The 57,671-nt window shown below is 56.8% G+C and carries 48 protein-coding genes, 2 tRNA genes and 1 pseudogene (2 of these 51 only partly in view); 36 read left to right on the top strand and 15 right to left on the bottom strand.

Annotation, left to right across the window (positions count from 1 at the left end):
* The 5 genes and pseudogenes from U6G28_02130 to U6G28_02110 form a co-directional block, all read left to right on the top strand.
* A protein-coding gene (locus U6G28_02130; protein WRS30512.1) for a metallophosphoesterase crosses the window boundary here: on the top strand, positions 1-2,000 show its 3' portion. It extends 694 nt beyond the left edge of the window; 2,000 of the gene's 2,694 nt are visible here — the last part of the coding sequence; its start codon lies off the left edge, out of view; the stop codon is at positions 1,998-2,000.
* 243 nt (positions 2,001-2,243) lie between these two features.
* Positions 2,244-2,561, top strand: a complete 318-nt coding sequence (locus U6G28_02125) for a TfoX/Sxy family protein (GenBank protein WRS30511.1) — start codon at positions 2,244-2,246, stop codon at positions 2,559-2,561.
* Positions 2,562-2,574: 13 nt separating this feature from the next.
* Positions 2,575-4,563, top strand: a pseudogene (locus tag U6G28_02120) (cation-translocating P-type ATPase).
* A 35-nt stretch (positions 4,564-4,598) separates the two neighbouring features.
* Positions 4,599-5,237, top strand: a complete 639-nt coding sequence (locus U6G28_02115; protein WRS30510.1) for a CatB-related O-acetyltransferase — start codon at positions 4,599-4,601, stop codon at positions 5,235-5,237.
* A 979-nt stretch (positions 5,238-6,216) separates the two neighbouring features.
* Complete coding sequence (locus tag U6G28_02110) at positions 6,217-6,498, top strand: hypothetical protein (GenBank protein ID WRS30509.1); 282 nt, start codon at positions 6,217-6,219, stop codon at positions 6,496-6,498.
* A gap of 232 nt (positions 6,499-6,730) precedes the next feature.
* Here the strand turns inward: U6G28_02110 and U6G28_02105 are convergent, their stop codons facing one another.
* Positions 6,731-7,087 carry a hypothetical protein gene (locus U6G28_02105; GenBank protein ID WRS30508.1) on the bottom strand — a complete coding sequence of 119 codons (357 nt, stop codon included), beginning with the start codon at positions 7,085-7,087 and terminating at the stop codon, positions 6,731-6,733.
* A gap of 258 nt (positions 7,088-7,345) precedes the next feature.
* On the opposite strand from U6G28_02105, the gene U6G28_02100 reads away from it, so the two are divergent.
* The 15 genes from U6G28_02100 to U6G28_02030 all read left to right on the top strand — a co-directional run bounded on the left by U6G28_02100 (position 7,346) and on the right by U6G28_02030 (position 29,665).
* Positions 7,346-7,765: a pyridoxamine 5'-phosphate oxidase family protein gene (locus tag U6G28_02100; GenBank protein ID WRS30507.1), complete on the top strand. Its 420-nt coding sequence runs from the start codon at positions 7,346-7,348 to the stop codon at positions 7,763-7,765.
* Positions 7,766-8,123: 358 nt separating this feature from the next.
* Positions 8,124-10,082: a hypothetical protein gene (locus tag U6G28_02095; protein WRS30506.1), complete on the top strand. Its 1,959-nt coding sequence runs from the start codon at positions 8,124-8,126 to the stop codon at positions 10,080-10,082.
* Positions 10,083-10,176: 94 nt separating this feature from the next.
* Complete coding sequence (locus U6G28_02090) at positions 10,177-12,600, top strand: LuxR C-terminal-related transcriptional regulator (protein ID WRS30505.1); 2,424 nt, start codon at positions 10,177-10,179, stop codon at positions 12,598-12,600.
* 326 nt (positions 12,601-12,926) lie between these two features.
* Entirely contained in the window at positions 12,927-14,072 is a 1,146-nt protein-coding gene (gene carA, locus U6G28_02085; GenBank protein WRS30504.1) for a glutamine-hydrolyzing carbamoyl-phosphate synthase small subunit, read from the top strand.
* Positions 14,073-14,075: 3 nt separating this feature from the next.
* Entirely contained in the window at positions 14,076-17,381 is a 3,306-nt protein-coding gene (gene carB / locus U6G28_02080) for a carbamoyl-phosphate synthase large subunit (GenBank protein ID WRS30503.1), read from the top strand.
* A 326-nt stretch (positions 17,382-17,707) separates the two neighbouring features.
* The gene (locus U6G28_02075; GenBank protein ID WRS30502.1) at positions 17,708-18,778 is read left to right on the top strand and encodes a LacI family DNA-binding transcriptional regulator; all 1,071 of its coding nucleotides are present in this window, start codon (positions 17,708-17,710) and stop codon (positions 18,776-18,778) included.
* Positions 18,778-19,746: a sugar ABC transporter permease gene (locus U6G28_02070; protein WRS30501.1), complete on the top strand. Its 969-nt coding sequence runs from the start codon at positions 18,778-18,780 to the stop codon at positions 19,744-19,746. The genes U6G28_02075 and U6G28_02070 overlap by 1 nt, the downstream gene beginning before the upstream one ends.
* A 5-nt stretch (positions 19,747-19,751) precedes the next feature.
* Positions 19,752-20,579, top strand: coding sequence for a carbohydrate ABC transporter permease (locus tag U6G28_02065; GenBank protein ID WRS30500.1), 828 nt, complete (start codon positions 19,752-19,754; stop codon positions 20,577-20,579).
* Positions 20,580-20,618: 39 nt separating this feature from the next.
* Positions 20,619-21,932: a sugar ABC transporter substrate-binding protein gene (locus U6G28_02060; GenBank protein WRS30499.1), complete on the top strand. Its 1,314-nt coding sequence runs from the start codon at positions 20,619-20,621 to the stop codon at positions 21,930-21,932.
* A gap of 40 nt (positions 21,933-21,972) precedes the next feature.
* The gene (locus U6G28_02055; GenBank protein WRS30498.1) at positions 21,973-23,142 is read left to right on the top strand and encodes an ADP-ribosylglycohydrolase family protein; all 1,170 of its coding nucleotides are present in this window, start codon (positions 21,973-21,975) and stop codon (positions 23,140-23,142) included.
* Between the two features lie 111 nt (positions 23,143-23,253).
* Positions 23,254-24,642, top strand: a complete 1,389-nt coding sequence (locus U6G28_02050; protein ID WRS30497.1) for an ADP-ribosylglycohydrolase family protein — start codon at positions 23,254-23,256, stop codon at positions 24,640-24,642.
* The gene (locus U6G28_02045; GenBank protein WRS30496.1) at positions 24,639-25,589 is read left to right on the top strand and encodes a ribokinase; all 951 of its coding nucleotides are present in this window, start codon (positions 24,639-24,641) and stop codon (positions 25,587-25,589) included. Before U6G28_02050 ends, U6G28_02045 begins: the two co-directional genes overlap by 4 nt.
* A 1-nt stretch (position 25,590) precedes the next feature.
* Entirely contained in the window at positions 25,591-27,615 is a 2,025-nt protein-coding gene (locus U6G28_02040; protein WRS30495.1) for an SUMF1/EgtB/PvdO family nonheme iron enzyme, read from the top strand.
* Between the two features lie 8 nt (positions 27,616-27,623).
* Positions 27,624-28,829: a CoA transferase gene (locus U6G28_02035; GenBank protein WRS30494.1), complete on the top strand. Its 1,206-nt coding sequence runs from the start codon at positions 27,624-27,626 to the stop codon at positions 28,827-28,829.
* Positions 28,826-29,665: a CoA ester lyase gene (locus tag U6G28_02030; GenBank protein ID WRS30493.1), complete on the top strand. Its 840-nt coding sequence runs from the start codon at positions 28,826-28,828 to the stop codon at positions 29,663-29,665. The genes U6G28_02035 and U6G28_02030 overlap by 4 nt, the downstream gene beginning before the upstream one ends.
* Before the next feature lie 105 nt (positions 29,666-29,770).
* Here U6G28_02030 and U6G28_02025 read toward each other — a convergent pair whose 3' ends face one another.
* On the bottom strand, positions 29,771-30,199 hold the full coding sequence (locus U6G28_02025; GenBank protein WRS30492.1) for a TA system VapC family ribonuclease toxin: 429 nt from the start codon (positions 30,197-30,199) through the stop codon (positions 29,771-29,773).
* A gap of 326 nt (positions 30,200-30,525) precedes the next feature.
* Between U6G28_02025 and argC the strand changes: the two genes are divergently transcribed.
* From argC to U6G28_02005, 4 genes are read left to right on the top strand one after another with little or no spacing between them, the layout of a single operon-like run.
* Positions 30,526-31,572, top strand: coding sequence for an N-acetyl-gamma-glutamyl-phosphate reductase (gene argC / locus U6G28_02020; protein ID WRS30491.1), 1,047 nt, complete (start codon positions 30,526-30,528; stop codon positions 31,570-31,572).
* Positions 31,569-32,729, top strand: coding sequence for a bifunctional glutamate N-acetyltransferase/amino-acid acetyltransferase ArgJ (gene argJ, locus U6G28_02015; GenBank protein WRS30490.1), 1,161 nt, complete (start codon positions 31,569-31,571; stop codon positions 32,727-32,729). Before argC ends, argJ begins: the two co-directional genes overlap by 4 nt.
* Positions 32,726-33,643, top strand: coding sequence for an acetylglutamate kinase (gene argB, locus U6G28_02010; GenBank protein WRS30489.1), 918 nt, complete (start codon positions 32,726-32,728; stop codon positions 33,641-33,643). The genes argJ and argB overlap by 4 nt, the downstream gene beginning before the upstream one ends.
* Complete coding sequence (locus U6G28_02005; protein WRS30488.1) at positions 33,640-34,893, top strand: acetylornithine transaminase; 1,254 nt, start codon at positions 33,640-33,642, stop codon at positions 34,891-34,893. Before argB ends, U6G28_02005 begins: the two co-directional genes overlap by 4 nt.
* A 190-nt stretch (positions 34,894-35,083) precedes the next feature.
* Here the strand turns inward: U6G28_02005 and U6G28_02000 are convergent, their stop codons facing one another.
* The 4 genes from U6G28_02000 to U6G28_01985 form a co-directional block, all read right to left on the bottom strand.
* Positions 35,084-35,884: an HAD family hydrolase gene (locus U6G28_02000; protein WRS30487.1), complete on the bottom strand. Its 801-nt coding sequence runs from the start codon at positions 35,882-35,884 to the stop codon at positions 35,084-35,086.
* Positions 35,885-36,195: 311 nt separating this feature from the next.
* Positions 36,196-37,128 (bottom strand): hypothetical protein, encoded by a 933-nt coding sequence (locus tag U6G28_01995; protein WRS30486.1) that lies wholly within the window; start codon positions 37,126-37,128, stop codon positions 36,196-36,198.
* Positions 37,129-37,218: 90 nt separating this feature from the next.
* Positions 37,219-37,557, bottom strand: a complete 339-nt coding sequence (locus U6G28_01990; GenBank protein WRS30485.1) for a methyltransferase — start codon at positions 37,555-37,557, stop codon at positions 37,219-37,221.
* On the bottom strand, positions 37,508-38,029 hold the full coding sequence (locus U6G28_01985; protein ID WRS30484.1) for a hypothetical protein: 522 nt from the start codon (positions 38,027-38,029) through the stop codon (positions 37,508-37,510). The genes U6G28_01990 and U6G28_01985 overlap by 50 nt, the downstream gene beginning before the upstream one ends.
* A 72-nt stretch (positions 38,030-38,101) precedes the next feature.
* Here U6G28_01985 and U6G28_01980 point away from each other — a divergent pair, with 72 nt between their 5' ends.
* Complete coding sequence (locus U6G28_01980; protein WRS30483.1) at positions 38,102-39,409, top strand: alpha/beta fold hydrolase; 1,308 nt, start codon at positions 38,102-38,104, stop codon at positions 39,407-39,409.
* A gap of 15 nt (positions 39,410-39,424) precedes the next feature.
* Here U6G28_01980 and U6G28_01975 read toward each other — a convergent pair whose 3' ends face one another.
* From U6G28_01975 to U6G28_01965, 3 genes are all read right to left on the bottom strand, one after another.
* The gene (locus tag U6G28_01975) at positions 39,425-40,147 is read right to left on the bottom strand and encodes an NAD-dependent protein deacylase (GenBank protein ID WRS30482.1); all 723 of its coding nucleotides are present in this window, start codon (positions 40,145-40,147) and stop codon (positions 39,425-39,427) included.
* 1 nt (position 40,148) lies between these two features.
* Positions 40,149-40,691, bottom strand: a complete 543-nt coding sequence (locus U6G28_01970; GenBank protein ID WRS30481.1) for a ClbS/DfsB family four-helix bundle protein — start codon at positions 40,689-40,691, stop codon at positions 40,149-40,151.
* Positions 40,692-40,819: 128 nt separating this feature from the next.
* Positions 40,820-41,254 carry a hypothetical protein gene (locus U6G28_01965; protein ID WRS30480.1) on the bottom strand — a complete coding sequence of 145 codons (435 nt, stop codon included), beginning with the start codon at positions 41,252-41,254 and terminating at the stop codon, positions 40,820-40,822.
* A 531-nt stretch (positions 41,255-41,785) separates the two neighbouring features.
* Between U6G28_01965 and U6G28_01960 the strand changes: the two genes are divergently transcribed.
* Positions 41,786-42,733, top strand: coding sequence for a hypothetical protein (locus U6G28_01960; GenBank protein ID WRS30479.1), 948 nt, complete (start codon positions 41,786-41,788; stop codon positions 42,731-42,733).
* A gap of 293 nt (positions 42,734-43,026) precedes the next feature.
* Here U6G28_01960 and U6G28_01955 read toward each other — a convergent pair.
* The 3 genes from U6G28_01955 to U6G28_01945 all read right to left on the bottom strand — a co-directional run bounded on the left by U6G28_01955 (position 43,027) and on the right by U6G28_01945 (position 44,561).
* Positions 43,027-43,111 (bottom strand) — tRNA-Ser (locus U6G28_01955).
* A gap of 68 nt (positions 43,112-43,179) precedes the next feature.
* Positions 43,180-43,743, bottom strand: a complete 564-nt coding sequence (locus tag U6G28_01950) for a hypothetical protein (protein WRS30478.1) — start codon at positions 43,741-43,743, stop codon at positions 43,180-43,182.
* 185 nt (positions 43,744-43,928) lie between these two features.
* Positions 43,929-44,561: a TetR/AcrR family transcriptional regulator gene (locus U6G28_01945; protein ID WRS30477.1), complete on the bottom strand. Its 633-nt coding sequence runs from the start codon at positions 44,559-44,561 to the stop codon at positions 43,929-43,931.
* A gap of 126 nt (positions 44,562-44,687) precedes the next feature.
* Between U6G28_01945 and U6G28_01940 the strand changes: the two genes are divergently transcribed.
* Complete coding sequence (locus U6G28_01940; GenBank protein ID WRS30476.1) at positions 44,688-46,424, top strand: MDR family MFS transporter; 1,737 nt, start codon at positions 44,688-44,690, stop codon at positions 46,422-46,424.
* 567 nt (positions 46,425-46,991) lie between these two features.
* Here the strand turns inward: U6G28_01940 and U6G28_01935 are convergent.
* Complete coding sequence (locus tag U6G28_01935; GenBank protein WRS30475.1) at positions 46,992-47,558, bottom strand: hypothetical protein; 567 nt, start codon at positions 47,556-47,558, stop codon at positions 46,992-46,994.
* 110 nt (positions 47,559-47,668) lie between these two features.
* On the opposite strand from U6G28_01935, the gene U6G28_01930 reads away from it, so the two are divergent.
* Positions 47,669-47,920 carry a helix-turn-helix transcriptional regulator gene (locus tag U6G28_01930; protein WRS30474.1) on the top strand — a complete coding sequence of 84 codons (252 nt, stop codon included), beginning with the start codon at positions 47,669-47,671 and terminating at the stop codon, positions 47,918-47,920.
* 225 nt (positions 47,921-48,145) lie between these two features.
* Here U6G28_01930 and U6G28_01925 read toward each other — a convergent pair whose 3' ends face one another.
* A complete protein-coding gene (locus tag U6G28_01925) occupies positions 48,146-48,769 on the bottom strand; it encodes a superoxide dismutase (GenBank protein ID WRS30473.1) in 624 nt (207 codons plus the stop codon).
* 276 nt (positions 48,770-49,045) lie between these two features.
* Here U6G28_01925 and topA point away from each other — a divergent pair, with 276 nt between their 5' ends.
* The 5 genes from topA (at position 49,046) to U6G28_01900 (ending at position 55,797) form a co-directional block, all read left to right on the top strand.
* Positions 49,046-51,718, top strand: coding sequence for a type I DNA topoisomerase (topA, locus tag U6G28_01920; GenBank protein ID WRS30472.1), 2,673 nt, complete (start codon positions 49,046-49,048; stop codon positions 51,716-51,718).
* Positions 51,715-52,461, top strand: a complete 747-nt coding sequence (gene tmk, locus U6G28_01915) for a dTMP kinase (GenBank protein ID WRS30471.1) — start codon at positions 51,715-51,717, stop codon at positions 52,459-52,461. The genes topA and tmk overlap by 4 nt, the downstream gene beginning before the upstream one ends.
* Position 52,462: 1 nt before the next feature.
* Positions 52,463-53,659, top strand: coding sequence for a DNA polymerase III subunit delta' (locus U6G28_01910; GenBank protein ID WRS30470.1), 1,197 nt, complete (start codon positions 52,463-52,465; stop codon positions 53,657-53,659).
* Positions 53,660-53,772: 113 nt separating this feature from the next.
* Complete coding sequence (locus tag U6G28_01905; protein ID WRS30469.1) at positions 53,773-55,359, top strand: alpha/beta hydrolase; 1,587 nt, start codon at positions 53,773-53,775, stop codon at positions 55,357-55,359.
* Positions 55,360-55,724: 365 nt separating this feature from the next.
* Positions 55,725-55,797 (top strand) — tRNA-Thr (locus tag U6G28_01900).
* 239 nt (positions 55,798-56,036) lie between these two features.
* Here U6G28_01900 and U6G28_01895 read toward each other — a convergent pair.
* A complete protein-coding gene (locus tag U6G28_01895) occupies positions 56,037-56,279 on the bottom strand; it encodes a helix-turn-helix transcriptional regulator (protein ID WRS30468.1) in 243 nt (80 codons plus the stop codon).
* 123 nt (positions 56,280-56,402) lie between these two features.
* On the opposite strand from U6G28_01895, the gene U6G28_01890 reads away from it, so the two are divergent.
* The 3 genes in view from U6G28_01890 to U6G28_01880 are tightly spaced (at most 6 nt apart) and all read left to right on the top strand, a layout consistent with a single transcriptional unit that may run on beyond the window.
* Positions 56,403-56,909, top strand: coding sequence for a hypothetical protein (locus tag U6G28_01890; protein WRS30467.1), 507 nt, complete (start codon positions 56,403-56,405; stop codon positions 56,907-56,909).
* The gene (locus tag U6G28_01885) at positions 56,887-57,408 is read left to right on the top strand and encodes a hypothetical protein (protein WRS30466.1); all 522 of its coding nucleotides are present in this window, start codon (positions 56,887-56,889) and stop codon (positions 57,406-57,408) included. The genes U6G28_01890 and U6G28_01885 overlap by 23 nt, the downstream gene beginning before the upstream one ends.
* A 6-nt stretch (positions 57,409-57,414) precedes the next feature.
* A protein-coding gene (locus U6G28_01880; protein WRS30465.1) for a hypothetical protein crosses the window boundary here: on the top strand, positions 57,415-57,671 show its start. It continues 526 nt past the right edge of the window; only the first 257 of its 783 coding nucleotides appear in the window; its start codon is at positions 57,415-57,417; its stop codon lies off the right edge, out of view.

Below are 57,671 nucleotides of genomic sequence, written 5' to 3'. Positions count from 1 at the left end.
CTGCCCCGGCAAATCCTTACTTCGTTTCTGATGCTAAACCGATTGCAACCCCCGGAAGCTCCCTTGCCGTCACGGTTGCTGGTCTACGCGAAGGAATGACACCCGTACTTACTTTGGACGACATGGCCGTTGCGAACGTGCCGACCGCAGATGCTGAAGGCACCTTGGAAATGGATGTCACGATCCCCAAGAGCGTCGAGCCTGGCTTCATGACACTGACCGTTTCTGGGAAAGGAATTGCACCGATATCACAGACGATAACTGTGTTCTCCGATACGCCCGCTCCATATGAATCCGTCGAACCTCGCCTGTGGGTGTCCACGCTGGATGACCTGACCGGTTGGGACACTAGCGGTGACCTTGGCTGGGAGACTATGAACGCAGACCAGGTTGTCTCTGCGTATGGCACCGACAACCGCCAATCCTTCACCCGTGCCGACGGGGCGTACGTGCATATCGAGGCCGGGTCCGGCGGTGAGGCCACACTGCGGAGCCCTGCCATCAGTATCTCCCCTTCACAACAGGTGGAACTTAGACTTGACACTCATCTGCGCGTGCGGGGCAACAGTTCGCAGTCTGCATCCATAAATGCCATTTTCGACAGCGGCCGACAAGAGCTTCTCTGGACTGGTACCGAAAACCTGTACTCCGCTCAGCTCAGACTTCCTTTGAGGAGCAAGGCGGGTGAGTCCTCCGTGAGATTTGAGATTTCCTACGAATCTGGAGCTGGGGAGGGCTCACTGTCCGTGGACAACGTGTATCTGGCGCGTCCGTTGGCGGAACTCCCGGAAGGGCAGGAACCCGAGGCTGTGGTTGATGTGCTCAGCGACGTCCAAGGAGCACTAACCCAGATGTGTGACAAGGTGCTCCCCGGATTCCAAGAGCTCAGCCCGAAGTCCGACGTCTTGGTGGTGAACGGTGACTTAGTCAACCAGGGAACAGACACGAACTGGAACAACTACATAACAGCGTTGAATGGCTGTGGAAGAGATAACTACAACCTGAACATTTCCACTATCGGAAATCACGAATTCTACCCGGGGGGTTCCACCACCGTTGAACAGTACCGCCAGCGGTTCTTGGATTACACGGACATGGAAGATGTCGGGGGCCAAGGAGGATTGTGGGGTGAGGTTCTGGTAGACGACGAGCTTCCTCTTCTGTGGATTGGCACCGAAGGTTACGACTACAACCGGTATACCGGAAGCGGTCCGTTCTTTGTCATGTCTGACGAGCAGTTCGACTGGCTGCGTGGCCGACTCGACTACTACAGGCAAGAAGAAAGGCCTGTTCTTCTCTTCTCACACTTCGTGTTCCCGTATTCAGTTTCGGGCACGTACATTCGGTTCAACGCAAATGACTACGGCGAAGACACCGCCCGGGTCGCGTCCCTGCTCCAAGAGAACCCCAACGTGGTGATGATTAATTCCCACACCCACTGGGATATCAACCTTAACGACTGGACCGCAGAGAAGAGGTTTACTCCCAGCGCCGACTACGGGGTGAACACGTTCAACACGGGAGCTGTGACAACCCAGTATGGGCCAAGTGGGGACTGGGGGGAAAAGGGCATCAGTGGTGCTGACCCCACTGGCCTGCGGGTTTCGCTCTACCCAGATCGGGTCAGAGTCACCGCCTACCATTTCACTGCAGGTGGGCCCGTCGCTGCGCAGGAATACGATGTGCCCCGCCCCGGTCAAGTCGAAGAGCCTGTTTCGTCTGTTGAAGTGGAGACTTCAGTGACGTCACGTTGTGTTGCCGGGAAAGTAACCCAGGTGATCTCAGCACGCAACATCGGAGAAAACCCCGTGGACATATCCATCACTAGCCCCCACGGAACAAAGAACTTCAAGGACATAGCTCCCGACCGTTCCTCCTCCGTAGCTCTAAGCACCCGCGCCAAAGAAATCGACGCAGGAACCGTTTCCTTCACCGCCACAGACACAGAAGGAAACACAACAAACACCCAAGTGGACTACCCCAGCACAAGCTGCAAATAGTCCCTAACACAACCGTGTCGGCCCGTGACAGCAACCACCACTGTCACGGGCCGACACAGTAGCACTAGCCAACGAGCGAACACTCCCCAGGTAAGAGTCAGTAAGCCTTTGCCGCTGGGCCGGAGCACAGCATCTGTCGGACCCTCACCGCACACTGGTAGTATTTCTTCTCCTGGACGGGCCGCCCCGGCAGGGAAGCCGGACACCATCTGTAGCCGCGCCAACCTTTCCGAAGGAGAACCTTTGTCCAGTAGCCCCGAATTCCTGGAATATGTCCTGGATTTGCTGTCTGAAACTTCGAACGTGCGTCACCGTAAAATGATGGGAGAGTACGTCCTCTATTCAGATGGCAAGGTCTTCGGGGGGATCTACGATGGCCGCTTCCTGGTGAAACAAACGGAAGCATCCAGACGCTTACTCCCTGAGGCTGCGCTTGAGCTCCCTTACCCGGAGGCCAAACTGATGTTCCTGGTCGATATAGAAAACAGGGATCGCATTGCCGAAGTAGTCGCGGAGATGCTCCCCGAGCTTCCTTTACCTAAAGCGCGGAAGAAGCACTGACGAAGTAGCCCGGATGCCCTGCGAATCCGACAAGTTTCCCTTGGCTCCACTGGGAAACTGCGACCTCCTTGTAAACACTTGGCGAAGCTGCGCGAGTTTGCCCGGTCCACTTCAGAACACTTGGCTTCTTGTCTCTCCCGGCCACGGGTATGCCGAACCCCAGGGATTTACGGTTGCGGACTTGCTGATGCTCTTGGCAACGCTGGTTGCCGGATGGCCGATTGCGTCCCAGGCGGTTCGCACCTTGACCGTGCGCTCCATCGGCATTGACCTTTTGGTGTCCGTGGCCGCGATTGGAGCGATTCTGATCGGCAACTTCTGGGAGGCGGCCGCAGTGACCTTCCTGTTCGCATTGGGCCACGCCCTCGAAGTGGCGACGCTCAACAAGACCCGCTCCGCCCTCACCGAGCTTGTCTCTGTGGCGCCGAACCGGGCGACGCTGCTCACATCCGAGGGTCCAAAGGAGGTTCCTGCTCACCAGGTCCAAATGGGACAGACTGTTCTGGTTAAGGCTGGCGAGAAGGTGCCGGTTGACGGGGAGGTCACTGCGGGTAGTGCCGCGATTGACCAGGCAACAATCACAGGAGAGTCAATCCCGGCTGAGAAGCGTTCGGGCGACCGCGTGTTTGCGGGCACCATCAGCGTCAGCGGTCTCCTGGAAGTCCAGGCGACAGGAGTTGGCCCAGATACGACTATTGCCCGGATCATTCGCCGCGTTGAAGATGCTCAGGACGCCAAAGCGCCAACCCAGGTGCTAATCGACAGGATTTCGCGCTGGTACACGCCTGCAGTCATGGTGGTCGCGCTCATCGCCGGCCTCGTAACGAGGGATGTGGTGTTGGCACTAACGCTCCTGGTGATCGCTTGCCTCGGTGCCTTGGTCATCTCCATCCCGGTTGCTGTTGTCGCAGGAATCGGTAGGGGCGCCTGCGACGGCATCCTCATAAAAGGAGGTGAATTCCTGGAGAGCTCAGCAAAAATCAACGCGGTGGCGCTCGACAAGACCGGAACGCTTACTCAGAACCTCCCGGCGGTGGCCCAGATCGTTCCGCTGACCCAGGACGTGTCTTCCACGGATCTGTTGGGGGTCGCTGCCCGCGCCGAGGCCGGGTCTAGCCACCCACTTTCCAAGGCAGTAACGGAGGCGGCTACCCAGGCGGGCGTGGTTTTGCCGCAAGTGCCCGAGCATGTGGAGACGGTACCTGGCCAAGGGATAATCGCTGACATTGAGGGCGAACGGACGCTGGTGGGAAACGCAGCGTGATTCCGGCATAAAGGACTGCACCATGACCAAGTGGAAGCAGTCATCGACGACCTGGCCGCTCGCGGAATGACCCCGATGGTGGTCGCAGTGGAGCGACGGGTCTTGGGACTTATCGCAGTGATGGACCAGATCCGCCCGGTCGCGGCTCAAATGGCGCGGGAGCTTCGGGAAGAGGGCGTCGACCTCGTCGTGATCCTGAGTGGCGATTCTCAGCGCGTGGTCAGCGCGGTCGGAGAGCAGGTCGGCGCAGACCAAGCCATCGGTGGGCTGATGCCGGAGGGCAAGCTTGAGGCCATCGCCGATTTGCAGGCACGCGGTTACACGGTTGCGATGGTGGGTGACGGCGTGAACGACACCCCTGCTCTCGCGGTCGCCAACGTTGGGGTTGCAATGGGCGCGGCGGGTTCAGCGGTTGCGCTGGAGACGGCAGACATCGCGCTAATGGTCGATGACCTGCTTAAGCTACCGCAGGCGATAAGGCTAGCGAAACGCACGCGGCGAGTAATGGTGCAGAACATGTGGGTCGCTTTCCTGACTGTCGCCGTGCTTCTGGCAGGCGTGTTTGGCGGCACGGTGACCATGGCCTTGGGAATGGCAGTGCATGAGGCCTCGGTATTGGTTGTGATCCTGAATGCGATGAGGCTATTGCGTAACCGGCCGACAGATCGCGCTCAGAATCGAAACCTGGACGGGTGCGAGCATACTGATGTGGGTTTACAACGGGTTCACCAGCTTTAGTATCAGGGGGGGCGTGAACACTTGAGGAGATTCTGGTGGATGTACCTGATCCAGATTGGTCCAACCCGACGACTCGGGTGGATCTCATGAATGTTGTTTTCTTGAAGAATGAGGTCATTTCAGGGTTCATTGAGGTTGGTGACTATACGTATGCCGATTCTGGGGGTGATCCGACACCGTTTGAGCGGCGCTGTGTGAGGTACTTGTATGGGCCCCAGCGGTTGCGGATCGGTAAGTTCACGGCTATCGCACCTGGTGTTCAGATCCTCATGCCTGGTGGCAACCATCCGATGATTGGGCCGTCTACCTATCCGTTTACTATGTTTGGCGGAGACTGGGGTGAGGCCACGTTGGACACCTTCTTGGCGATAGAACAACCCGGGGACACGGTCATCGGCAATGATGTGTGGATCGGGCGTGACGCAATGATCCTGCCTGGGATCACTATTGGAGATGGCGCTGTGATTGGTGCCGGTAGCGTTGTTACCCGCGGTGTTGGTCCGTATGAGGTTGTCGTGGGCAACCCCGCCAGACGGATCCGGACGCGTTACTCAGATGATGCGATTGCCCTCCTGCAAGAGATCGCGTGGTGGGACTGGCCTATCGACAAGATCACCCGCAACGTTGCTGTGATCATGGGCGGGACGCCCGCCGATCTAGCGGCGTGTTTTTAGCGAAAGGCATCTTCGTTCCTTGCGGCGAACTTAGGTTGCCGGTTCGTCTTTGAACCGAATCTCTATCGTGCCGTTGACGCTGACTGTGGCTTCCTCGACGAGGGTGTTCCACGATTGGGGCGTGTAAGCCACGGGCGGCTGGGTCTGTAGGTAGTCGCGCAATTGGCGGGCTTGGCGGCTGCGGGTTTCCTGCCCCCGGATGGCTTCAGCTACTTGTTAGCGTTCAGCGTCTACCTTCTGGTATTTGTTTTCGAGGGTGGCGTAGTCGGCGTCGTACTGGTCAGGGCCCATGACAGCACTCGCACCTGCGCTAATCAGCGTGTTCACGCGGGCATTCAAGTCCAACCCTTCGGCCTGTTCATCCAAAGCAGTCAGTTTCGCGCGCAGTGCTCGGCGCTGAACGCGGCACCGACGGTTGCCCGCAGGCCTTCTGCGTCTGGCGTGTGCTGGAGCTTGTCAGCTAAGGCTACCGTGAACGCTTCTCGACCTGGGTTCTATTGACGTGGGGGCGCAGCGGGCTTTGTCGCCTTCGTATTTGCTGCCGCACCGCCAGATGTGGCGTGCGTAATTGTCTGGTGGAGCGCCAGGTTCTCCGCACCGCCCTTGTGTCAACCAGGTCGGAAACCAGGACGAAATCTCCGTATTGGAGGACCGCCTTGTAGGAAGGGTCGGTGTGCATCTGGAGGTCTTCGGTGTCACAGGTGTAGGTCCCTCTATTGTTTCGCGTTTTCGGCTCCTCCGGCATTGTTTGCATATGTACGTATGGCCATGCAGCTCGCACACTATCCACCCGGTTTCCCCCGTATTTACGACGAAAGCTAAAGATTGGTGTCTCTAGAAAACGGGGGTTCCCACTTGCTTTGCCAAGTTCCCCGAACCGCACCAGGTGGAAAGGACGATGCCCTCGCCCACCTATAATTGCCGACAGTCTAATTGCCGACAGTCGCGAACTTGCGCGTCTGAAAAACCTGTCGTCTAAATGAAAGTTAGCTACGAAATGGAAGCTCTTGAGGTCCTTGATTGGGTGTTCTTGGTTGCCGCCCTGGTGGCAATAATCGCTCAGTTCAAAGCAACAAGCTACTCTGCCTACCGCGGTTTCAGCATTGCGTTCTGGCTCCTGATAGCCGCATGCTTCGTTATCAATGGCCTTGATAGCAACAGCTTCTGGAAGTGGGCTTGGTTCGCTGCCGCAGTGGGGTCGGTGGTAGAAGCATTCGTGTTCCGAGCACCCAAACGACTCGCCTTCCAAGACGACAAGTAGCCCCAGGCCGATTCTCATCCGAGGCTCACCAGCATGTGACGACCTGCATGTGGTGGACACTGGTGAATGTGCCACCACACGCACAAGCGTGGCCTGAGCCTGATTCGGTGTGCGTCCGCTGACGCGTTCCAAGGCATTCACCTATCCCAAAGGGTGTCTTAGTGGCCCTTCAAGCAAGCCTCGAGGTGAGAAAACCGCCCTCCCTCGGAGTGGCTTCTCAGAGCTGGTGACCTTACTCTTCCCGGTCCTCGGCTGGTGATCCGGGGTTGACAATGTTGTCGATGACGTCATCGAAGTAGCGGTCTTCCATGGTGAGCATGAACATTGCGAGCTTGCTAGCATATGGCCCGTGGAGAGGAAGGGTCAGGACCGTCAGGTCACCTTGGAAGGGGTCGGTGACTTCGCCGTGGGTGGCGGCATAGTGGTTGATGTTCTCCCCAGCGGTCTGCGACCAGCAGGTTGAGGTGCCGATTCCTTGGTCGGCGAGCATCTTGTTGTAACCCGCCACCCACTCGTCGAGGTCGCCTCCGGCACCGCAGATGGTGTAGTGGCTGCCTTCATATGCGTCTTTGTAGTCGGTGGTCTCCATTTTCTTGACTCCATTTTTGGCTTGTCTGCTAATGTACATACAGCCATCGGTTCCGCACAGTATCCAGCCCGTTTGTCCTATATTTGCAACGGAAACTAGAGACCGATGTCTCTGGGTTCATCGTTGTTTTTCGGGATTACTGACCACCAGTCCTCAACAGGGATAAGGTCCAAGGTTGACCCGCTGTCCCACATTGCGGATTGAAACCGTAGGCTTATGGGAGTTTTAGCTAATCGAAGATGATGGGAATGGTGCAACATGCGTGATCCAGAAGAGACTGTTGGAAAGCTTGTTGACAAAGCTCCACTAACTCTCATGGGTTATGTAGACCCCGAGGGGTTCCCCATCACGAAAGCCCTGCTACCGCCGAGGGAACGCGAAGGAATTAAGGTGTTCTGGTTCTCCACCAACACCTCGTCAAACAAGGCCAGGTGCTTCAGAGAGAATCCCAAGGCGAGCCTTTACTTCGTTGATCGCCGCTTCTTCCGGGCAGTGAGCCTGATCGGGACCATGGACATCCTGGAAACCCCAGAGGCCAAGGAAAGAATCTGGCAGGACGGCGACGAGATGTACTACCACGAAGGCGTGGAAGATCCCGACTACTGCGTGGTTCGCTTCACGGCTAAGAAAGGCCGCTACTACAGCAACTTCAAATCCGAAGACTTCCTAATCGCCTAACAGTCCTCAAATGCCGCTATGAAGCATCCTGGGTTTGTTCTGGTTGTGACGTGGCCTGAGTTTTGTTCACTTGGTTTGTGAGAGTTCAGGATGCTAGGGCGATGACCTTGTCCTGATTTTCGTAGTCTACGTGGTCTTGCCACCCAAGACTGCTGTGTCGTCGTAACGAAAAGACCCAGTCGCGTGAAGAGGTACACGAAAGCATCAACGCGTAGCTGGGTTGCCGTCCCCTTGTTTTTGAGTGGACCATCGGGTGGACCCCACAGTGGACCATATGGTCCTTCTTCTTCTCCGTTCCGTTGTAGGTCGTTCAGGTGGATCAGTACCGTTGCGTTGAAATCACACTAAGGGGGCGACCATGAGATCACACGCGCGAGCCATCCTTCTTATAGGAGCGGGTCTGGTTGCGGCATCGACAATGACTGCCACTGTTCCCGCGCAAGCATACAGCTCCAGTCCAGAGGATCATTTTCAGCAATCGGGAGGGGCAGAGAGCGGTACACCCGATTTGGGAGAGAAGACTCTGCCCTCTTTGGAGGAGCTTTCTCCGGCAACGGATCAGGGCGACCAAATAGCGCGCGAGGAATCGAAGGAAATAGAGTCCGACCCGAACCGCGGCATCGGAGATAATTTGTGCGGCACGGTATTTGCGCTGGCACAGACTGCACCGAACAACATCCTTGAGGTCAATCCCGTTGATGGAAGCACTGGTGTGGTTGGGCAGTTCACCACTGACTCACAGCGTTTGAATGGGCTGGCACTAGATGGTGAAACAAGTACGTTCTGGGCGGTACAGCAGGACGGAACTGGGAACTCGGGAAGCGTTCAAGCACCGAAGATTTACAGTTTTAATGCGGCAACCGGTAAGCAAGAGACTTTCACGGGCTCCAAAATCACTCGAGTCTCCCCCATGAATGAGTTCGTGATGGGAGCCTTTGACCCCTCGACGGGTCATTACTATTATGCCCAAATGTCCCAAGGGACTGTCCTGGTATATGGCTTCAACACCAGAACAGGTCAGCCTCTTGATGGATTGTTGGCCCGCATTGAGCTTCCATTCGGCACAAACGGTGACTTTGCATTCGACGCGTCTGGTCGACTATTCATTGTCTCGGATAACGCTTTGTACGTGGTGGAGCCAGTTGTTGAGCGCGACGCCACCGGGGTCGTGACACTCAAAGCTAAGGCCATCGCCAGTCTGTCTCAGGACATTTATGGATCGGCTGCCTTCGGGCCAGATGGAATGCTCTACGTGGGAACAGGTAAGGGTTTGGTGCGAACCATTGATCCCGCATCCGGGTCGATTATGAACGAGATTCAGATGCAGACCGAAGACCGAGTCGGTGATTTTGCATCCTGTGCCATGCCGTACTCGGTGGAGGTACTCAAGAATCTGCCCGCAGGCAGAGCTAAAGACAACGACCAGTTTGGAGTTCGGATCGAAGGACACGGTTTAGTCTCAGGGAATACTGGCATGACGTCGGGGAACTCAGATGGAGTCCAAGATGCGAACCCGGAGAACTATGCGGGCCCGGTCGCAGTTAGGCCGGGAAAGGAATACCAAATCTCAGAGACGTTCGGAAACAAACCTGAAAGCGCTACGGACTATACGACAACGTGGGCCTGCACCATGGATGGTGTGCCGTTAGCGAATGGTCGGGGTGTCAGCGGAAGTTTCGTGGTTCCAGACAGGGGTGCCGCAGGAGCGGCGATCTCGTGCGTCTTCACCAACACGCCTCTTAAGCCACAGACACTTAGTGGTGTGCCGCCTTGTGATGAGGAGGGTGGTTGTGCGGTGAGGCCGCAGGAGCTTAGTGGTGTGCCGCCTTGTGATGAGGAGGGTGGTTGTGCGGTGAGGCCGCAGGAGCTTAGTGGTGTGCCGCCTTGTGATGAGGAGGGTGGTTGTGCGGTGAGGCCGCAGGAGCTTAGTGGTGTACCACCTTGTGATGAAGACGGTGGTTGTGCGGTGAGGCCGCAGGAGCTTAGTGGTGTACCACCTTGTGATGAAGACGGTGGTTGTGCGGTGAGGCCGCAGGAGCTTAGTGGTGTACCACCTTGTGATGAAGACGGTGGTTGTGCGGTGAGGCCGCAGGAGCTTAGTGGTGTGCCGCCTTGTGATGAGGAGGGTGGTTGTGCCGTGAAGGAGCCACCGGAGCCGGTTGTGAAAAGCGAACAGCCTCCTCCTGAACAACCTGCCAAACCTGGGCCGCCAAAGTTGCCCAACACCGGTACGGCCATCGCGGCTAGTGCTGGCGTCGCCGCAGCGGCCATCGCGATGGGCGTGGCGTTGGTCAGGGGAGCGCGCCGTATAGATTAGTTGCAGTAGAACGAAAGATGACGTACTGATGTCGGTTCCTCGTATCGCTACAGAAAACCTCCACCGTGAGAGGCTGTTGAGGCGAATGTCTCGCATGGCTCCGCTGACGGTTGTGGAGGGTTTGCCCGGCTCTGGGAAGTCAACGTTGGCAGTCCAGTGGATGAACCAGTTGCCGCCCAGAATTAGACGAGAGTGGGTAGACGCGACGACGGTGCGCACCTCCGAACAGGTCGCCGCTGCGCTTGAGCGCCTCGCACCGACTACACCGGAAAAGGAAGTGGTCGTCGCAATCGATGATTTTGTCGTCCCCTCTGACGAAGGGTTTGTCTCGCTGCTCTCAAAGACCCTAAATGCGCACGCAGGCCTGTACCTGTTGCTGTGCACCGAACCCGGATCGCTTTCTCGGCAGTGGAATCAGTTAGGGACTGCGGAAATGCAGTTGATTGATCAGAACGCCCTGGCGGCTGAACAAGAAGAGATGGTGCCCTTAGCTGCCCACTGGGGATACAGCGTTCGCTCGGATCTGTTATCGAGCCTCCGGAGCGAATTCAATGGGTGGCTTGCGCCGATACGTTGGGCTCTCGACCACAAAGATACGAACATTTCGGGAGGTTTTGTTGAGACGAAGCGGAGGACTCACTTACAGGTCTTGGACTCGATCAGCGACCCAGATACAAGGCAGGGCTTTTCCATATGCGCTGCGGCTGGAGAAGTAACTGAAGATCTTTTAGAAACACTTTTCACCCTTTACCCAGGGCAAAAGAAGAGTAGTGCTCGCGGCAGCGCTGCGTCGATTCTAAGAACGCTGACAAGCTCAGGCTTGATGCAAAGGACGGAACTAATAGGCACTACTCCAGTGTTCCGAGTTGTCTCTCCGCTTCGCGAGGTCTTTAGCGAGGATCTGGACACGGATGCAGGAGTCCCATTTCATCGCGAAATAGTACGTTACTACGTCAATTCTGGTACGCCTCCCGCGCTAGCTAGCACCGTCTGTTGCCATGCGAGGGCTGCCGGTGCGTGGGGAACTCTCGAGACTCTTTGGGATCAGCACGGAGCAAGTCTGTTTTCAACGTATGGAACGGACCTAAGTATCTACGCGCAGCTACCGGCAAATGCGCTAGCCAAGCACCCTAAGTTATGGGCCATTAGTATGTTGGCGGACTCAATTTTGGAGCCTCAGACATCCGTCGGCACTCGGACGTCGATAACGAGTTCTCTCGCGACTCGTTCCAAGGTGGACCCAGACCTGTTTCTTGCGATTGGAGCCGTCTCAGTTCGCGATCTGCGTCGGTCTGGAGATGCGCCCGGCGCAATGAAGGTCGCGCGGGAAAGATACGGCAGATACGTGAACGTTCGCAGGGAAACACACGCACGTGAGGCGCTAATGTTCTTAGCCTGGTTCGAGGTCGAGTGGGCGTTCGCGGCAATGTCTGACCGGAATAGGAACACGGCCCTCCAGCTATTCGAGCGAGCATTAGTGCATGCGCAACTCTCACGAATGAACTACCTCATTGCCTTTGTCGCGGCACGCACCGCTTTACATAATCAGGTGACCGGACACTCGCGCGAGAGTGATCGGCTACTCAGAGTGGTTGACGATTTGGGATCGGTCGCGACCCTTCCAGGGGTTCGTGCAAACTGTCAACTGACGCGGGCGATGAAGCGAATTGAGGACTTGGATGCGAGCGGCGCCGCACAAGCTCTCAGTGCGCTCGACGATCTAGAAGACAGTTGGGAACAGTGGCCGCTTGTGACCCTCGCAAATACCCAGTACGCCCTGCTGTTTGGGAGTCCGTCCGCTGCTCTCAAGGAAATTGAGAGGGCGAGGGCACTCTTCTCAGATCAGCTTCCTTTCTCTCGGCGCAATAGGACGGTCCTAGCTCGTTGCGCCGCTGACCTCTTGATGAGTGTAGGAGAACTTCATGGTGCTGAGTTGGCGATAGAGTCGATCACCGATAGAGCACCGGAAATGGATGTTCCCAAGGTCCGGTTGGCTCTGTTGCGGGGAGACACTTCGGAAGCCCGAGCGTTAGCTAGCAACAGCGTGTGGAGCGCCTCGCCCAACGCCCGTGATGTGGCAGAGCTGACGCTCATGGAGGCGGTTGCAGCACTAGAGGAGGGCGACGACGAGGAGGCAGGAAAACTGTATTCCCGAGCGTGCTCACTCCTAGAAGACGTTGCCAGTCGGGCGATTTTATTGACGGTGCCCGATGATCTGCGCCGCCGATTGGAAGTATTAGCTGGAGAGGATGACATTCAGCCGATCACTAGGCCAGATTCCGCTCGGAAGGAGGTCTATCCTCGGCGGGAAGCCATGGTGGCATTGACTACCAGGGAGGGGGAAGTCCTCCGCGCAATGAGTGAGCACAAAACCCTCGTGGAGGTCGCCGATTCGCTGTCTGTGTCACCCAATACCGTGAAGAAGCAGTCGGTTTCCATCTATAGGAAATTGGGCGTGCACAGCCGTGGTGAGGCGGTCGCTGCCGCGCGGCGCCTGGGACTGATGGGCGGGGCATAGGTCCGAGCTTTCAGAACATCTCGGATCTGCACAGAATCCGACGGGGCATTTCCTCGTCATAGAACCCAGGCTGGTTAAAAACGGCCACACTGGCAGATACCGTGGGCTTCCAGCCCACTACCCCAGACTTTGCGGCAGAGTATCCGCCGGAGTGGCCTGGCTCAACATCAGAACGAGCGGTGACCCCGCCGGATATGCCAAACTACGTCAGCCAGACACGGCCACGCAGATAGATACCCCTCATAGGGGCGGACTATGAGACCGATCTGAAGCTGTTCGCCCGAGCGTTGTAGATTTACCCGCGGACGCAACCGTGAGGAGTCGCCGTGACCGAAACCCCCTCTGCCCAGCTAGTTCTTGAGGACGGTCGAGTGTTCTCAGGGAAGGCCTACGGGTCAACTGGTAAGACTTTCGGTGAGATCGTGTTCAACACCGGAATGACCGGATACCAGGAAACGCTCACCGATCCCTCGTACCACCAACAGATCGTGGTCATGACTTCCCCGCACATCGGGAACGTCGGGGTGAACTCAACTGATCCGGAGTCGAACCGTATTTGGGTTTCCGGGTTTGTGGTGCGCGACGCCGCGAGGCGAATGTCGAACTGGCGAGCTGAGGACGAACTTGGCACATACCTCGCAGATCAGGGGATCGTTGGCCTCTCGGAGGTTGACACCCGCGCCCTTACTCGACACCTGCGTGAACGAGGAGTAATGCGCGGGGGTATTTTCTCTGGTGACACGCTCCTTGACAAACACGGTCTGCTCCGGCGCATTCCTGACCTGGTAGAGGAGGTCAGAGCCGCCCCTCTCATGGACGGTGCCGATCTCGCCCGTGAGGTTTCTTCGAAACAGGCGTATACCGTCGAGCCTGCTGGTGAGCCCATCGCCACCGTTGTCGCACTCGATTTGGGGATCAAGTCCATGACTCCCGAGCGCCTCACTCAGCGCGGGGTGAGGGTCGAGATTCTTCCTGCTACCTCTACCATCGGCGACATCCTCGCGCTGAATCCCGACGGTGTCTTCTTCTCTAACGGCCCGGGTGACCCAGCTGTGGCGACGCACGAGGTAGAGCTTCTCCGCGAAGTTCTCGATCGCAAGATTCCGTACTTCGGCATCTGTTTCGGTAATCAGATCCTCGGCCGTGCGCTCGGTTTCGGAACATACAAGCTGCGCTATGGTCACCGCGGCATCAATCAGCCAGTCAAGGATTTGGCAACCGGCAAGGTTGAGATTACCTCGCACAACCACGGTTTCGCCGTTGACGTTCCCCTCGATGGCCCGGTGGAATCCCCAAACGGATACGGAATGGTCGAGGTTTCCCACATCGGTCTCAATGACAATGTGGTCGAAGGTCTTCGCTGTCTCGATATTCCTGCCTTTTCGGTCCAGTATCATCCGGAGGCTGCGGCCGGCCCGCACGATGCCGCCTATCTCTTCGACCGTTTCGCCCGAATGATGAAGGAGGCTTGAGCCATGCCCCGCAGAACTGACATTTCATCGGTTATGGTGATCGGCTCCGGCCCGATTGTTATTGGCCAAGCCTGCGAGTTCGACTACTCCGGCACCCAGGCTTGCCGGGTACTACGCGACGAGGGCATCCGCGTCATCCTGGTCAACTCCAACCCCGCGACCATCATGACGGACCCTGAGTTTGCGGACGCCACCTATATTGAACCGCTGACGACGGATGTCCTCGCCTCGATCATCGAGAAGGAGCGCCCCGACGCGCTGCTTCCGACCCTCGGCGGCCAGACCGCACTCAATGCAGCTATTGCTCTGGACGAGGCTGGCGTCCTCGAGAAGTACGGTGTCGAACTCATTGGCGCCAGCATCGAGGCGATCAAAAAGGGCGAGGATCGCGAGCAGTTCAAGAAGGTCGTTGATAACTGCGGCGGTGAGTCGGCTCGCTCCCACATCGTCCACACCATGGGTGAGGCTCTTGAGGCGACTCTGGACCTCGGCTACCCGGTCGTTGTTCGTCCCTCGTTTACCATGGGCGGCCTGGGTTCAGGCATCGCATATGACGAGGCTGACCTGCGACAGATCGTTGGACAAGGCCTCCACTATTCGCCCACAACCGAGGTGCTGCTCGAAGAGAGCATTATTGGTTGGAAAGAGTACGAGCTCGAACTAATGCGCGATCGCGCCGACAACGTCGTCGTGGTCTGCTCGATTGAGAACGTTGATCCTGTCGGCGTCCACACTGGCGATTCGATTACAGTCGCCCCTGCCCTGACCCTGACCGATCGCGAGTATCAGCGTCTCCGCGATATCGGGATCGCTGTCATCCGCGAAGTTGGCGTCGACACCGGTGGCTGCAACATCCAGTTCGCGGTCAACCCTGAGAACGGTCGCATCATCGTCATCGAGATGAACCCACGCGTCTCCCGCTCTTCGGCCCTGGCCTCAAAGGCAACCGGCTTCCCGATTGCGAAGCTCGCCGCCAAGCTTGCTGTCGGGTACACCCTGGATGAGGTCCCCAACGACATCACCGGCTCCACTCCTGCCTCGTTCGAACCGACCCTGGACTACGTCGTGGTCAAAGTTCCTCGCTTCGCCTTCGAGAAGTTCCCCGCCGCCGACGACACCCTCACCACCACCATGAAGTCGGTGGGCGAGGCGATGTCCCTGGGCCGCAACTTTACCGAGGCCCTCGGCAAGGCGATGCGCTCAATCGACAAGGCCGGCTCGACCTTCCACTGGCAGGGTAATCCCGGAGACGTTAACGAACTGCTCGAAGAAATCAAGCGCCCAACCGAACAACGAATCGTTCAACTTCAGCAAGCCCTGCGCGCCGGTGCCACTGTCGCGCAAGTGTTTGAGGCGACCAAGATCGACCCCTGGTTCATCGACCAGATTCAGTTGATTAACGAGGTCGCCCAGGAGGTCGCAGAGGCTCCTGCCCTCACCAAGTCCGTCCTGAAGAACGCCAAGCGCCACGGTCTTTCCGACCTGCAGATTGCCCAACTCCGCGGTATCACCCTTGAGGGTGAGGTTGCGGTTCGCGAGGTTCGCCGCGCCCTTGGTATCCGTCCGGTCTACAAGACCGTAGATACCTGTGCTGCCGAGTTCGCCGCTGAAACTCCCTACTATTACTCCACCTATGACGAGGAGTCCGAGGTTCAGCCGCGTCAGCGCGAGGCCGTCATTATTCTCGGCTCTGGCCCGAACCGCATCGGCCAGGGAATCGAGTTCGACTACTCTTGCGTTCACGCCGCCCTCGCGCTCTCGGAGAAGTACGAAACAGTAATGGTTAACTGCAACCCTGAGACTGTTTCCACTGACTACGACACTTCCGACCGCCTCTACTTCGAGCCGCTCACCCTTGAGGATGTCGTCGAGGTGTACGAGGCCGAACTTGCTGCTGGTCCCATCAAGGGCATCATTGTCCAACTCGGTGGACAAACCCCTCTTTCGCTTGCCCAGCGTTTGGAGGAAGCGGGTCTGCCGATTCTTGGAACGTCCCCCGACGCGATTGACTCTGCCGAGGATCGGTCCATTTTCGGTCAGGTTCTCACCGATGCCAATCTTCCCGCTCCCGCATTTGGCACGGCGACCTCACTGGCACAGGCGAAGGCGGTTGCGGATCGGATTGGGTATCCGGTCCTCGTTCGCCCCAGTTACGTGCTTGGTGGCCGAGGAATGGAGATTGTCTATTCGGAAGAACAACTCTCCGACTATGTTCGGCGAGCTCTCGGCGAGGCCGAAGCATCGGCGACACACCAGATCGCCCCGATACTCATTGATCGCTTCCTGGACGATGCCATCGAGATTGATGTCGACGCCCTTTATGACGGTGAGGAGCTTTACCTTGGTGGGGTCATGGAGCACATTGAGGAAGCGGGAGTTCACTCCGGTGACTCGGCGTGCGTTCTTCCCCCAGTGACGCTGTCACCCCGGGTGATCAGACGGATCGCGGAGTCAACAGAGGCGATCGCTCGTGGCGTTGGGGTACGAGGGCTACTCAACGTTCAATACGCGTTGCTCAGTGACGTTCTCTATGTGCTTGAGGCCAACCCTCGTGCGTCTCGCTCCGCCCCCTTTGTTTCGAAGGCGACAGGTGTACCGCTGGCGAAGGCTGCTGCCCTGGTTATGACCGGATCAACCATTGCTGATTTACGCGAGAGCGGGGTGCTTCCGGCGGAAGGCGATGGAAGCTCGACTGACCTCAGCCTACCGATTGCGGTAAAGGAGGCGGTCCTGTCATTCAAACGGTTCCGCACCGCCGACGGGCGTACGGTCGACTCGAAGCTGGGGCCAGAGATGCGTTCGACCGGCGAAGTAATGGGGTTCGACAAGGACTTCCCGACAGCATTCGCTAAATCGCAGTCCGCGGCTTTTGGTGGTTTGCCATCGAGTGGCACAGTCTTCGTGTCGGTGGCAGACCGTGATAAGGGATCGATCATTTTCCCGGTGAAGCGACTGGTTGAACTAGGCTTCAATATCCTTACGACGACCAGCACTTCCTCGGTGTTGCGGCGAAACGGAATCGAGTCCACCGTGGTACGAAAGTACTCGCAGGGGCGCGGACCGAATGGTGAGCCGACGATCGTTGACCTGATCATGAACGGTGAGGTCGACATGGTCGTGAACACGCCGAGTGGTTCTGGGGCCAGGGCTGATGGATATGAGATTCGCGCGGCTGCCGTCGCCTCGGACAAAGCCATCATCACAACGGTGCAGCAACTTGCCGCCGCAGTCCAGGGGATCGAGGCGCAGAGGGCGGCACCGTTCGAGGTCCACTCACTACAGGAGTACGTAATCCGCCCTGACGCGTAGTGAGGGGTCTTCGTCTGACTCCGTTGCTGACAGACTTCGGCCCCGAAACGCTGGAGAACTCTTAGCTGTTCCCGCCACGAATGGCTCCAAATTGCTCCTGGGTGTTTCGAGGTTGGACTTCTTTGCGCTTCGCTCCTTTTGGTTTTCGTAGTCTATGGGTGCCATAGCGGCCGCCAAATGTGTCTTTCAGCCTCGCGAAGATAGTCAGCCAGGGTAAATAGCAGCATCAATTGGGGGCAATTCACGTCATTCACTTGACGGTGCAGCAGTTCACTGCAATACTCAAAACCAAACAGGAATCGATTCCAAAGTCACAGGTGACCAAATTGGAATCGATTCCAAATCACTTAGTAATCGACGCTGATACCGATTTTGATTCCGAGGGGCTTATGGATTCACGAACGACCATCCAAGAGGTGGCACGGTTTGCGGGTGTCTCAGTGGGTTCTGCTTCTAGAGCCCTCAATCAGAATGGCGCGAGCAAGAAAATGGTGGAGAAGGTATCCGCCGCAGCTCGCGAACTGGGCTATCACCCGGATGCGGTTGGTCGATCCTTACGGACAAAACGGACCTTTCAGATTGCGTTCGCTGTGGCTGATATAGGTAACCCGGTATACGTTGAAATGCTCAGCACTATTCAAGCTTTGGTCGAACCGGCTGGGTATCGTGTGGTGGTCATTTCGACGGGATCATCTAACAGTTCCACTTGCGATCTCCTGGCGGACATTGACTCTGGCTTCGTCGACGGCGTGATTATCTCCCCGCTGCGACTCTCCAATCGAGTCGTTGAAGCGATCCGCTCGGTTCGCATTCCGTTGGTCGTCCTTGGACGTCCGTTGTTTGACGAGGGTATTGACTCGGTCTCGACGGATTCCGCCATCGGTATCCGATTGGCCGTCGAACATGTTGTAGCACAGGGAGCTCAGAATGTGGTCTTACTGAACGGCCCTACTGACACAACCCCCGGCAGCGTTCGCGCGAAGGGATTTCTGGATGCATGCGACTCTTTCGGCGACACTTTGAGTAGTCACGTCGTAACCGCGGAAGACTTTACGGTGAATGCCGGGGAAACGGGTGCCCGCGAGTTTCTAACCCGCTCTGTGCCTGATGCGATTGTTGCCGCTAACGATTTGCTGGCTGTTGGCGCGATGAAAGCCGCACACAAAATGGGTCTGTCGATTCCGGACGATCTGATGGTCACCGGTATGGATAACACCGACCTGGCCTCCTATTTTGAACCCTCGTTGACCTCGGTGTCCTTGGGGTCGGCTTCTCGTGCACAAGCGGCTGCGGAGATACTGCTCAGTCGCATCAACGGTGATGACAAGCCCGTTCACAGCGTTGAAGTCAGCGCTGAACTCATCAAACGTAAATCGACAAGGAGGTGGGCCGAGTAATGCCACCAGTAACAACAGTGCCGCTGGTAGAAGGTGCGATACCTCCGCCCGCAAAGAAAAAGAGGCAGAAAAGCGCTTCGGAGAAGGCAAAGCGTCGCGAGGCGGCCGCCCTGGTAATTCCCTCGCTGATTCCGATTTTGATTCTGTCCGTGGCTCCTTTGCTTATGGGAATTGCCTTGGCTTTCACAGATGCACGACTTGTTCGAAACCCGGAGTATCAGTTTGTAGGCTTGGACAACTTCGCCAAGTTGGCACAAAATGAACTCTTCTGGTCATCATTCAGAATTGGCTTGGTCTGGGCCTTTTCTGTGACGTTGCTGCAGCTGGTCGCCGCTATGGGATTGGCTTTGCTCCTGAACGCAAATCTGAAACTGCAAGGTCTTACAAGGGTTCTTGCACTGATTCCCTGGGCGATGCCTCCGGTTGTTGTCGCGATCATGTGGCGGATGATCTACTCCCCGAATGCTGGTCCGCTGAATGCGGCACTAGGCATGGTTGGACTTCCTTCAGATATCAACTGGCTGGGCGACTTCTCGACTGCGCTGCCGGCCGTTATCGTCGTTGGAGTTTGGGCCGGTATGCCGCAGACGACAGTGACGTTGCTTGCCGGTTTGCAGCAGATTCCCGAAGAACTCAATGAGGCTGCGGCTGTGGACGGGGCGAATGCCTGGCGTCGCTTCTTCGCTGTCACGTGGCCCAGTATGCGTCCAATAATCACATCGATCACGTCGCTGAACTTCATCTGGAACTTTAACTCGTTCTCATTGGTTTACGTGATGACCGAAGGTGGGCCTGGTGGCAAGACCATGCTACCGATGCTCTTCACGTACTTGGAGGCCTTCAAGAATCGGAACATCGGCTATGCGGCTGCAATGGGCCTGGTCCTGGTGGTCATAGTTATTTTTCTACTTTCCTTCTATCTCTGGTCGCAGTTTCGACTGGACGCCGACACGCAGAAGAAAGGTTAACTCTGATGCGCACAGTTACCCGTGTAGGTCAGTATGCTCTTCTGGCGGTTTACATTGTTTTCCTTGGCTTCCCGTTGCTATGGCTGATTTCGGCTTCGCTGAAGACCTCAGGGGAACTCAACTCTCTGTCGGTTTCGCTTATCCCCAGTCAATGGGCGTGGGATAACTACAGTCAGGCTTTGAGCCGGCAAGGGTTGATTCGTTCAGCTTGGAACTCGGCGGTCGTGGCGCTGTCATCGACGTTGTTGATTCTGCTTATTTCAATGCCAGCGGCTTATGCATTGGCACGGATAAAGGGAAAATTCCGGATTGTTGGAATCGGTTGGATTCTAGTTAGCCAGGTCTTCCCAGTCATCCTGATTATTCTGCCGCTGTTCTTGATTCTTCGAACGGTAGGGCTGTCGGATTCTCTGCTTGGCCTGACCCTGGTCCACACCACATACACGCTTCCCTTTGCCCTGTGGATGCTTCAAGGATACGTTGCCAACATTCCGATAGAACTTGAAGAAGCGGCCGCGATGGACGGCGCGGCAAGAATAAAGGTGCTGACCAATATCGTCTTTCCCCTGTTGGTGCCAGGTCTGGTCGCGACTGCGATGTTTGCGTTCGTAGCGTCTTGGAACGAGTTTTTCTTCGCCTTGGTTCTGCTCCAGTCACCCGATAACTACACGCTACCCATAACCCTGAAAATGTTCGTTGGGGGCGAGGGCAAAGTTGCACTTGGTCCCTTAGCTGCCGGATCGGTAATGGCAGCGGTCCCGTCTATCCTCTTCTTCTCCATTATGCAGAAGAGGCTTACTGGCGGGTTCCTAGCTGGCGCAGTAAAGGGCTAGCACCCAAAAGAGCGTCAAACGACGCAGAAAGGTACAGCAATGAAACATAAGCCACTAACCGCTACTATCTCCGCAGTTGTACTCGGCCTCTCGCTGTCTGCATGCGGTTCATCTGCAGAGTCAACGGCGAAGGATCAGTCCGACAGCCCGACAGCCGAGTCTTCGGATGAGGTCGTTACCCTAACCTTCCAGTCCCTGTCGGACCAGCCGGCAGCGATCGCTGCGACAGAAGAGATCGTGGGCGCTTGGAACTCCGCTAACCCTGACGTGCAAGTAAAGATTGTTCCTGCGGGTTGGGATGGCATTTACGACAAGCTAATTACCCAGTTTAATGGTGGGGCGGCTCCCGACATCATCCACTACGAAGCTGCGTCGATCGTGCCGTTTGCACGTGACGGATACCTCGCGGACCTTTCTCCATACATGAGTGAGGAGAAGAAAGCTGATATCCCCGAAGGCGTACTGAAGACGGTCACCGTGGACGATCAGATTATCGCCTACCCAACCGAGATTCAGACCTACGTGGCCTTCGCGAATAGGGGCATGCTTGAAAAGGCCGGAATCGAGGTTCCCGCAGGTGACACTCTCAGTTGGGACGAACTGCGGGATATTGCAGCAAAGGTCTCCGACGGGACCAGCTATGGGATTGGTTGGGGACTCAAGAGTCCGACTGCAACTTTCATGGCCATGGCTCCGGGATTTGGCGGGACGTTCTTCGAGGGGACCGGAGTTGACGCAACGATCAGAGTCGAAGACCCAGAATTGGCACTTCCGAAACTGGTTGATGCCATGGCGCATGAAGACAACTCGATTCTCCCCGTGACACTTACTCAGAGTGGCTCGGAAGCTCTGGCCACTTTCTATGCAGGTCAAGTAGCGATGACTATCCAAGGTTCTTACCAGGCGGCCAACATGGCAGTAGACGCTCCGGACGACATTGATTGGGTCGTCCTTCCTCCTCTAGCCGGTCCAGATGGTCCTGCTCAAGCCGCGAACCCGCAAACCCTTTCGGTCAGTATCGACTCGAAGCACATTGAAGAGTCCGCTGCATTCATTGACTTCTTCACCGATGCTCAAAACCTAGTTAAGATCAACCAGGCCGACGCGCTGATTCCGGCAACGAACTCCGCGCGGGAACTGATGAGTGAAGAGCTGGGTGACGAGAACGGCTGGGACATCATTCTCGAATCGGGCAAGTATGTCACGGACGCTCCCTACCTGTTTGTGGATCAATATCCCCAGTGGAAAGACACAATCGCAACCCCAGCTTTCCAGCGTTTCTTAGCTCAAGAAAACGATGCGGCTGCACTAGCCGAACAGTTGGTTTCTGGCTGGAATAGCATCTCTCAGTAGCAGAAATCGCTCAACACTAAACATTTCAAGGAGGCCAGTTGTGAGTTGGCTTGAAGACCGTGCCATCGCCGTTGTAACAGGAGCTGCCGTTGGTGATGCTCTCGGTGGTGCGGTTGAGGGGTGGACCCCTGAGCAAATCGAAGAACGCCATGGTGGCCGTGTTGAAGGTATCGTCGCTCCATGGTTTCCCAACTGGCGGGAGGCGAGGCCAATTGCGCCCTATTACAAGGGAGACGGCCACGTCACAGACGACACACTGATGACCCAGCTATTGGTCGAGGTGTACGCAAAACGTAGGTCTCATTTGGATGCGTATGCCATGGCGTCGGACATGGTTCCTCTAATGATTGGTGAGCCCCGCTGGGTTCCGGAGTTGGACATGTCCGCTCTGGTGCTCCAGCGGGTCTTCCTAGCAGAGAAATGGCTAGTAGCACGTTTGCACTACGGTCATGTAGATCCTCGTGAAGCCGGAGTGGGCAACATCGTCAACTGCGGGGCCGCCATGTATATGGCGCCGGTGGGAGTGGTAAACCCTGGCGATCCACGAGCTGCCTATACGGAAGCCATTGACATTGCTGGGGCACACCAATCCAGTTATGGCCGCGAAGCAGCCGGAGTTTTCGCGGCGATGGTTGCGGCTGCCTTATCGTCCGAAGCCACGGTTGACTCGGTTACCGAGGAAGCGATCTCGTTGGCTCACGACGGCACCAAGGGTGCTCTGATCGCGGTGGCCGAGGCCGCAAAGGGCTTTGGCCGCGTCGGTTCAAGCGATGAAGAAAGACGAAGGTTTCAACAGGTTCTCCGGGAAGCAGTAGCGCCTTTCGATACGGTGGGTGACGCCTACCGAGAGATGTCTATGGATGCGCGACGTCCATCGCGCACTAAGTCGATTGAAGAGCTTCCTGTGGCCCTGGGAATGATTATTGGTTACCAGGGAGACTACAAAGAGTCGGTGTTGGGCGCAGTTAACTACGGGCGGGATGCAGACTCGATTGCTGTCATGGCCGGAGCTGTTTGCTCAGCGCTTGGAGGTTCAGAGTCGGTGCCGTCCATCTGGTTGGATCAGGTCGAGGCCGCGTCGAAGATGGACATTCGTGCGACTGGTCGACTGTTGGGTGCGGTAGCAACTGAAATTGTCCAGTCGGACCTCAACGCGAGTCAGAGAAGAGCGGTGACCTTGGATCAGGTGTTGCACTCCAAAGATGGATAGAAACGGGATCAAGAAGACTGCCGGAGCCCACTAAGCGACAACGGAGCACGCCTCGGTAGCCAGAGGCAACACATCCAATCAGAATACTTCGATGGAGAAAGATAAGGAACTATGCGACTTACGTGGGCACAGCCAGAGGATCTTCTTCCGCACGAGTTTGTTCAGAGCTCTGCAGAGGGACTGGACATAGCGCCGTGGTTGCAACGGTGGGTTGAGGCGGGTGGTGACCCGATCCCTGCGGTGAGCGGCGCTTCACAGGTTCCTGCCTCGCCCGAACTAAGGGAGCTTGCGAGAAAGTTACTTGCAGAAATCGATGAGTCGATCGCTGCGAATTCAGATGATGAACCGAATGACTGGGAATCGATCCGCGCACTTATTGACACTGATTCTGCCCTCTTTTGTCGTGCGGATTCACAGTACAGGCGTCGTGTCTACGGGGCATGGCTGGGAAGAAGTGTTGGCTGTTTGCTCGGAAAGCCGGTTGAAAAGATTCCTCGTGAAGGAATAGAGGAGATTCTCCGCGCTACCGGTCGTTGGCCGCTTCAGTCTTGGTTCACCGAAGTGGGGCTACCTGCCGAGGTGGCAAGACGATGGCCATGGAATCGAAGGAGTGCGCCCGTAGCTCTGGAAGAAAACATCTCTGGGATGCCCGAGGACGACGACCTTAACTATCCAATCCTGGCGCTAGAACTCGTGGAAGATCGGGGGCCAGACTTCACCACGGACGATGTTGCCACACTGTGGTTGAACTCGTTGCCAGCTGGACGTGCTTTTACAGCCGAAAGGGCGGCATACCGAAACATATTGGACGCACGACCTGTTCCGGAAACAGCTACTCATCTCAACCCGTTCCGCGAATGGATCGGAGCGCTGATTCGTGCTGACTTGTTCGGTTGGATAAACCCCGGGAGCTTGGACACGGCTGTAAATATGGCCTGGCGTGATGCTCGTCTGTCACACACGAGGAACGGAATCTACGGCGCAATGTGGAGCGCTGCCCTGTGCTGGGCGTCTCTAGGTGCTAGCACTGTAGAGGAAGTGTTGGATGAAGCCATAAAGGTTGTTCCCCCAAAGTCGCGTCTTCACGCGGCAATAACATTCGGACGCGATTTGGGTCGTCAGTGCGAGCTATCTGGGGATGATGCGGAGACGGATGTGCGCATCGCGCTTGACTCTCTCCACGAAGAGTACGGGCATCTGCACTGGGTGCACGTCTTGAACAATGCCGCCACCATCGCTTTTGCGCTGAGTGCTGGTAAGGGGAACTTTGTTACCAGCATTTCGCTCGCGGTGACTGCAGGTTGGGATACGGATTCGGTGGGCGCAACCGTGGGAGCCGTGGTCGGAGCACTCGCAGAAGGAGACATTGATTCTTATTGGACCGAACCGATCGAGGGCAGGATTGCTACTTCAGTTCCCGCCAAGAATCTGACTGACGGATCTTTAGCCATAGCGGGTCTGGTGGAGCGCACTTGCGCATTGGGAGACAGACGATCATGAAACCAACAGACAATTTGGTTGTAGTCGTTGGGTCCGCCAACGTTGATTTAGTCGTTGCGACCAGTCGGATACCCAGGGCTGGAGAAACGGTGCTTGGAGGTGAACTCAAGTACTCGCCCGGGGGCAAGGGGGCAAATCAAGCCTGTGCTGCAGCGAAGGCGGGTGGCTGTCGGACGGCGATGATAGGAGCGCTGGGCACTGATAGCCTCGCCGGGATTTCGCGAAAGTCGATGGAAGACTGTGGCGTAGATGTGTCGGGGCTCCAGACCGTTGAAGGTCCAAACGGAACGGCACTGATAACGGTGGACTCGAATGGAGAGAATGCAATCGTCGTTGCTCCCGGGGCTAATGCGAGACTAGAGGTTGGCCATCAGCAAAAAGAGATCATTCGGCAGGCCAGCGTTCTACTAGGTCAGATGGAGATCCCCCTTCCTGAACTGATTGTGGCCGCAAAGGCGAGATCCCGAGGCATTCCTTTCATTCTGAACGCCGCACCATCGCAACCCTTGCCTTACGGCCTGTGGAGAGAGACCGATGTGCTGGTCGTGAACGAACATGAAGCCAGGGACCTAGTCTCGATTCTGAGGAGTGCCGAGGAAGCTGACCGGATTCACCGGGATGGAGTAGAGAACCTAGCACGCGTTCTCTTAACTCGAGTGGCGTCGGTTATTGTCACACTCGGTAGCGCCGGGGCCATGTATTTCGAGCAAGACTCGGCGCCGGTTTATGAGCCAGCTTTACCTGCACGAACGATTGACACCGTTGGCGCCGGTGACACCTTTTGCGGAGCACTAGCTGCACGCGTAGCCAAAGGAGAAACGATCACCGATGCCGTGAAGTTTGCCTCCGCTGCCTCAGCGCTGGCGGTAGAAAAGGTCGGTGCCCAAGAAGCTATACCGACGTATGACGAAGTCGTCTCAAAGCTTGAATCCGTCAGGAAGAAGTAAAATGTACGCTTTTGACTCCTTGGTTCCTCGCGCAATCGACAGGTGGACCGAGGTGACTTTTGATTCAGAGGGCAACCTGGCGGATGAGGATAAAGTGGCACTCGACCAGGCCAAGATTTTTGCGGGACCTCAAGATCCGAAAGATAGGCAGGCCTGGCGCAGTGCGCTACACCAATGGCGCGAGGACGCTGCCGCAAGGCACCGATACCAGGGCGGGATCTATCAGAAGCCGCAGGCGGTATGGGCATCAAGTTGTTTTGCGGTGGCGCAAGTTTGGCTATGGGACGAACTGTTGTACTCGTTCGAGGAACATAAGTTCACTCCGGCTCGCCTATTGAATGATGCGAAAGAGCGGTTCGGCGGTCTGGATGCGGTTGTTTTGTGGCACGCCTATCCGGTGATCGGCATAGATGATCGCAACCAATGGGACTACTACAGAGGGGTTCCTGGACTCAGAGATCTGGTTGACTACTTCCACCAACACGACGTCCGAGTCTTTGTTGATTACAATCCGTGGGATCAGGGGACACGACGGAGCGGTAGTGATCAGGAAGAACTGGCGAATCTAGTAGGAGACTTAGACGCTGACGGGGTATTCCTGGACACCCTCAAGAAGGCCGAACCGGACTTTGTTGCTGCGCTGGAGGCTGCGAAGCCGGGATTGGTTCTAGAGGGTGAATCAAAGCTTGCTGTTGAACGGATTGAAGACCATGCTGGTTCTTGGGCCCAATTCTTTGCGGATTCGCCTGTGCCGGGAGTGCTCAGGTCACACTGGTTTGAACGTGCGCACATGCAACACCATGTGCGACGGTGGCACCGGGACCACAGCGAAGAGATTCAGTCGGCTTGGCTGAATGGCGTGGGCATAATGATCTGGGAAGTCGTCTTCGGCGTCTGGGTTGGTTGGTCCAAACGTGACAGTGCCAATGTCAAGACTATGCTCACGATACAAAGAGCTACAAGTGATCTGCTACTGAGCGGTGATTGGGAGCCACTGTCGCCACTTAGTCCTCATGCCGAAAATTCTGGGATTTATGCATCACGCTGGAAAAAGCAAGGAGTCAGTCTTTGGACTCTCGTGAACCGCAGTCATGACGACTACGAAGGACCCGTCCTAGAAGCTCCGGATGAAAACTACGACTATCAGGTGCTCGGTCAGGACTCGCAGTTGCCAACGCTCAGAATTCCGGGAAGATCTATCGCCGCGATTGTTGGGTGGCCTCGCACTGAAGTGAAGCCTACTTGGATTGACGAAGTCAACGAGGAATTAAGCCAGGTTTCGCAGTCTCACGACACTAGATTCCCACACCGAATTGCGAATCGAGTTGCTCCTCCCAGAATGTTTGAACCGAGCCAACTGCTCGGCTCGGGACACGATTTTGGTCTAGACGAGTGCGTCGTAGTTTCGGAGGGTCATTATGTCCTTACTGTCCGTCACAGAGCGCGTGAGACCGGGATGTATCAGGGGGCTCCATATGTTGATGAGTGGAAGCCTCTGCCTCCTCGCTTGCACGATCCCCGAACGTTGCAGCGAGAAGTCATCCTAGAAAACGACATTGCTGTAGCAAAACGAGAAGTTACCAGGGGCCAGTTTGCGAAGTTCTTGAGCCAGAGTGGATACGTACCAGCGGTCCAAAACCGTTTCTTGTTGGATTGGGAGGACGGAAGGCCTGTTGAACATGCCGAGGAAGAGCCAGTTGTGTTTGTCGATCTTGATGATGCGCGCGCCTATTGCCAGTGGGTTGGCGGACGCCTTCCTGACGAGGATGAGTGGCAAATGGCGGCCGAGCAAGATGGGTTTGAGTATGGATCACCTCGTGTCTGGAACTGGACTGAGAGCGAGCACTCAGATGGTCGAAGCCGATTCTGCATGATTAAAGGTGGTTCAGACTACTGCGCTTATGGATCTGACTGGTATATCGAGGGCGGAGTTCACTCACCCGACTATGCAGTCAAGTTGTTGCTGGGCGGCCTGGGAACTTCCCGTGCCGCTACGGTCGGTTTCCGTGTGGCATGGGACTTGTAAGAGGGAAAATGTTGACTAACGATCCGAATCAAGGGGCGCTTGCAGGTCTGCGAGTAGTAGATGCTTCGACGCTGTTCGCTGGACCAATGACCGCAATGCATCTCGGAGACATGGGTGCCGATGTAGTAAAAGTCGAGCATCCTAGGCGTCCCGATCCGTCCAGGAACCACGGTGCAAGCAAGGATGGAATTAATCTTTGGTGGAAAACCCTCGGGAGGAATAAGCGGACTTTGACCGCAAATCTCAGCTCTCCGGGAGGCCGTGAGGTCTTCTTGCGTCTTGCTAGCACGGCCGATGTTGTAATTGAGAATTTTCGGCCCGGCACCCTGGAGCGCTGGGGTTTGAGCTACGACGAACTCAGTGCAAAGAATCCTGGGTTGGTCCTAGCCCGGATCACAGGATTCGGGCAGATTGGACCATATCGGTCCCGGCCGGGATTCGGCACTTTGGCTGAAGCCATGAGCGGGTTCGCGTCGATGACCGGCGAGGCGGATGGCCCCCCGACCTTACCGCCCTTTGGTCTAGCAGATGGAATTGCGTCACTTTCAACCGCGTATGCGGTTATGGTCGCCCTCTACCGCAGAGAACAAACCGGTCTGGGCCAGGTGGTAGATACGGCGATAATCGAGCCGATACTTGCGATGCTCGGACCACAGATAACTAGGTGGGACCAGCTCGGGACCGTGCAAAAAAGAATGGGAAACCGATCGTCCAATAACGCTCCACGGAATACCTATATGACCAATGACGGATACTGGGTCGCGGTTTCAACTTCCGCGCAGTCGATTGCTGAGCGGGTAATGACTCTGGTCGGCCGTCCAGATCTTATTGAGGAGCCTTGGTTTATTTCAGGTTCTGAACGCGCCAAGCACGCTGACGTTCTTGACGAGGCCGTGGGCGACTGGATTCGGCAACGTTCACGCGATCAAGTGATTTCAGCATTTGAAGAAGCTCAGGCAGCGGTGGCGCCAATCTATGATGCAGAAGATATCGTGGCCGATCCACAGTTCCAGGCACTTGGAACCATTTACTCCGTTGAGGACCACGAACTGGGCGAAATGAAGATGCAGGCACCGTTCTTCAGGCTCTCATCTGATCCGGGAGTCATTTCGTTTACCGGTCGGGGCCATGGTCAGAATACTGACCAGATTCTCGAGGAACTTGGATTCGATAAATTACAGATTGCTTCTATGCGTGAGGACGGGGACATATGACGACCCCGGTGACTTTGCTGTATGTTCCTGCGGATCGCCCGGATCGGATCCCGAAAGCACTTAACTCCGGAGCAGAGGCGGTCATCGTTGATCTAGAGGACGCCATTGCTCCCTCAGTTAAGGATACCGTTCGGGCGAATCTACGAGAGATGTTGGAGGGCCTAAGTTCTGATTTCCCGCAGGTTCAGGTAAGAGTTAACGGACCTCAAACACCCTGGTTCGAGAAGGATTGTGAGGCGGTGAATGCGCTCCCAGATTCGGTGATGATTCGGATTCCCAAGGTAGAAAATGCGGAACAGGTTGGAATGTTGGTGCAAAACCTGCCTGGTCGGAAACTCCATCTACTTATCGAGACGGCACTGGGGGTACAGAACTTGTTCCAGATTGCTAGTGCTCACACTGCGGTGACTTCAGTGAGTCTGGGTGAACTGGATTTGAGATCTTCCACGGGGATCTCTTCGGACTCTGGACTGGACTGGATCAGAACGCGATTGGTGATCGCTGTTCGAGCAGCGGGCCTCGAAGCGCCGACTATGTCGGTGTACCCGCAGATAAGGGACGACGAGGGTTTGCTAGTGTCGTCACGTCACGGTGAAACGCTGGGATTCAGAGGGCGGTGTGCACTTCATCCCCGGCAGTTGCCGATTATCCGTGACGCGTTTAGGCCTCCTCGGGAGAAGCTCTTACGAGCTGAAGAACTTCTGTCAAAGCTCAAGAATTCGATCGATTCCAATAGCGGGGTGGCGATGCTGGCTGATGGGAGCTTTGTCGATGCTGCTGCTATTGACGCAGCAAAGGAGACGGTGGCACTTAGTAAGAAGTTGGGTTCCGCGTAATCTAACCTAGAAGAAGCACAACAAAGGAGTTCCAGGGTTCAAGATCAGTATATAAGCGGTTTCTTCGTGACTTCTAAAGTACAAATCGGGAGTTCGACTTGATGGTTAGTTTGGAATCTGGAGCACTGAGACGTCATCCGGAAGCGCTGATAGCGAGAGGTGTCGGTCAAAGGTAGCTAGTTGTGCGCCATGTTCTAATGCGAGCAGAGCGAGGTACGTGTCCGTGACCTGGGAAGAGGACAGGAGTGCCCTGCGGTCAACGTTGTTTCCAATCAGAGTCGTGTTCTCGGCAACTCGTTCATGGTCCGCTAGATCAGTGAGACTCTGAAGGCTCTCCATAGCCATCCAGACTGGCTGAGTGTTGGAGTAACGAGGGTGGGCGACGATACGAATGACACCATTTTCTGTGGTCGGGCAGGTCAGCCAGTGGCGTTCGGGCTCCGCGAAAAACCAGGTGTGCGCTGCATCGTGATGTTCGTGGGTTGGGTCAATGAGCCCAATCAAGACGTTGACGTCTAATAATAGGGGTCTCAAATCAGCTCATCTCTGAGTGCATTAACTTCCTTAAGGGTGGCTCCTACGGCTGACTTCGACTCGGGAAGGAGTGTTACACCGTTGCGCTTGCTACCCACAGGTCAATCAATGAGCCCGCGACGAGCCATGCGTGAGAGTACTTCCCCAGTTGAGCTCCCCTCCGCGCGCGAGTTGCTTGGCAGCACGTAGAACATCGTCGTCGATTGTCAACGTCGTCCTCATAGCCAACACCTCCGCATCAAGCATCACACATCCCAAATCGATCGTGAGCGACGAGCGTCTCAACAGGCGGTCGATACTATGCGTAACTGTGTATAGTTATGCGGGTGACTAAGACTGTGTCCGTTGCTGGAGCGACGGGGTATGCGGGCGGGGAAGTCCTACGGCTCTTGCCGGACCACCCCGAGTTTGAGGTTGGCGCGCTTTGCGCGGGTAGTTCCCGTGGCGCGCTCGGCCAATACCACCCGCACCTGCGAGGTCTGGCCGACCGTGAAGTCCAGAAAACCGACCCTTCAGCGCTCGCGGATTCTGACGTTGCAGTACTGGGCCTCCCCCACGGAACCTCAGCTGAGGTAACTGCCGCGATCGAGGCTATCAACCCCGACTGCATAATCGTTGACCTCGGGGCCGACCACCGCTTGGAGTCAGCAGAGGATTGGCAGTCCTTCTATGGTGGCTCCGAGAGCGAGCCCTGGGCCTATGGGATGCCTGAACTCATGCGTGCCGAAAGTCCGACCCAGCGCGAAATACTCGCTCAGAGCAAGCACATTGCGGCTCCTGGTTGCAACGCTTCGGCGGTCACTTTTGCGGCTCAGCCTGCAATTGCCGCAGGAATTGCACTACCCGAGGGAATTGTCGCTGTTCTTGCAGTTGGCTACTCCGGTGCGGGCAAAGCCATGAAATCTCACCTGATGGCATCTGAGGCGTTTGGTAGCACTCTGCCTTACGGAATCGGCGGAACCCACCGCCACATTCCCGAGATCGCCCAGAACCTCCGCGCAGCGGGTGGCGCGGTGACGACGTTATCGTTCACGCCGGTCCTCGTCCCCGTGTCTCGGGGAATCCTGGCAACGGTTTCGCTTCCGGTGGTCCCTGGGACCTCCGCAGAAGATGTGGTCGGCGCGTACGAGGATGCCTACGCAAACGAGAAGTTCGTCCTGAGTGTCGACCATGTCCCGGCAACGGCATCGGTGACCGGGGCGAATACCGCTCTCGTTCACGCCACACTGGACCGTGACAAGCAGCGGATCACCGCTATCTGCGCCATCGATAATCTGATGAAAGGCACTGCGGGGGCCGCCATCCAGTCTCTAAATCTTGCACTCGGTCTGCCCGAAGAACTCGGGCTCAACGTGAATGGAGTAGCGCCGTGACAGTTACTTTGCCGAAAGGTTTCCGGGCATCGGGAGTGGCCTGTGGGCTGAAGATGCGTAGCGGTAGGCGTGATTTCGCGGTTGTCGTAAACGAAGGGCCGGAGTTCACGGCCGCGGCGGTGACAACTTCGAACCGCGTGTTTGCGGCCCCGGTGAAGTGGACCCGCGAGGCAGTCACGGACGGGACGTTGCGCGCGGTGGTCCTGAACTCCGGTGGAGCGAATGCCTGCACGGGAGAGGTCGGGTACGCCGACACCGTGGAAACCGCGAACCTGTCGGCCGCCAAGCTCGGGGTCACTGCGAGCGACGTTGCGGTTTGCTCGACTGGACTGATTGGCGAGCTGCTGAACATGGATGCGATCCGCAAGGGGATCGAGGACGGGTTCAATGAGCTAAGTGCTGATGGCGGGGACAATGCGGCCGAGGCTATTATGACCACCGACAAGGTCGTGAAAACCGCCGGTGAATCGGGAGAGTATTCGATCGGCGGCATGGCTAAGGGTGCGGGAATGCTTGCCCCTCAGCTAGCCACGATGCTTGTTGTGATAACCACGGATGCCTCGCTGAGCGGAGACGAGGCAGAGGCTGCGCTGACCAGCGCGATGGACCAGTCCTTCAACCGGATCGACTCCGATGGTTGCATGTCGACAAATGACACGGTCATCCTGATGGCATCTGGAGCCTCGGGCGTCGCTCCCGACCTTGAAGACTTTACAGCCAAGTTGACTCGCGTTTCGCAGGACTTGGCGGTGCAGTTGATTGGCGACGGTGAGGGCTCCTCGCACGATATCTCAGTTGAGGTGAGCGGGGCATCGTCGCAGGAGGCCGGCCTCGCAGTGGCCCGTTCTGTCGCCCGTTCTAACCTGCTCAAGTGCGCCGTGTTCGGGAACGACCCGAACTGGGGGCGAGTCCTCTCCTCGCTCGGAACCGTGCCCGAGGATATTGCGCCGTATGACGCCGATAAGGTGGATGTCACGATAAACGGAGTAGCGGTCTGCAGAAACGGCGGTGTCGGTGATCCGCGAGAACTGGTGGATATGACCCCGCGCCTGGTCACAATCGGCATTGATCTCAAGGCGGGCGACGAGTTCGTCCGCGTCCTAACCAATGACCTCACGTATGCGTACGTCGAGGAGAACTCGGCGTATTCCTCGTGAACGACAACATCCTCATGCGTCTGCAGCGGGCGCAGCAAAAAGCTGAGGTACTGATTGAGGCGTTGCCCTGGATCCGGGAGTTCTCAGGGGAGACCTTCGTCATCAAGTACGGCGGCAATGCGATGGTGTCCGAGGAACTCAAGGTTGCTTTTGCTCAAGACGTCGTCTTCATGCGCCACATGGGCATTCGTGTGGTCGTGGTTCACGGTGGCGGTCCCCAAATCAACACGATGCTGCACCGTCTGGATATTGAGCCTGAGTTCCTCGGCGGACTGAGGGTGACCACGAAACAGACGATGGACGTGGTCCGAATGGTGCTAACGGGTCAGGTACAGCGTGAACTGGTCTCTCTTATCAACGAGAAAGCTCCCTACGCGGTCGGGCTTTCAGGCGAGGACGCTGGATTGCTGCTCGCGAGACGCCGCACCGCAATTGTTAACGGTGAGACCATTGCCGTGGGTCACGTGGGGGACGTTCGAAAAGTCAATCCCGAGGCGGTTACCGATTTGCTTGATGCCGGTCGAATTCCTGTGGTTTCGACCGTTGCGGTTGACATCGAGTCTCCACGTGAGGTTCTAAACGTCAACGCTGACACAGCAGCGAGTGCGATTGCAGTCGCGCTTGGTGCCAAGAAACTAATCATGCTGACTGACGTTGAGGGCCTGTACCGAAACTGGCCAGATAAGTCCTCGTTGGTGGACATGATCGGTGCAGAAGATTTACGCGCCATCCTCCCAACTCTTGATTCAGGAATGGCTCCTAAGATGGAGGCTGCTCTCCGCGCGGTCGACCAGGGGGTTGATCATGCTCATGTTATCGATGGCCGAATGGCACATTCGATGCTTCTAGAGGTTTTCACTGACGCTGGTATTGGAACCCAGGTGACCCTTCAGTCCCCGGAGGGCGCGGAATGAGTGCTTCATCGGAAGCTTTGCCCGTCGAAGTGCAGGACGGTACGGTTGCGTCCGACCCCTCAGCCTCGCTTCCATCTGCGTTTGCGGGGCCCCGACCAGCTGAGTTTCAGAGGTCGCTGAGTTCTCGCTACACCGACAATTTCATGAATACCTTTGGGCCACCGCAGCTAGCGCTCGTCAAAGGCGAAGGTGTCTACGTCTGGGACGACAGTGGGAAGAAATACATGGATCTCTTGGCGGGCATTGCCGTCAATGCTCTTGGCCAGGCTCACCCCGCAATAGTCGATGCGGTGACCAAACAGGCCTCCGAACTTGGCCATATTTCTAACTTCTTCACCAGTCCCGCACAAGTGGCGCTCGGGGAGAAACTACAGCAGATCTTTGCCGAGTCCGGGTACGAGGATCCAATCAAGGTTTTCCTGACCAACTCCGGCACCGAGGCGAACGAGGCGGCGCTCAAGCTGACCCGACTCCACAAGCCGGGCGGTCGGGTGCTTGCGCTGACTCACTCATTCCACGGGCGGACCATGGGGGCTCTGTCTGTCACCGAGAAGCCTACGATCCGTGAACCCTTTGAACCGTTGCCGGGCAACGTACAGTTTGTGGAACCTACCGCTGAAGCGCTATCCGAGGCCTTCGACGATGACGTTGCCGGGATCTTCGTCGAGCCAATTCAGGGAGAGGCAGGCGTCGTCCCTCTTCCGGACGGAATACTCCAGACAATCCGCGGTCTGTGTAACAAGCACGATGCGCTCCTGGTCGTAGATGAGGTTCAGACGGGCATCGGTCGCACGGGACGTTGGCTTGCGTCGCAGGGAGTGCAGGCCGATGTAGTGACTCTTGCCAAAGGGTTCGGCGGAGGATTCCCTATTGGTGCATGTATCGGGGTTGGTGCGGCCGGCGCGATTTTCAACCCCGGTAGTCACGGCTCGACCTTCGCGGGTAACCCGGTCGGGAGTGCGGCCTCGTTGGCGACATTGAACGAGGTTGAAAAGCTCCTCGTACCCGTCGTAGAAACAGGAAACTGGCTGCGACGCCAGCTTGAGACAGCCGGGTACGTGGTTCGGGGGGAGGGGCTACTACTGGGAATCGAGGTCTTAGACGCGCCAACGCTTCAACGCGAACTGCTCGATGCCGGTTTCATTGTCAACGCGCCGAATGCAACAACGATCCGTGTCGCGCCGCCCCTGGTTATTACCAAAGAGGAACTAACGCCCTTCGTTGACTACATGAGTCGCTGTTTGGGGTAAAAACATCTTGTGCACCTTGGCTGGGGCCGGCAAGGCGCGAAAACTGGCAACTTCTGTGTTGCGTTGCCGCAAGTTGGACCACCCACCCATTTACGCACGGGAAATGCGTGCGAACCTAGGAGCGGTCCGAGTTCCGGGTTATCCCACTTAGCTGGCGGCGCAACAACTCCAGTGCTGAGCTCTACGTGAGCTATTCGACGGCCGCTAGAAGCTGGTCTAAGGTCGCAGTCACGCCATGCTCGTCGTTTGAGAGTGTCATGTGCGCGGCCGCCTCCTTGATGTGTTCATCCGCGTTGGCGACGGCGTAGCTGTGCTCCGCGTACTTGATCATTGCAAAATCGTTATCTGTGTCGCCGAATGCCATCATCTGGTCTGAGCTGATACCCAATTTTTCACCGAGCACTTTTAGGCCATGGCCTTTGTTGACTCCGCGGTTTGTGATGTCGATCCAGTCGGGTCCGGCAATAGCCACTGAATAGTCATCGCCCCAAAGACCGTTTATGTAGTCGTAGTGGTCGCGGCTGTCCCTTTCCGGGTAGCAAACAGAGAACTTAACCGAGGTTGCCGTCACATCTCTGAGGCTCGGGACCAGCCGGAGATCATAGAAGAACTGACGCAGCATGGCCTCGTGCGCATCAAACCGTTCTAGGGTAAACGATCCGTCGAGCGTGCTCAGAGCCGGGATTCCTGCTCCCTCTTCACGTACAGATTCCGCCATCTCAAGGTGAACGCCGGGAGGAAAAGCGCTAGTATCAAGGATTTCGTCACCCAGTCCGACCACAGCGCCGTTGTCAGAGATGTAACCGACGCTTCGGCCGGCACTCGGGAACATTGTTCGCAGGGTGGCTCGGGGGCGGCCACTCGCCGGAACGAAGACAATGCCAGCGTCGGTGAGGCGCGAGATATAGCTGTCCAGGTCGGGAGGAAGACCTCCGGATGAGGTTACAAGTGTCCGATCCAAGTCCGTTGCAACAAGGCGGATGTCCTTCATTCTGCTCCCATCTTTACTTCTTCCACTCTACGTGGTGCGGGGATGAGCAGGGCAATTGGTCTGCCGCGCCCACCCCGGTAGAGCTTCCGCTTGAATGGGGTGCACGAGTTCTATGGGTGGTTGCAACGCTTGTGGTCAGTTGATGTTGATTAGTTCGATCATTCCTTCTGCGGGTTTTCCAGCCGAGGGTTTTACGGGGGGGTGCTTAGCTCTTCGACGGGGTTCGGAGAACACCGGACTCGGGGTTCCTCTGTGAAGTCGCAATCTCGCCGTTAGGCGTGCGAGCAACCGGGGTCGCTTTGATCAGAGTCTCACTTCGACGGGGTGTGGAGAACACCTGATCTGAGCAGCTCGGGCAGGGCCACCTCAATCTCGTTGCGCACGGTACTTTCTTCTCTGTCGAGCAGCATCGCGATCGCTGGCATGACCTGTGCGGGGGTTAACTCCCCGTCAGACACGCCGATCAGAGCGGCTACTGGTGAAGAGACGGTCCGATCACGTCCGCCAGGGCGTCCCTGGGTAATCCGCACCAGTTCGGGGTCCGTCGAACCAGGGATAAAGTACCGTACTTCCCGCACGTCTTCGGCGCGGATGAGGGGCATATCCTCCCAGTTCCCCGGAACCGTGAGGTTGTCGAGCGCAGTCCGTACCGCGATCCCGTCTGCTGGTGGGCCCTCGGGAAGATACTCGGCAACCAAGTCGAGTCGTGCCGTGGCGGGAAAAGATTCCCCCTCGTCCGAGTGCTGCTCATCAGAGATGTTGTGAACGAAGGGGTTTCTGATTCCACCGGAGTGATCAAGCTCGGTGTGGGAGCTGGTTCTGCGGTTGGAACCGACTGACGCGCCTACTTGGTCGGGCTTTTGGCCGTCGCCAGCGTCGATTCGAATTGCAATAGAGCCCAAGCCTACGTACTTAGTTCCGGCCTTGACGAAATCTTGGAGCCACTCACGGTACTCCTTGTCCCACTCTTCGTGATCGATCTGTTCGCCCTTCGCATCTTTGATCCACCACTGCGCGTACTGTGAGACATCGACCAAATCCCGCTGGACCAGCCAAGCGTTGACCGAAAACCCCTTCTTAACCAGTGGCTCAGATGCTTCCTCGATCCACCTGGTTGGACGTAGAGCCCAGGTCTCCTCCTCACTCGCGACCTCCCAGTTCGCCAACATCTGAAGGACGCCACCGGAGTTCAGATGATCGACTGATTGCTTGATAACAAGGGGAATCAGGCTGTCGCGCTCCATCCCGCCATCACGATACTCAAGGTTCACATTTGCCCGCACTGCCTCTGGAGTGATGACGAAGGGCGGGTTCGAGGTGATGAGATCAAACTTCTAACCTTTCACCGGCTCGAAGAGCGAACCACAACGAACATCGATTCCAGCGTCGTTGAGAATTGAGTTGAATCGCGTGACGTTGCAGGCTCGTTCGGAAATGTCCGTTGCAACAACTCGCTCGGAGTGTGTGCTCAGGTACAGAGCCAAGATCCCACAGCCACAACCCAGGTCCAGCGCCGAGTCGACATGATCACGCATTGTCAGTCGCAGAAGATTGGTTGAGGCCGAGGCAATACCCAGTACATAGTCCGCCCTCGGGGGTCTGCCGGTTTGTGCTTGGGAAAGGTCAGAGACTACCCACCAGTGGCGCTCGGTGAGCCCGTGAACATCGGGCAACCGAGCCGCGTGGGGGGCGAAGATCCATAACTGCGCGAACAGTGGTGAGCGCTCCGGCTGCGGGCGCGCCCTCTGAAACGGAACCGGTCTTGTCTAGTGTTGGGCCGGAGGCTTCTGCGGCAGGTTGCGCCGAGGAGCCGGGGTCCGGCCCTACCGGCCGAACCAGACCCAGTTCGACAGCGCCCGCAATGGTGAGTGACGGAAAAGCGTGTGCGACCTCGTCCGCGTTCGTTTCCTCGGCGAGGATGAATAGCTTGGTTAGGGTTGCTGCGGGATTCGTAATGCCTTGTAGCTCAGTGCTCGCGGGAACAAGCTGATCTCGCTCCAGGGCGGCTCGTGCCATTGGTGACAGGAATGAGTCTGCGACCTCGACAGTCCAGTTTGCAGTGGATAGATCATCGCGCAATCGGCCAATCAGGTCGGCGTCGAGAGATAGCGTCGGGGCTGGTTCATAAGGGGAGTGTTCGGGCATGCATTGAGTTTACGGTGGTGTCTACCGCTGGTCGTGAAAGCACAGTCGTCTCGGGACTGGTCTAATTGGGGGATGCGAACTACCTCTTATATTCAGCACTCATGTCAGGTTCACGAACATCGAATGATGGTTCCTCTCGACCCGACCGGGAAGCACTACGAAGGTCGAGAGATCGAGGTGTTCGCTCGCGAGATTATCGCGCCGGGCGGCGCAGATAAGCCGGTGCTGATTTTCCTCCAGGGCGGCCCGGGTGGAGCCGGTCCCCGGGTCGGGGACTTTCGTGATGGTTGGACGGGTGAGGCCCTGAAGAACTATCGGGTTCTGCTTCTTGATCAGCGGGGGACGGGGCAGTCAACGCCGCTTTCAACGGAGGTGATCCTTGCAGAGGAGGACCCGGAACTGTTCCTCACGATGTTTCTACAGAACCAGATACTGGCGGATGCAGAAGCGTTCCGCGCCGAGTTGAACGATGGCAAGAGTTGGTCAACGCTGGGGCAGTCGTATGGTGGGTTCCTCACCCTAGGTTATTTGTCGCAGTACCCGGAGGCGGTGACCGAGTCGTACGTTACCGGCGGCCTAGTGGGTATGGGGTCAATAGACGATATCTACCGGCTGACGTATCCATTGACTGCGAAACGGAACGATCAGTACTTTCATCGTTACTCCGAGGACCAGCGAACAATTAGGGAGATTGCCGCACATCTGTTGGATCAAGAAGAACTGCTCCCGACCGGGGAGAGGCTGACCCCAACGAGGATGAGGTCGGTTGGACTCAGTCTTGGTGGCGCGATGTCGTTCGACTCATTGCACTATCTGTGGGAGGGGCCGTTCGAGATGCGCGAGGGTGAGCGTAGGCTGACTTCGCGGTTCCTTCACAAGATTGGGGCCGAGCTTTCCCAAGGTGAGAGTCCGTTGTACTGGGTGCTGCAAGAGGCGATATATGGGCAGACTACGTTCGATGCCACGGGAAGCGGAACGCGGTGGTCGGCGGAGCGTTTGGCGGCAGAGTACGACGGGTTTAGTTTGGACGCGGATCCGCTTGATGTGTCTTCGCCCTGGTACCTAACGGCAGAGCATGGATTCAGGGCGCTGGTGGGCGAGGATCCCTCGACCGCTGCACTGATGCCCGTTGTCGACAAGCTCGCTGAGAGAACCCAGTGGGCGAGAACATACGACGTTGGCGCGTTGGCTGCCTCTGATGTGCCGCTCGCGGCCCTGGTCTACCACAGCGATATCTACGTGCCGCGGGTTCTGTCTGAGCAGACGGCGGCGATTATGCCGAACGCTCGCACCTGGGTAACGAATGAGATGCAGCACGATGGTTTGCGTGCGAACGGGAAGGAAGTCTTCGCCCACCTATACGAGATGGTGAGGGACTGAGGACGTTTATCGTTCTCAGTCGTCGATGAACTCCGCTAGGGTCTCTCCGATCGGATTGTGGATGACCAGGGTGGCCATGGCGTCATATGGTGTGGAGTCACGGTTGATAAGGACTAGATCATCCCCCTGAAAGACACGGATAAGTCCGGCAGCAGGATAGACGGCAAGCGAGGTTCCTCCGACGATTAGTGTGTCTGCCTGGGAGAGTTCTTCGATTGCCTGGTCCATTACTCCCGAATCGAGTGCCTCCTTGTACAAAACAACATCGGGTTTGATGACCCCTCCGCACGAATCACAAAGGGGAACACCGGTCGAATCCAGGACTTTCTCGAGTCCGTACGGTGCGCCGCAATCCATACAGTTATTGCGGTAGATGCTGCCATGGAGTTCGAGGACGCGCTTGGATCCAGCCATGCTGTGTAGTCCATCGATGTTCTGAGTGATGACAGAGGAGAGCTTTCCCTTGCGCTCAAGAGATGCGAGGCCGAGGTGCGCCTGGTTAGGTTTAGCGTTTGGGTGAATCAGGCTAGTTCGGTAGTAGTCGAAGAACTCTTCGGTATGTGTGTTAAAGAAGCTACGGCTAAGCATTTCTTCGGGCGCATAACTGCCACCTGAAGCGCTGTTGTAGAGACCTCCGGCTGAACGAAAGTCGGGGATTCCCGACTCAGTGGAAACCCCCGCTCCACCGAAGAAAACGATCCGGCTACTTGAGTCAACGATGTCTCTTAGAGCACTCATGTCAGCCTCCGGTTCGTGATGTCCTGAGGCTAGCTCTAATTTTCTTCATTGCCCAGTCGTAGTGACTCGAGGTCGCGGACGCACAGTATGAACCGAGTGTTGCTGTGCCAGTCCAGTCAAAATGGGTCTTCTCGAATAGTTCTTCATCGGTGAAGCCCTCGACGAGCCTGACCACATTTTGGTGGCTCTCGTTTAGGAGTCGAGAAGCCTCTTCATATGAGGTGCGTTGGTGCTCGCGCCAGAACTCTAAGTTCAAGTCGCCATATGTCCTCCAGTTGTACGGACTTGGGAGAAATGGCCGAGCCTGACCCGCTTGGTTCGAGGCAACGAAGGTCAGTAACAACTGGTGCCACTCATACAGGTGTATGAGGATATCGCGCAGGTTCTTGTCACGTTCCCAGTGAGCTCCGCTTTTCTTCGAGTCTGAGTAGGTCAGTGGTGCGTCTTGCTCGGCAGGACTCATCGAGTCGAGCAGTTTTTCAAGCTTGTAATACTGGGTGTCGGTGGCTTCGAGCAACTCTGCTCGCGTGGTCGGTCTGGCCATACACTCAGGCTATCAGCCGTATCCGGAGTGTTTTTCCCAAGTTCGATGCGGTTCACTGTTCTTCGGACTCTTCGAGATCGTTTTGCGGCAACTCTAGTTGATGGCCTCGTGGTCTTGCGTCGTTGCTATTACGATGCGACGGGGGCAGAAGCCCGCGCGACCCGGAGGCCGGAGTACCGGAGAGGTTCGTCAGACGCTCGGAAGGCACCATAAGCGCCAGCCACGGCCAGCACTGAAAAGGGAACTATGGCTCTCCTAGGAGGGATTCGTCTGGGGTTGGCAGCGGGTGCGATCACAAAGTCGATCCTGCTGGGCCGCATCAACGGTGGCTGGTTCGCCCCCTTCTTCTGGGTGTCGTAGGCACAGTTGTTCGCGGCTGACTTGGTATCCTCATCTTCAATACAGGACTTTGAGGCTTCTTCGACCTCAGCACACGGGCGTTGGTCATCGACTGTTGGGTTTGAGGAGTGCGAACAGGTCAGTCCCTCGACTGGGACGATGACAGGAGCCTGGCCCGGTGTTGACTTTACTCCCCGCAAGACGGCGGTGACCCCGTGCCGCATAAAGAACACGCTGCAGGACCTCCAGCGCACAACGCGGAAGGCTCACACCCGCCCTGAGCCCCGATTGTGTTGCTTGATGCAGTCCCGACTGATTTGGTGGGGTCCGGTTTTGTGGTTGATCCTCACTAAGAGGACCAAGGCATGGACCATTGGGTTGCGGTGAGTTAGCTATAGCGGTGTAGTCGTGTGGAGCCGATGCTACAGTCCAATTCAAGTGGGGAAGTTCGTTGACACCCTCAAACGTGGGAAGTGGTTCTCGGGGTCGTTTACTTCAAGACATGGAACAACTGGGTAAAGAAGCCCATCTACAGCGCTGGATATGGGTATTACTCACTAAATTTCAAGAAGGTTCATAGTGCTCCACCCAGCACCATATACGCGGGAAATGGCAGTTGTCGGATGGGATAACCAACATGAGGTCTGTGGGCGTTAGGTGATGTTTGTAAAGTGAAGCATCATTGCCGCCCTCACACTCATGAACTCTTCGTTGAATCGGGATAAAAATGCGCGCAATGCAAAAAAGGACGTTCCATGGTCCCCACTAGTTTGCTTGCAATTCTGCTGGTTTCAGGTTGCTCGCCTGTAGGTGGGGGAGAGGCAGAGAAGCCCCCGGAGTTTGAATGGAATAGCACTACTTATGACATGCCATTGGAACAGCTTTTCCCGGGAATAAGTCTTGGGGCCGGATTAGGCGTCCCAGAAGAGAGCACTGTTAAGGCTGAAGAAGATATAGCCACCTGCATGAAAGAGCAGGGGTTTGAATATGTTCCCAATCTTTCTTCGAAACAGAATCAAGAAGATGCCAGTACGGCTGATTTTCAAGATGATCCAGACACCTACGGGATCGTGGAATCTGCGCAGCTATCGGACAAGCCGCCGGAGGACCCCAACCAGGAATACGTTCAATCTTTACCAACAGTCAGTCAAGTTGAATATCAGATTGCTATGTATGGCAACTATACGGAGGACGGAGGCCCAGGCCCTTCTAGCTCAGGGTGTCATGGGCAGGCATACGAAGAGATAGCCAAAGGAATGACAACTCTGGAGAAGATTTCAAACTCTCCCGAGTTTGAAGATGCGCGAGAAGTGTTTGAGTCTGTGGCTTCTCAAATCCAGTCTCCTGATGGGTCGGCTCTCGATCCGTTCCTGGCCAAACTCGAGGGTTCCTGGTCAGAATGCATGGAACAAAAGGGATTTTCAGGACTAAAAAACATACTCGGGAGTTTCCAATACGTTGAACAACGCGTAGCCGAGAAGCTTGATATGAACGGGAATTTGTCTAGTGCAGATAGGTCAGACCTTCTGAGGGTAGAGCAGGATATCTACGCAGCGGACATGGCGTGCCAGAAGCAAGTTAATTGGCATGAATCTAGGAGTAATCGAATCATTGAACTTCAACTCGAGGCCATTAACTCTCGATATGAAGAGGTTATGAGACTGAGTGATGCCTACAAGCTTGCAGTAGGCCAGGACGGCTAAGTAGGCACTCGTAAAACCACAACCCACGATGACCAGTAAACGGACAGCAGTTCCCGATCTTTGGCTGCCGAAGCCGAGGGAGTCTCCGCAGATTCGTTCAGCCTGGACGTTCAAATGCCCCGCGGCTGGGGCAGCAAAAAACTCAACACGAAAAGGTCCCCTACGACCCAGATCCTAAAATCTGGGCGATCTGGGGGTGCTCCTGTCCACTCCGGCCCATGCTCGGTAGCGACCAAAACCACTGCAACAATGATGAAAGCCCCCGGGTTTCACGTGAAACACCGGGGGATCGGCGGAGACGGTGGGATTTGAACCCACGGTGGCTTGCACCACACAACATTTCGAGTGTTGCACCTTCGGCCGCTCGGACACGTCTCCAGGCTCAAAAAGTTTACATGTTACGCGAAGCGGGACCAACCTCCGCCAGCGCGGCACCGGTCACGTTGCTACTCGACGGAACCGGGCATACAGATTGAATAGAGTTGCTGGATAGCACTCGAGTAGTCTTCCCCAGCCGCCGTCAGATCTCCCGACGCGTCTCCGTTCTGCTCGACGTACACCTGCTGTATTGCATCAGCCATACGTACCAGAGCATCTCGCATTGCGCCAGCTGCCGCTTGAACGTCCGGATCGCCCACCTGCGGAATCGCGGCATCTATCCGATCCGCTGCGGCGCGAGTGCCGTCGGCGTACTGTTGCATCTCTTCGGGAGTGTTCGAATCACCTGCCGGTAGAGAAGGAGCTCCGCCCTGTTCTGCATCAAAGATTATCTGGCACGACTGCTCGATCGTATTTGCGGGCGTCATTCCAGGAGCGTCAGATTGGGGATTTTCGAGTCCTTCGCTCTGCGGTTCTTCACTTTGCGGCTCCCCGCTCTGCGGTGCCGGGACCACTTCGATCGAGGGTATCGACTGCTCCATCTCGGGTGCAGACAGGCCGTTGCTGGAGCACCCCGCCAGTCCAAACGACATGGTGACAACTAGCGCCAATACGGCAGTTCGAGTTCTCACTGATTCTCCTTGGTTCGTATGCCCCGCCAGTGCAAGAGTCTACGTGCCAGCGGGGGATCGACTGCATGATCTGTGTGGAAGGCAACCCGGATGCGACTAGGGTGCTGACGTGTCCGTGGAGCTCTGGCTCGTTCGAATTCAGTACGGTCTGTGTGGAAGGCAACCTGGAGAGAAGCAACGAGGTCTCAGTCTTTCGAACTCAGTGAACCGAGGGTGCGGACGACCTCGTCAAACGCCTCATCCACCGTAATGTTCTCGGTTCGGGAAAGATGCATTGACGTGGAGATAGCCAGCATTCCCGCGTCGATGTACACGACGGCTTGGCGTCGCGCATCATCATCGCTCACATTGTGCGCGGCGAGCCGTTTCGCAACAGCGGCACGTGCGACCTGGCGGATGTCATCGGTGACCCCCAGGAGTCCTCTGGCTAGCTCTGGATACTGCAACATCACTTCATGCGTGAGAATGCGTTCCTGACCCTGACCGCCGAATCCGTTTTGAATCAGCATTTTGGACACGGCGATTACTGACTGCCAGGGATCCTCGTCTGCCGGACGTGATTCAAAGGCCCGAACTAGAACCGAGGGAAGGTGGACGGAGTATCCGAGGATCGCCTGCTCTTTAGTTGGAAAATAGTTGAAGAAAGTGCGAGGTGAAACACCAGCTTCCTCGGCAATCTGTTCCGTGGTTACAGCTTCCAGTCCTTTTTCGTGAACCAGATGAAGGGCGGCATGATGTAGTGCGCGACGGGTTTCGCGTTTCTTCTGCTCGCGCAGCCCGCACTTACGAGTGTTGTCGGCCGACTCCATGTCGATCATCCTCCAAAGGATGCAACTACCTTAATCTTGCAGTGACTGCAAGAAAGAGTATAGTTTCCTCAGTCGCCGCAGATCACCCTCTGCGGCGTAACTCATTCTTGGGGTGCTCATGGGAAGGAACAGGTGATGAGTACAAAGCAACAGGCGGTCCAACCTGATCGTTCTAGATCTCCCAGAACAAAGGGTACTGCAGGAGATCGTGGTGAGTTCCACCTGAGTCCGGCTCAGCGCAATGTGTTCATTGGGCTGCTCCTTGGCATGCTCGTGTCCTCAATCAGCCAGACTATCGTCGGACCAGCCCTGCCGCGTATCGTCGCAGAACTCGGCGGGATGGCGCACTATTCCTGGGTCGCGACGGGGGCCATGCTCGCCTCCGCCATCGTTGTTCCGATTGTTGGCAAGCTCTCCGATATGTGGGGGCGCCGCGGTTTCTATATCGCTGGTCTGGTCATCTTTATGATCGGTTCAGTAATGTCCGGCTTTGCCACGAACTTCTGGTTCCTCGTAGCGGCGCGCGCTGTTCAGGGACTGGGGATGGGAACTCTACAGCCCCTCTCGCAGACGATTATTGGAGACATAATTCCTGCTAGAAACCGAGGTAAATACCAGGGCATCATGGGGGCAATCTTTGGGGTGACCTCAGTGCTTGGACCCCTGGCAGGTGGCTGGATTACCGACACAATGGGTTGGCGCTGGTTGTTCTTCCTTCCCATCCCATTTGGTCTGATCGCACTGTATGTAATCATTCGTTACCTACACCTGCCACACACGGCCAGTACGTCAAAGTTCGACATGATGGGTGCGCTTACCCTGGTGCCCGCGCTACTTCTGGTTCTCCTTGCCACCACCTGGGGCGGAAACACCTATGCGTGGGATTCCTCGATCATCGTCACCATGTACGCCGTTGGCGCGGTATTCCTCGCCCTGTTCATCTGGGCCGAACTGCGCGCAGATAACCCCCTACTTCCCTTGCGTTTGTTCAAGGAAAATGTTTTCACGATGTCTGTCCTCGCCACCTTCATGCTCTCGGTCGGCATGTTTGGCGCCATTATGTACGTGCCTGTTTTTGCTCAGGTTGTGCTCGGGGCATCCGCTACAAACTCGGGCGTAATTTTGATGCCGCTGTCAATCGCCATGATTATTACCTCGATCCTCGTTGGATTCCTTGTTAGTCGAACAGGCAGGTACAAGGCCTTCATGATTTCCGGGCTCGCCATCCTCATCGGTGGGTACCTACTTCTCACGACGCTAAACGTCGACTCGTCCAAATGGACGTTGTCTGGGATGCTCGTCGTCATCGGCTTTGGACTTGGATTGTCCATGCAACTGTTCACTCTGGTCGTACAGAACAATGCCAAGTCATCCGAGATGGGGGTCGCAACTTCTGCGGTTCAGTTCTTCCGTAATCTCGGTTCGACGGTTGGAACGGCTGTTCTCGGTACGGTGATGAGTTCGACCCTGCAGGGCAACATCCTCACCCATCTGCCCGCAGAGATGGTGCAGAAGCTAGCGGCTTCCGGTCAGAGCGTCGATGCTGGTTCAGTGCTCGATACCTCCAAAGTCGCTCAACTTCCGCCCGTGGTGGCCGATGCAGTGCGTGCTGGCATGGCTGAGTCAATGAACACGGTCTTCTGGACGGCGATCCCGTTTGCGGTCCTGGGGCTGGTCTTTACCCTGCTCATCAAGAATGTTCCTCTTCGGACTACGACCGGGAATGTCAAGGAGATTCTCGAGGAGTCCGAGATGGAGGCTTCTCTGGAGGCTGCTGAGGTGTCGGGATTAGCCGTGGGGCCTGAAGTCGAGACCACACCGGCGAACCTTTCCAGAGAAGCGGGGAGTTCCGGGTCTTCGGCCTCACATTGATCTCCACCGACGATCCGCGCTGGTTCAGGTGAGGGCGTATTGTCCCTCCGGCGGGGTGAGAGAGTTGGCGAGGTCGTGTCCCTTTGGCTCAGGTGTCGGTGCGAGCGAAACACCAACATCTGTTAGTGGAGCCGTCCGGGTTGTCGACGCTCTTGAATATCCGCCGGTGTTGTCTTCTGGACTTTCTGCGCTCCGGAATACCTGCCAGTGTGGCACCAGAATCACGCAATTCTGTTAGGTTCTCGACCGAGGATTGATCACTCCGGCAGATACTCCTCGTCTGCGAGAGTCTGATGTGCCACCCTGGCGGATATTCCTTAGCTCAGTGAGAAACCTGACGCCCAGGGAACAAAAAGCGGTCAGTGACAAACTGGACGGCAGAATCCGAACCAAAAGGGGTCGTTCCTCGCCCAAATGTACGAGGAACGACCCCTTTGCAAATCGTCACGAAAGGCCCGTGAATGTTTGTCTAAATGACCAAGGAAGAGCCTCCTTGTCGCAACATACTAAGACTTGGTTGTTCAGCGATCTCGAAGATCGCGTAACAGGTAGTGGGCGAAGGTGCTGTTACTGCTGACCGCACACCTCTACTAGCTTTTCGTAAGATGTGGAAAACGCATCGCTCGCGGCGGTGAACTGGTCGGCCGCTGTCAGGTCTAGATCAACGTAGACCTTTTGAATCTGGTCGCTCAGTTCAGCGGCGTCCTTGGCAACTGTGGAAGACACGGCCTTCACATCAGCATTCGTGACGTTGGCATCGAACTTTGTGAATCCGTCTGCCAAGCTCTTCCATGTTGTAGCACTCTCTTTCCAGAGGTCCATTGCGCCTTGGATGTTCTGCATGGCAGCCGCTGGGTCAGAGCTGATTTCTCCTGCGAAGTCGGTTGCATTAGCAGCTAGTGCTACAGCCGCTTCACTCGCCTGTTGCATTGGTTCGGCAATCTGGAGGCAAGCCTCGGCCACCGTCTGTTCCTCTGAAGCGGCCGGCTCTTCCGGTGAGCTTTCTTCCTCCTCGACCGGTGCGGTGGTCGACTCCTTTTCAGGTTCAGTTGCTTTGTCTGATGATCCCGAACAGCCGGAAAGCCCAAGGGATGCCGTGGCGACGAGGGCGAGTGTGACAAGTGCGCGCTTCATGAATACGTCCTTCTATCTGTAATGGTGCGCTGATGCGCTATGTGGAAGTCTAGTAGAAAATCCCGGTATACAAGGTCGTTTATGAAAGGTCCCAAGCTGATGATCAAAAGGTGGCTTGGAATGAGAAGACTGCGCTAGCTCTCGGAGAGCAGATCCGAGCCCGACGTCGGGCTGCCTCGCTTTCGCAGGAGGAACTCGCCTACAAGGCGGGAATTACTAAGAATCAGGTTCAGTTGATAGAGGCCGGACGGCAGTCGGGGCGAGACACGGGACGTCCATCCAATCCTCGGATGAGCACCGTTGTTGGACTTGCCGATGGTCTCGGGGTCCGGGTTTCAGATCTGTTGAACGATCTAGGCTGATCCGGTTGCCAATTAGAAACGGGACCGCTCCTCGCTCTTATGAGCGGAAAGCGGTCCCGTAGTTGCCGGTCTAGACGAATCCCACTGCTTACCGCACTGGGCTATACAGGACTCCATGCCTGAGGCCAGCGTGCTCGGAGTTGGTCGGCTTGGTTCGCCACGGTCAGGCGAGCCGACTATTTCGGTGAACTGAGCGGTCTCGCAGCAGGACAGTGTGCCAGTCTGTTAGCTCACCAGCAACTCGGTGTAGCTGTCCTTGGCGCGCGCGTAGCGAGCTGCAACGTCATCCCAGTTCACAACGTTCCACCAAGCCTTGACGTAGTCAGCTTTAACGTTCTTGTAGTCCAAGTAGAACGCGTGCTCCCACATGTCCAGCATGAGCAGTGGGACAGTACCAACCGGCACGTTGCCCTGCTGATCGTAAAGTTGGAAGGTCACCAGGCCGCCACTGATGGTGTCGTAAGCCAGGACCGCCCAGCCCGAACCCTGCAAGCCCATGGCAGCTGCGGTGAACTGGCCCTTGAACGCATCGAACGAACCAAAGCTTTCATCGATTGCCTTTGCCAAATCGCCCTTGGGCTCTCCGCCACCTTCAGGTGACATGTTCTTCCAAAACACCGAGTGGTTCGAGTGTCCTCCAAGATGGAACGCTAGGTTTTTTTCATAGAGGTTGATCGCGGCCTGGTCGCCAGCTTCGCGGGCCTTCTTCAGCGACTCAAGTGCTGCATTCGCACCATCGACGTATGCCTGGTGGTGCTTTGAGTGGTGTAGTTCCATGATCTGAGCCGAGATGTGCGGCTCAAGAGCGTCGTAGCTGTAGTCGAGTTCGGGTAGTACGTAGACGGGCATATACATCCTCCTAAGGAACATGGGTCTTTCGTCACGCCTTCCCTTCAAACCTATATCCGTTCACTGACGCATCCAAGGGGCTGGACCAATTAGGCAGTGATGTCTATCATTTGCGGCCCTTTGCTGTCTCGCAGATTAGCATCGCGTTTGACCTACCGTAGTGACCCCGGTATATCGTCTGCCCTAGTGCGATTTGTCGGAGAACCCGGTTATCTTGGTCGAGCCGAGCAAAACGCGTCCAAATAGAATCGTGGGCTAACTGCCTGTATAGAAGAGGTGTACTTGGTGAAACTGGTGATCGTGGAGTCGCCCGCAAAGGCGCAAACAATCCGCGGGTACCTGGGAGACGGATACCAGGTACAAGCCTCTGTCGGCCACGTCCGTGACCTGCCAACTCCGTCTGCACTTCCCAAGTCGATGAAGTCTGGACCCTACGCCAAGTTCGCAGTCAACGTTGATGATGATTTCAAGCCCTACTACCAGGTAAACCCGGATAAAAAGAAGACGGTTACCGAGCTCAAGAAGGCGCTCAAAGAAGCTGACGAACTCTATCTGGCAACTGATGAGGACCGCGAGGGTGAGGCCATTGCCTGGCACCTTCAAGAAGTCCTCAAGCCGAAGGTTCCGGTCAAGCGGATGGTCTTTCACGAGATCACCAAGAATGCTATTCAGGACGCGCTTCAACACACTCGTGACATTGATCGCGACCTTGTGGATGCCCAGGAGACTCGCCGCGTCCTAGATCGTCTGTATGGGTACGAGGTCTCCCCGGTCCTTTGGCGCAAAGTCGCCCCGTCTCTTTCCGCAGGCCGTGTTCAGTCGGTCGCGACTCGCCTGGTTGTGGACCGCGAGCGGGAGCGCATGGCCCACGTAAGCGCGGAGTACTGGTCCCTCGATACGGTGGTGGCAGCGGCAGACGGTGAGACCTTCACTGCGAAACTGATCTCTCTCGGGGATCGCTCCATCGCGGGTTCATCTGACTTCAAGGCGGACGGCTCCCTCAAGCAGAAGTCCTCGGACGCACTGGTACTTCTGGCAGACACTGCGCAGAAGCTCGCCGACGCGCTTGACGGTTCGCAGGGGAAGGTTGCCTCGGTGACCCAGAAGCCCTATCGCCGTCGCCCCGCCGCTCCGTTCACCACCTCGACTATGCAACAGGAAGCTTCCCGCAAGCTCAAGTGGAATGCGGCGACCTCCATGCGCGTTGCCCAGACGTTGTATGAGGGTGGGTACATCACTTACATGCGTACCGACTCCACTAACCTCTCGACCCAGGCTTTGCATGCGGCTCGAGACGCCGTGCAGACCCAGTTCGGTACAGACGCAGTTCCAGAGAAGCCGCGCGTTTATGCCAAGAAGGCTAAGGGTGCGCAAGAGGCGCACGAGGCGATTCGTCCCTCCGGCGACAAGTTCCGCACCCCCGAAGCGCTTTCTGGAGTGTTGTCCGCTCAACAACTCGCGCTCTACACGCTCATCTACAAGCGCACTCTGGCAACCCAGATGAATGATGCTGTTGGCTACACTGCTACGGTTCGTCTTGAGCTCCCCCTGAAGGAGGAGGTTGAGGAGCAGTCGCTCGCCACCTGTACCACCTCTGGAACCGTCATCACGGACCCGGGATTCCAGCGCCTCTACCGGGAAAGCTCAGATAAAAATGGGAAGTCGGGAAACGGAAATTCGGAGCAGGTTGAGCTTCCCCAGGTGTCCGAGGGCGACTCGGTTACCGTTGCAGATATAGATACCGAATCGCACTTCACCCAGCCCCCCGGCCGCTATACGGAGGCGACTTTGGTCAAGGCGATGGAAGATCTGGGGATCGGGCGTCCGTCAACGTACGCTGCAACCATCCAGACGATCAGCGACCGCGGATACGTCACTCACCGCGGCCAGTACCTGGTTCCAACCTGGTTAGCATTTTCAGTTACCCGTCTTCTGGTTGAAAATCTTCCCGAGTTAGTTGACTACCAGTTCACCGCCGAGATGGAATCAGACCTCGACCGCATTGCGGCCGGTGACGAGGCCGGCTCGAACTGGCTCAAAGGTTTCTACTTTGGTACTGGTGAGGAGAAGACTGAATCGGAGATCCAGAAGCATGGTCTACGAGGGACGGTTGAGAACCTTGGCGATATTGACGCACGCGAGGTCAACTCGATTCCTGTTGCCCCCGGCGTGGTACTACGCAACGGCCGCTACGGCCCCTACCTCCAAACGGATGATGAGCGACGCATCTCGGTCCCGCCCAACATTGCCCCGGATGAGATGACCCCGGAACTGGCTGAAGAACTCCTCGAAATTGCTGATGCCGACGGTCGTGAACTTGGAATATTCCCGGAGACCGGAAATCTATTGATCGTCAAGACCGGTCGTTACGGCCCGTATATCACCGAGGTGCTGCCTGAGGGCGAGGAAAGAAAGCCGAAGACTGCCTCGCTCTTCTCTGATATGAGCGTCACGGACGTTACCCTCGAGGATGCACTGCAGTTACTTAGCCTGCCTCGGACAGTTGGGAAGGATCCGGTTTCGGGCGAGGAAATCACCGCCCAGAACGGCCCGTACGGTCCGTACCTCAAGAAGGGGCGGGATACTCGCCAGCTTCCAAATGAGCGGGCTCTTCTGAGTGTGACCCTTGATGAGGCGCTCGAAATGTATTCAAAACCTAAGTTTGGACGGGGTGCAAACTCCGCAAAGAAGGCGCTACGCGAGTTCGGTGAGGACCCGGTTACGCAGAAGCTCGTCGTGGTCAAGGACGGTCGCTTCGGGCCCTATGTAACCGACGGGATTACGAATGCAACTATCCCTCGCAGCGAATCGGTCGAGAACCTTACCGCAGAGCGGGCATATACCCTGCTTGCCGACAAGCGCGATAAGGCACCGGCTACTAAGCGGGGAGCGGCGAAGAAAGCCCCTGCGCGCAAGACCGCTCGGGCCAAGTCCACAAAGAAGAAATGATCATGAAGGATCTGGGCAATGAGGCCAACGAGGGTTTCAGCGGTAATGAGGAACTGTACGACGCATTGATCGGAGCCATCCGCCGGGCATTGGCTGATACCGACAGCCGCGGCCACCCGGGTCTTTTCATCACGTTTGAGGGCGGGGACGGGTCTGGAAAGACAACCCAGGTTAGGCGAATTGCACAGGTGCTGACCGAGGCGGGCATTCCTGTTCTGGCAACCCGTGAGCCGGGGGGCACTGAGCTTGGCACCGGACTCAGGAAGCTCGTAATGCACGGGCCAGAAGACGTTGATCCTCGTACGGAAGCTCTTCTTTACGCGGCAGATAGGGCGTACCACGTTGCTACGGTTATCCGGCCAGCTTTGGTCGGAGGAATGGTGGTTGTCGAAGATCGGTACATTGACTCTTCTGTGGCATACCAGGGTGCCGCGCGCGAGTTGGGAAGTGGTGAGATTCGGGGCTTGTCGGAGTGGGCCACCGAGGGACTGGAACCCGACATTACGGTCCTCTTCGATGTCGATTCTGTGGTCGGAATCGCGCGAACCGGATCGGACCTGGACCGACTGGAGCGCTCGGGGGAAGACTTCCACCAACGGGTGCGTGATAGCTACCTGCAGATGGCCGAAGCGGAGCCGGAACGGTTTATCGTTGTTGACGCTTCTGGGGATGTAGAGAGCGTTTTCCGTGACGCAATTGAGTCTTTGACCGATGGTGTTGCCAGTTTGGGAATTGACGCCTGAGATGTCAGTTTGGGATTCGATGATCGGGCAGTCCGAGGCGGTCCGCGCGTTGCGAGCCGCCGCGCTTGATGGACGCCGGACCGTCGAATCCTCCTTTGCGAAGGACTTTGATGAGGCGGGGGAGCGGCAGGGCGCTCTCTCTCACGCATGGTTGATTACCGGGCCGCCCGGATCTGGGAGGTCGCTTGCAGCGAAGTGCCTAGCAGCGGCATTGCAGTGCACCGGTGAGGAGATCGGCTGCGGGGAGTGTTCCGGTTGCCACACCACCATGTCGGGCACCAACCCGGACGTTGATGATATCTCGACCGACCTGGTGCAGTTCACCATCGACGATGTGAAGACGTGGGTTGAGCGTGCCTACACGGCTCCTTCGCAGGGCCGGTGGCGGGTGATGTTGGTCGAGGATGCCGACCGTATGGTCGAACGCACCAGTAACGTGCTACTTAAGTCCATCGAGGAGCCAGCCGAGCGGACAGTCTGGATTCTCTGTGCACCGACCACTGAAGAAGTTATCGCGACGATCCGGTCACGCTCGCGGTCTCTGGTGCTCCGGACTCCAAGCGCCAAGGACGTTGCTGAGTACCTGGCGAAGGAAGAGGGCGTGTCTGAGGAACGAGCCCTCGAAGCCGCCAAACTGGCGCAGTCCCATGTGGGCGTTGCGCGGGCCCTGCTTCGAAACCCGGGACTGCGGGAGAATCGGCGCAGGCTGATGGAGATGTGTCTCGTCCCGACTTCGGTGGGTGAGGCGGTGCTCGCCGCAGGGCGATTGGTGGGCGCGGCGGGCGACCAGGCAAAAGAGCGAACGGATGCGAGGAACGAGTCAGAGCGTGAAGCTCTGTTCCGGTCTCTGGGAATCGATAATCCGAAGCGAGTCCCTCCGGCGCATCGCGCTCAGGTTCGTCAGATGGAAGAGGATCAGAAGCGCCGCGCTAAGCGGGGTCTGACGGATACCCTCGACCTTACCCTCGTCGATTTGCTCGGCTTCTACCGCGACGTGCTGACCGTGCAGTTGGGGGCCAAATCGGACCTCGTCCACATCGATATGTCACAGCAAGTGAGTGAGATGGCAGAGTCCTCGACGGTGGAATCAACGCTTCGCAAGACTACTGCGGTCGAGGAGGCGCGCGAGCGACTAAAGACAAACGCTGCGCCACTTGTGATTCTCGAGGCCATGAACGTGAAGTTACTGGCTGGGTAACGGGCGAGCCTGAGTCGCCGCTGACCTTACATCGGTGAGGGGGGAGGATGTCACAGTTTCGCTGAGAGAGTCACGTAGCCAGATTGACGGAGGGCGCCGATAGAGTTGAGCGCATGACGTCTCGTACCGCCCGTGCCATTGCAGGTCTCGTAGCTGTGGTAATTGCGCTGGGTGGTTGCTCGACCAACTCTCTGGCGCAGTCGGATAGCAACAATACCTCCGCCGCAGTCGCTGCCCCGGAGGGCTTCGAGAGCTATTACACGCAAGAGATTGAATGGCGCGCGTGCGAAGAAGACGAGATTGTCCCGGCCATGTTGCAGGCGCCAAAAGACATGAAGGCGTACCAGTGCGCGACGGTAACGGCGCCGATGAACTGGGACGATCCAGATAGCGAGCCAATTCAGCTAGGGGTGGCACGGCACCTAAACAAGCAAAAGGACAAGGCGCCCGCGCTATTCTTCAACCTGGGAGGCCCCGGGGGCGGGGCGGTCGACTCGATCACACCGGTTGTAGAGAACATACTCTCGGGCGACGTGGTACAGAACTACCAGATCGTTGCTCTAGATCCCCGCGGAGTGGGAGCCTCAACCCCCATCATCTGTCTGAGTGATGAGGAACGCGACTTCGAGAATCAGCGCGAGGAGGACCTCTCCGCGCTCTCGACAGACGAGTTGGTAGCGCAGGCGGACAAGGAATTTGCGGAGTACGGAGACAAGTGCCTTCAGAAGAACGGTGAAGTCCTGGGATACGTTGACTCGGACTCGGCAACGCGCGACTTCGACATGATGCGAGCGCTCCTCGGACAAAAGAAATTCGACTACATCGGGTTCTCTTACGGAACAATAATTGGTGCTTACTACGCGGAGTTATTCCCCGAGACCGTGGGGCGACTGGTCCTCGACGGCGCGGTTGACCCGGCAATCAACATTAACGAACTGTCATCGGCTCAGCTTGAGGGAATGGAGAAGTCGCTCTATAACTGGATTGAGCAATGTCAGGCAGAAGATAAGTGCCCGCTTACCGGTGATCTTGAGTCGGGCAAGAAACAGATGATTGAGTTTTTCGAGGATCTGGCGGAGCAGCCTCTTCCTACTGGTGATCCTGAGCGGTCGGTTAACTCGACGCTTGCGTACACCGCTGTGATTGGTTCGCTTTACAGCACCGAGAACTACGGTCTTCTGCAGCAGGCAATGTCACTGGCAAAAATGGGCGACGGCACGATGTTGCTGTTCCTCGCGGACTATTTCAATAGCCGCGGTGAAGATGGGATCTATACGGACAATAGCTCAGACGCTTTTACGGCGATCAATGCCCTCGATTACCTGCCGGTTGGGACGCCGGAGGAGTGGGAGGTGGAGTCAGCGGATCTGGCCGAGAGGTTCCCGGTGCTTGGAGGGGATTTCGGGTTTGCATCCGCTGGCTTGGAGGCGTGGCCGGTTCAGAGCAGAGTGACGCGCCACCGGATCACTGCCCCGGGGACCCCGGAGATACTCGTCATTGGGACGACGAATGATCCGGCGACTCCATATGCGATGGCGCAAGCTTTGGCCTCGGATCTGGAAAGCGGTGTGCTACTGACGGTCGAAGGCTGGAACCACACGGCCTATAGCAAGTACGCGGATGAGTGCGTGGTGAAAGCAGTGGATGGTTTCTTACTTGACGGGAAGGTCCCGGAGGACGGAACGGTCTGTCCAGGCTAGGAACGTGATCCCCTCCCGATTTTCGGGTAAGCCCGTTTACCAATCAGATCGGGGCACGACACGCCGCATTTCAGGCCCGAAAAGTCCCTTATGTGATTGGCATTTCCTTGGCAGGTCCTCCTCAGCAAGTTGCTCAGAGCCCGATTGACTCAGATCCATCAAGCAACGCGCCGCCATGGGATCGCTACAGGTAAACGGGGCGGCTGCCCAACAGCGGCAAAGGCGGCATCGGGTTTGTGACTGTGGCGGGACTCCCAGTTACGGGGCAGAATCGGTTGTTCCAGGTCCGATATACTCGTTGGCGGACTTTGAAAGCAGGCCACAAGCCACGCTGGATTGGCTCCACGGGGCTTCGGCCTCGAAACGCCGCTTTAGCTCAGTCGGCAGAGCGATTCACTCGTAATGAATAGGTCCCGGGTTCAATTCCCGGAAGCGGCTCAAGGGTTCACGATGATGTGACTACGACAAACTCAGGCATTCGGGTAGCCAATCGCCGCCTCAACTCCAACCGTATGGCTACCAACTGCGCGTGGTCATTGTTGTCTTGTTCCTCGCCCGGTCTGGAATGAACACGGAGAGCCCTGACTTTGACTTTTGAAGACTCGGCAACTAGAAGGAGGGCAGCGTTTAGGCTTCCCTGTCGTCACGGTCTGGATCCGAGAGTTTCAAGCCGCCGACTAGAGTATCTGGGTTGTGGTCACGTCGTCGGCATTGGCCAACAATAACGACGACGGAACCCTGAGCTGTCGTGCTAGTGCGTCCACGGAGTCTAGAGTCAAGTTTCTTTCGCCCCGCTCGATGCCGGCCAGGTATCGAGGGGTGAAGCCCAACTCCTCCGCCAACATCTCTTGCGAGAGGCCACGGCCCTTTCGGAGTGCACGCAGGTTGGTGCCCAGTTGCTTCTTGAGGCTCGAATTCACTCATCCATCGTGCGAACTAGAAGCGATCGGTACCAGGAAGTGATAACTTCCTATTAGGCTAATAATTCGCATATGCCGACGAAGGGCTAGAGAAAGGAAGCGCGCTGTCGCGCAACAAAGGAAATGAACAAAGAACCAATCGGATTTGTAGCAAGCGCACTGGTTGCCGTATCTCTTTCCGCATGTGGCGCAGCGGATGCTGTCGCCACCGACAGCGGCTACGACGAAGGGTATGCAGAGGGCTACGCGCAGGGTCTGGTGGATGGTGAGGAAACTGCGCGCGACGACGTTGAGACCCATGACGACGTACGTGTCGAGGCAGATAAGTACACGGGGGTCGTCCCTGACTTTGTTGGCCAGAACATGGCACAGGCCGCGCACTGGACTGGCGCGATGTTCGCAGTTCCGATCGGCAATGCTGGCGTTTATCTCCGTGTCGTTTCCTCGGATGGGGCGTTCATAACGGATGAGAACGCAGCCGACTACCGAATCGTCTCGCAGGATCCGTTGCCGGGCACAACGTTCGCTGTCACCTACCTTCTGGATAGTGACGGCGAGGAGTACGACAACCTCGTTGACTCTCAGGGGGTTGAGGAGGTGGTGGTCAATGTCGAACCCATCGGCCGGTAGCGGCTCAAGTCAAGAAATGGTGCTCGAGGTGCAGACGCATCCGGCCCAGGTCTCTTCTGCCAGTACACTGACGGACCCAGCACCACCAGGCAAGAAGAAGGCTAGTGTTCGGCGTCGCGGACTCCCAATTGCCTTGGTCGTGACGGCGTGTTTGGCTCTCATTTCTCTGGTGTTTCCTGCCTCACCCAGGCAACCGGGTCGAGTGGGGAGCGTGCTGGCCAATAACGGATTTGGGCTGCTGCCGTTGCTTATCGCTGGCATGTTGCTCGTAGCGCTCTCGGCGATTCTCTTCGGCGCTAGGTGGCTCGCAGTGCTCACCGGGATTGTCGGCATGCTTATGGGCTTCGCCGTGCTTGTTGGGATTGGACTAGTTAGTTTCGCGGGATCGTCGCTTGGTGTCGGCCTCTTTGAGTTCTGGGGTCCGGGCTGGTGGCTGTTGGGAGCCCTGGCGATAGTCTCGCTGATGCTTTCGACCGCCATCCTTGCGCGCAAGAAGTAGGTCGGCATGGGAGAAATCCAAAAGGGCACCGGGATGACTTTCACGGAGGTATTGGCGACTGCTGCGCGGCTACCGGGGGTGCGTGTAGACCGTGAGGCTTACCTTTCCAGCGTTCTGCGCTCCCATTGCACCGAGGAGCAAGTCGCCGCCGCGGTCGCTACTAACCCTGCACGGGCGGGCGTCTCAACGGCTGTGGTCGACAGGATCGCTACCGATTCGATTCGCTTTGAGGCGGGCAAAGCCACGGCTCTGTCTGCCGCAGC

The sequence above is a fragment of the Actinomycetaceae bacterium MB13-C1-2 genome (assembly GCA_035621235.1).
Taxonomy (GTDB): Bacteria; Actinomycetota; Actinomycetes; order Actinomycetales; family Actinomycetaceae; genus Scrofimicrobium.
This window is presented reverse-complemented; position numbering and strand designations above follow the sequence as displayed.

Coding starts and splice junctions, on each gene's coding strand:
- U6G28_02005 (WRS30488.1), top strand. CDS start 33,640: ATGAGTGCTTCATCGGAAGCTTTGCCCGTCGAAGTGCAGGACGGTACG.
- U6G28_01910 (WRS30470.1), top strand. CDS start 52,463: ATGTCAGTTTGGGATTCGATGATCGGGCAGTCCGAGGCGGTCCGCGCG.
- U6G28_01885 (WRS30466.1), top strand. CDS start 56,887: ATGTCGAACCCATCGGCCGGTAGCGGCTCAAGTCAAGAAATGGTGCTC.
- U6G28_02070 (WRS30501.1), top strand. CDS start 18,778: ATGCCACCAGTAACAACAGTGCCGCTGGTAGAAGGTGCGATACCTCCG.
- U6G28_01945 (WRS30477.1), bottom strand. CDS start 44,561: ATGATCGACATGGAGTCGGCCGACAACACTCGTAAGTGCGGGCTGCGC.
- U6G28_02035 (WRS30494.1), top strand. CDS start 27,624: ATGTTGACTAACGATCCGAATCAAGGGGCGCTTGCAGGTCTGCGAGTA.
- U6G28_02100 (WRS30507.1), top strand. CDS start 7,346: ATGCGTGATCCAGAAGAGACTGTTGGAAAGCTTGTTGACAAAGCTCCA.
- U6G28_02045 (WRS30496.1), top strand. CDS start 24,639: ATGAAACCAACAGACAATTTGGTTGTAGTCGTTGGGTCCGCCAACGTT.
- U6G28_01970 (WRS30481.1), bottom strand. CDS start 40,691: ATGGCCAGACCGACCACGCGAGCAGAGTTGCTCGAAGCCACCGACACC.
- U6G28_02095 (WRS30506.1), top strand. CDS start 8,124: ATGAGATCACACGCGCGAGCCATCCTTCTTATAGGAGCGGGTCTGGTT.
- U6G28_02040 (WRS30495.1), top strand. CDS start 25,591: ATGTACGCTTTTGACTCCTTGGTTCCTCGCGCAATCGACAGGTGGACC.
- U6G28_01995 (WRS30486.1), bottom strand. CDS start 37,128: ATGGAGCGCGACAGCCTGATTCCCCTTGTTATCAAGCAATCAGTCGAT.
- U6G28_01935 (WRS30475.1), bottom strand. CDS start 47,558: ATGAAGCGCGCACTTGTCACACTCGCCCTCGTCGCCACGGCATCCCTT.
- U6G28_02030 (WRS30493.1), top strand. CDS start 28,826: ATGACGACCCCGGTGACTTTGCTGTATGTTCCTGCGGATCGCCCGGAT.
- U6G28_02065 (WRS30500.1), top strand. CDS start 19,752: ATGCGCACAGTTACCCGTGTAGGTCAGTATGCTCTTCTGGCGGTTTAC.
- U6G28_01905 (WRS30469.1), top strand. CDS start 53,773: ATGACGTCTCGTACCGCCCGTGCCATTGCAGGTCTCGTAGCTGTGGTA.
- carB (WRS30503.1), top strand. CDS start 14,076: ATGCCCCGCAGAACTGACATTTCATCGGTTATGGTGATCGGCTCCGGC.
- U6G28_02110 (WRS30509.1), top strand. CDS start 6,217: ATGAAAGTTAGCTACGAAATGGAAGCTCTTGAGGTCCTTGATTGGGTG.
- U6G28_02060 (WRS30499.1), top strand. CDS start 20,619: ATGAAACATAAGCCACTAACCGCTACTATCTCCGCAGTTGTACTCGGC.
- U6G28_01940 (WRS30476.1), top strand. CDS start 44,688: ATGAGTACAAAGCAACAGGCGGTCCAACCTGATCGTTCTAGATCTCCC.
- U6G28_01975 (WRS30482.1), bottom strand. CDS start 40,147: ATGAGTGCTCTAAGAGACATCGTTGACTCAAGTAGCCGGATCGTTTTC.
- U6G28_02050 (WRS30497.1), top strand. CDS start 23,254: ATGCGACTTACGTGGGCACAGCCAGAGGATCTTCTTCCGCACGAGTTT.
- U6G28_02090 (WRS30505.1), top strand. CDS start 10,177: ATGGCTCCGCTGACGGTTGTGGAGGGTTTGCCCGGCTCTGGGAAGTCA.
- U6G28_01960 (WRS30479.1), top strand. CDS start 41,786: ATGGTCCCCACTAGTTTGCTTGCAATTCTGCTGGTTTCAGGTTGCTCG.
- U6G28_02105 (WRS30508.1), bottom strand. CDS start 7,087: ATGGAGACCACCGACTACAAAGACGCATATGAAGGCAGCCACTACACC.
- U6G28_01985 (WRS30484.1), bottom strand. CDS start 38,029: ATGCCCGAACACTCCCCTTATGAACCAGCCCCGACGCTATCTCTCGAC.
- tmk (WRS30471.1), top strand. CDS start 51,715: ATGATCATGAAGGATCTGGGCAATGAGGCCAACGAGGGTTTCAGCGGT.
- U6G28_01925 (WRS30473.1), bottom strand. CDS start 48,769: ATGCCCGTCTACGTACTACCCGAACTCGACTACAGCTACGACGCTCTT.
- U6G28_01980 (WRS30483.1), top strand. CDS start 38,102: ATGCGAACTACCTCTTATATTCAGCACTCATGTCAGGTTCACGAACAT.
- U6G28_01890 (WRS30467.1), top strand. CDS start 56,403: ATGAACAAAGAACCAATCGGATTTGTAGCAAGCGCACTGGTTGCCGTA.
- U6G28_01965 (WRS30480.1), bottom strand. CDS start 41,254: ATGCGGCACGGGGTCACCGCCGTCTTGCGGGGAGTAAAGTCAACACCG.
- U6G28_02000 (WRS30487.1), bottom strand. CDS start 35,884: ATGAAGGACATCCGCCTTGTTGCAACGGACTTGGATCGGACACTTGTA.